We start from the raw sequence: 57,671 nt of genomic DNA on the forward strand, positions 1-57,671 counted from the left end.
AGAGGGGGAGAGTGGGAGAATGGGAGAGGGGGCGGTCAGAAACCGGGTTTTTCTCCAAAAGACGCATTACGACCCTAGATCCACTAAAAAACCCGGTTTCTTGGGTCATAGCGCATAAGTAAGTCTTGGACTAATGACCAATGACCAATGACCAATGACCAATGACCAATGACTAATGAATTCGGTTTTCTCTATCTAAAAGCAGTGGTGAGAAGGCGACAAATTGTTACAATTAGTTTACAATGCTTCACACTAGGTCTGAGTTTATGGATGTCAAGACAGTATCGCCAGCCACCCCACTAACTTACTCAAATTCAGGGACTCACACTACACTGCAAAATCTCCAAGAGATAGAAACAGTTCCCCTGCAAGCAGTAGAAGTAGAACTAGAGACAGTGGCGGTTACTCCCGAACCGCTCAAATCAGCCAAAGATATCGCTTACGAGTTGGCCGGAGAAGCTGTGCGCTACGATCCAGCGGCGATCGCAGCCCAATACCGAAATCGCCCCCTGCAAGTCTGGGGACGGCTGTCGAGTGTTGTTTGGACATTTTTTAGCTTTGCCTTCAGTTTGTGGTGGGACAAAAAAAGAGGGCGCACCGCAGCCAACCAAAAGCGCCGCGCCGTGCGCCTCCGGGAAATTCTCAGCCAACTCGGCCCAGCCTTCATCAAAATCGGACAAGCACTCTCAACTCGTCCCGACTTAGTACCGCCGGCATATTTAGAAGAACTAACAACCCTGCAAGACCAATTGCCACCGTTTCCCAACGAAGTAGCATATCAATTTATACAAGAAGAATTAGGGGCACACCCCAACGAAATTTACGCCGAAATCACTGCAGATCCGATCGCAGCAGCCTCCCTCGGACAAGTCTACAAAGGCAAACTCAAAACCGGAGAAATCGTCGCCATCAAAGTGCAGCGGCCTGGTTTAGCCGAGAACATTGGCCTAGATATTTACATCCTGCGGCGCGTTGCAGTTTGGGCGCAAAACAACTTCAAAATAATTCGCAGCGATTTAGCGGGAATTATGGACGAGTTGGGTGAACGCATTTACGAAGAAATGGACTACACCCACGAAGGACAAAATGCCGAACGCTTCGCCCAATTATACGGAAATCTCAAAGATATTTACGTTCCCAAAATCTACTGGGAATATACCCGCCGCCGCGTCTTGACAATGGAGTGGATCACCGGCATCAAACTCACGGATTTAGAAGCCGTCAAAGCTCAAGGAATCGACGCTCCTTACTTAATTGAAGTGGGGGTGCAGTGTTCTCTCAGACAGTTGCTAGAACACGGTTTCTTTCACGCAGACCCGCATCCCGGCAATCTTTTGGCAACTCCTGACGGTCAACTAGCTTATCTCGATTTCGGAATGATGAGCGAAGTTAAACCTTATCAGCGATACGGCTTGTTGGAAGCTGTAGTGCATTTGGTCAACCGCGATTTTGAAGGTTTAGCTAGAGATTATGTCAAGTTAGAATTTTTGACACCGGATACCGATTTAACGCCAATTATTCCAGCTTTGGCGGGCGTATTTAACAATGCTTTGGGTGCTAGTGTTGCCGAACTCAATTTCAAAAGCATTACTGACGAACTTTCCGCTGTAATGTACGAATATCCGTTCCGAGTTCCAGCTTACTATGCTTTGATTATTCGATCGCTCGTCACCCTAGAAGGCATCGCCATCAACGTTGACCCCGAATTCAAAGTGCTCAGCAAAGCCTATCCCTACGTAGCAAAACGGCTGTTGAGCGACCCTGCACCGGAATTAAGAGCATCTCTGAAAGATTTGCTGTTCAAACAAGGCGAATTCCGCTGGAACCGCTTAGAAAACTTGCTCAACAATGCCCGCGAGAGTGACGATTACGATGTCAGCAAAATCTTGAATCAAGCCTTAGAATATTTATTTTCTGAAAGGGGAGATTTTATTCGCGATCGCATCGTCACCGAATTAGTGAAAAATTTGGACATAATTTCCAGCAATGCCTTTACCAACGCCAAAGCCGTAGTAGGCGAATGGTTTGGAGTCAAGGCAAATCAACCAGTAGTTTCACAAACCGAACAAAAAAACCTAGAACACATCAAGCGAATTTGGGGAATATTGCAATCCACCCCCGGTTTTGACACCACGAAAGTATTGCAGTTACTGCCGCAATTGTTGCTGAAACGCGAAGTGCAGAACATGGGCCAGCAAGTCGTAGGCGGTTTAGCGCAAAGGGCAGTTGCTAGATTAATTCGCGAGTTTTTGTTGTCGCAGGAACCGCCTCTGGTGATTGCGGAAAATGGTAGTTATTCTCATCCTTCGCCTCAGTTGTCTTTGCCGGCTGCGAAGTAGTTGGATTGGGCGTTTTTTGGGCCGCCGATATTAGCAGATAAACACAGATGAACGCAGATGAAATTTTGTCTGCGTTCTTTTAATTAAGCTAATGCTGTAGCTGCTGGTAAAGGTTCAATTTCTTCTGGCTTGGCGTGACGGCGGGGGTCATCAAAACCCCAAGCAAATAGCCAATCGGGGTCAGCGTTACCGCAGCCGATCGAATATATTTGGCTGTGTTTGAAATACCGAAAAAATTCCTGACATTTTTCATCGGTTATTAGCGATTTTTCCAGTGGCAAATCGTGAATTAGGGCGTATAGATAGAATTCGTTGCGTTCTGGATTCCATTGATAGCGCTGTTCTGGAGTGTAACCGAGTTCGAGCAGTTTTGCAATTGCGCGATCGGGATTTTTATATTTGTCTAAATGAACGCGATTCAGGGAAACAACTACTTGTACGCGGTGGTATTTGGCAGGAGTTAATTGATATTTGGTTATCGGTTTTTCCTTTTTTTATCGTCACAGGTATAGTAGGTTTTTCCGGTTGCATCTTAGACCAATTTTATAAAGTAGCGCTAGATATTACCCCCCCCCAACCCCCCCGCGAGTTCGGGGGGGGCTAAGAGTTCATCTATATCACATATGAAAGAAAAATGGTATTAGAGTTGCTTTTGGGAAAATAATACCATTTCTCTAAAATCATGCAATACTCTCCGACCCCCCCTAGCCCCCCCTTAGCAAGGGGGGGGACAAGAATACTGTTATTTCGTTTGAAATTGGTATAAAACAAATTTATTGAATTAACTGCAACGATCGCCCTACTTGTCCGTGCGCTATCATGTAGTGATTCACAGAAAAGCCTAGCATCGGGAGTCAATATATGCAGGCAATCCTTTTAAGCCGCGAAGAAGTTGCACAACGTGCCAAGTGTTGGCAATGGGGTGTCGCCCGCTGATGGGAACCGCGTTAATTGAGGACTATCATCTCAACGTGGATTTTTGTGAAGGTGGTTCTGTGATTATTGACAAGATTGTGTGAGGATTGGGCGATGAGTGAGGTTAATTCCAAAATCTCAAAGCTCAAGGCTCAAATCGATCGAGATAATTTACGTAATTTTACCATATCGTCTCACTTTTTGTCAAGTTTTGAGTTAGTATTATTAACTTTTGATTGATGGAGTATTATGATGATAGCAGCACGAGATAACGATCGGCACTTTACACCAGAAGAGTATTTTAGTTGGGAAGAAAAGCAGCTAGAAAGACACGAACTGATCGATGGTCGGGTGTATGCAATGAGTGGTGGCACTCAAAATCATAGTGCGATCGCTATAAATTTCTTGTTAGCTATTAGATCTCATCTGCGGGGAAGTAATTGTAATGTTTTTAATTCAGATTTAAAGGTTAACATTCTCAATACACCCAACTATACGTATCCCGATCTAAGCGTGACTTGTGACGATCGAGATAGGGAGCATCCTCTCTATATTACCTATCCCTGCTTAATTGTGGAGGTTTTATCGGATAGCACCGAAGCTTACGATCGAGGGAAGAAGTTTGAAAAGTATCGCCGCAACCCGAATCTGGTTGATTATGTTTTAGTGAGTTCGGATGAAATAGCGATCGATATTTATCATAAAAATGATGCTGGTGAATGGGTGATTTTGAGCTATCGGGAGGGCGAACGGGTTGAGTTTAAAAGTATCAATCTAAGTTTGCCGATCGAGCAATTATATGAGGAAATTATTTTCGAGCGACAGCCCTAAATATAGCCTTTCTGTGCTCTGGTATGAGGTACTGTCGGGCAAACAGGGCATAGGGCATCGGGCATACCTCATCTTTCTGATAAGTGCTATAGGAGGTAAGTTTACCATATCCTGTTACTTTTGCTCACCAACAGGGCGATCGGGCTAGTTTATTCTTTGGTAGTCCTGCACAGTAATCATAATTGGGGGATAAAACGGTCGGTCAACCGTTATCAAAACCCTGATATTGCAGGACTACCATTTTTTGAATTAAAGCAGACAACAAGCTGTTCTCAAGGTTGCAATGTTATACCATTTTCATAAAGTAGCGCTAGATATTACCCCCCCCAACCCCCCCTTACTAAGGGGGGGCTAAGACTTCATCTATAGCACATAGGTCAGAAAAATGGTGTTACATCTCAGCCTCCATCATTGAGAAATTAGGGTAAAATCCAAAATTGCGTCAAGAGGCGATAATTGAACCTCTGAGCTACTACTATTGATGGTCGGAATATGAATGCAGTCGAAATTGAAGAAGCCGTTTCCCAGCTTGCCGAAGCACCTTTTGATCCAGAAGCGTTCCCTTTTGCATTCCTTGAAGCTTTCGGTAACAAATCCACCACCATCAAGCGACTCAAAAGCAGTAGCTCAAACCAATCTGACCTACCTGGCGGCGTACTCCAGCGCAACAATATCCATTTAAAGGTGTGCTCCGAAGGCGAGGTGACAAACACCCTCACGGCTTTGCGCGAAAGCCCCGCTACCACTAAATACAAAACCAAGTTCATCCTCGCGACAGACGGTAAAAGCTTTGAGGCAGAAAACCTGGCTGATGGCGAAACCATCGCCTGCAACTACCCCGACTTTCACGACCATTTCGGGTTTTTCCTGCCGCTGGCGGGCATCACGACGGTTCGGCAAATTCGGGAGAATGCCTTTGACATCAAGGCTACCGGGCGGCTCAACCGTCTCTATGTAGAGCTGCTAAAGAATAACTCGGACTGGGATACAGCCGATCGCCGGGAAGCGTTAAATCACTTCATGGCGCGACTAATCTTCTGTTTCTTTGCCGAGGATACGAATATTTTCCACAGCAATGCCCTCTTCACTGCCACCGTTGAGCAAATGAGTGCCAGTGATTCCTCGAATACCCACGAGGTGCTGTCGGAGATGTTTCGGGCGATGTGTACGCCGCTTAAGGATCGGGAGGCGGCGAAGATTCGCAATTGGGCGAATGTATTTCCCTATGTGAATGGGGGGCTGTTTTCGGGTGGGGTGGCGGTGCCGCGTTTTAGCAAGATTTCGCGATCGTACTTGCTTCATGTTGGCAATCTCGACTGGACGAAGATTAATCCCGATATTTTCGGCTCAATGATTCAGGCGGTGGCGGATGATGAGGAGCGCGGTGCCCTGGGGATGCACTATACCAGCGTGCCGAATATCCTCAAGGTGCTTAATCCGCTTTTCCTCGATGATCTGCGCGCTCAATTAGAGGCAGCAGGAGATAATGCCCGCAAGCTGCTGAATTTGCGTAAACGCATCGCCCGGATTCGGGTGTTCGATCCGGCTTGCGGATCGGGTAATTTTTTGGTGATTGCTTACAAGCAGATGCGGGCTATTGAAGCGGAAATTAACCAGCGCCGGGGAGAACCGGATCTCAAGTCAGAGATTCCGCTGACCAATTTTCGGGGGATTGAAATTCGTCATTTTTCCTGTGAGATTGCGCGGTTGGCGCTGATTATTGCCGAGTATCAGTGTGATGTGCTGTATCGGGGACCGAAGCTGGCACTGGCGGAGTTTTTGCCGCTGAAGGCTGATAACTGGATTACCTGCGGCAATGCCTTGCGGTTGGATTGGTTGAGTCTTTGTCCACCGACGGGGACGGGGGTGAAGGTGCAGCGTGAGGATTTGGATTTGTGGGGGGAGACGCGGGAGGAGGCGGAGATTGATTTTGAGAATGAAGGCGGGGAGACTTATATCTGTGGCAATCCGCCATACAAGGGTAATGCTAGAAAGACTATAGAACAGAAGGAAGATCTCAAGAGTCTGTTAGATGGAGAAGTCGATAAGTGGGGCTTGTTAGACTACGTATGCGGCTGGTTCTTTAAATCTTTTGAATATTCTAAGCATACTAAAACTCGTTTTGCATTCGTTGCAACTAATAGTATTGCCCAAGGACAGCATGTTTCAAATTTTTGGAAACCTCTTTTTGAAAAAGGCTTGAAATTTGTTTTTGCAGTCAGATCATTTAAGTGGAGTAATTTGGCAGCAAATGATGCTGGAGTTACTGTTGTGGTTGTTGGTGCAGGTCATTCCACAGGAAGTCCAGCGATATTTGACAGAGAGATACAGATCAGTGCGCCAAATATAAATGCGTATTTATTGCCCCAAGCCGACTTTTGGGTAGCTTCTGCCAATAAACCAATTTCATCGATCTCGAATATGGTCAAAGGTAACTACTATGGACTTTCGGAACATCTTATTTTCAATCGAGTAGCTAGAGATGCTTACTTGCAATCAGGGCTAAGTCGAGAATTCATTCGCAAGTTTTATGGATCTACTGAAGTTATAAATGCACGGCCAAGATACTGTTTCTGGCTTGAGAATGAACCTAGTGATGATGTTCTATCTATCTCAGATTTGCGAAGCCGAATTTCAGACGGAGCAAAAAAGAGATCTAAGTCGAAAGATGCGATCTCAAATGGTATGGTGAGACGACCTCATCAGTTCCGGGAGATGAACAGCGCAATCGATAGGTTTTTCGCGATTCCGGTGGTTTCCTCCGAAAATCGAGAATACCTGCCAATTGAGTTTTTGGATCGAGAAAGTGTTATATCAAATAAGTGCTTCGCCCTCTACGATGCCCCCCTCTGGAACATGGCACTAATCGCCTCACGCCTCCACTGGGTCTGGATCGGTACAGTATGCGTGCGGATGCGAACCGATTTCTCCTACTCCAACACCCTCGGCTGGAACACCTTCCCCGTCCCCACCCTCACCGAGCAAAACAAAACCGACCTCACCCGCTGCGCCGAAGACATCCTCCTCGCCCGCGAAGCCCATTTTCCCGCCACCATTGCCGATCTCTACGCCCCCGATAAAATGCCCGAAAACCTGCGCCAAGCGCACGATCGCAACGACGAAATCTTAGAGCGCATCTACATCGGTCGCCGCTTCAAAAACGACACCGAACGCCTGGAAAAACTGTTTGAATTGTATACCCAAATGACCGCGCGGCAAGCCTCACCGAAAAAGTCTGCCAAACGTAAAATCTAGCCATCAAAACCGACAAAAAACAATATGGTTACTCTGGAAAATCTAGAGCAATGGTTGCTCGCTCCCGCTGAAACAGAGAAGCTTGAATTCAAAGAAGCTAAACAGCAATACGATACCACCAAACTTTTGCGTTACTGCGTAGCTTTAGCCAATGAGGGAGGCGGTCATTTAGTCCTCGGTGTCACCAACAAACCTCCTCGAAATGTAGTAGGAACGCAAGCATTTCCATCTGCAACTTCTCTCAATGACATCAAAGCTCTAATTGTCGAGAGATTGAGATTTCGAGTAGATGTTAGAGAGTTAAACCACTCCAACGGGCGGGTGTTAGTTTTTGAAATACCCACCCGTCCTGTAGGGCAAGCATTCACATTTGAGGGTGCATATTTAATGCGGGCGGGTGAAGATTTGGTGCCAATGACACCCGATATGCTCAAGCGCATTTTTGCCGAAGATCGACAGGACTGGTTTTCCCAAGCCGCTCGATCGGATGCCAGCCCTGATAATGTCATTGCCCTTCTCGATACCCAAACATACTTTGAGCTGCTAGACATTCCCTATCCAACCAGTCGCGATGCTGTCTTGGAACGATTGCAGAGTCAGGATTTAATCAAACAGACATCTCAAGGTTGGACAATCACCAATCTCGCGGCTATCCTTCTGGCGAAAAAGCTGGATGCTTTCTCCTCTGCCCTGGCTCGTAAAGCGCCCCGTTTTGTTATTTATGAGGGTATAAACAAGCTCCAAACACGCGACGATAAGACAGAAAATCGCGGCTATGCAGTTGGCTTTGAAGGATTAGTCGATTTCGTCCATTCAGCCGCACCACAAAATCGCTTCATTGAAGAAGTCATGCGGGAAGAAATTAAGATGTTTCCCAAACAGGCACTCAGAGAGTTAATTGCTAATGCCCTAGTGCATCAGGATTTTCTAGCCACAGGCGCTTCAGTGATGATCGAGATGTATGGCGATCGAATCGAAATTTCTAATCCAGGCATCCCACCCATTCAAGTAGAGCGCTTTATTGACGAATATCGATCGCGCAACGAGCAACTTGCCGACCTCATGCGCCGCTTTGGCATTTGTGAAGAAAAGGGTAGTGGCATTGACAAAGTAGTGAGTGCGGCAGAGCTATTCCAACTACCTGCGCCAGATTTTCGAGTCGGCGAGATCCGCACCACTACAGTGCTATTTGCCCATCAAAGTTTTGCTGGCATGAGTAAACCCGATCGAATTCGGGCTTGCTATCAGCATTGCTGCCTGCTATACGTCAGCAACAAACGAATGTCCAATCAGACCCTACGCGATCGCTTTCGGTTGAGCGAATCGGGTGCAGCAACCGTTTCGTTGGTAATCAAAGCGACTAAAGAAGCTGGATTAATTAAGATGGACGAGTCAGAATCGACATCTACTCGCTATGCTTCCTATCTCCCTTTTTGGGCGTAAAAGTGCTTTAACGCAAACCGCTCCTAGCGAGCCTCAAAGTCTGAAACGCATATATATCAACAAAAAAGTGCTTTAATACAAACCGATTTTAGCAAATCTCAAAAAAAAAACTCCCACCCATGAGCAACCCGATCGCTATTCCCGCCGTATCCGTCACCTACGCCCACAATGGCACCTCCACCCGCCCCAACGCTTTCGGGATGCGCCCCATGCAAGAACGTGCCTACCAAAAGCGCGGACAACAATATCTCCTGATCAAATCGCCCCCCGCCTCCGGCAAAAGTCGGGCACTGATGTTCATCGCCCTAGACAAACTGGAGAACCAGAAGCTCAAGCAAGCCATCATCGTCGTGCCAGAAAAAGCGATCGGCTCCAGCTTCCATGATGAATCCTTGAGTCAGTATGGCTTTTGGGCTGATTGGCAAGTTGAGCCAAAGTGGAACCTCTGCAACGCCCCCGGCGGTGACAACGGCGGCAAAGTAGATGCAGTGCAGAAGTTTCTAGCCAGCAGTGCCAAGATTCTGGTCTGTACCCACGCCACCTTTCGCTTCGTCATAGATAAATTTGGTATAGAGGTGTTTGACGATCGCCTGATTGCTGTAGATGAATTTCACCACGTTTCTGCCAACCCAGACAACAAGCTAGGCGACCACATCCGCCAGCTCATCACCCGCGACAAAACCCACATTGTGGCGATGACCGGCTCCTACTTTCGCGGCGATGCCGAAGCCGTGCTGCACCCCGAAGACGAATCCCGCTTCGACACCGTTACCTACACCTATTACGAACAGCTCAACGGCTACCAACACCTCAAACAGCTCGACATTGGCTACTACTTCTATGCGGGCAATTACACCGACCAAATCATGCAGGTGCTCAACCCCAAAGAGAAAACCATCCTGCATATTCCCAACGTCAACTCCCGCGAGAGTACCAAAGACAAGATCCGCGAAGTGGAACACATCATCGAAGAACTGGGGGAATGGGAAGGCATCGATCCCAATACCGGATTTCAACTCGTCAAAACCGCCGATGGCACTATCCTCAAAATTGCCGACCTGGTAGACGACGACCCCACCAAACGCGATCGAGTCTCCGCCGCCCTGAAAGACCCCACCCAGAAGAACATTCGCGATCATGTGGACATTATTATTGCCCTGGGCATGGCGAAGGAAGGCTTCGACTGGATCTGGTGCGAACACGCCCTAACCATCGGCTACCGCTCCAGTTTGACAGAGATTGTGCAGATTATCGGTCGCGCCACCCGCGATGCGCCAGGAAAAACCCGCGCTCGGTTCACTAACTTGATTGCCGAACCGGATGCCACCGAAGCCGCCGTCACCGAAGCCATCAACGATACCCTCAAAGCGATCGCCGCCAGCCTCTTGATGGAGCAGGTACTTGCGCCGCGCTTCGAGTTCAAACCCAAGCACCCCAACAATCGACCAACACCAGGCTTCGACTACGGAGAAGACGGCTACAATCCTAGGGCGTGCAACGTGGGCATCAATCCAGACGGCCTCATTCAAATGGAAATTAAGGGACTAGCCGAACCCAAGAGCCCAGAAGCCGATCGCATCTGTCGCGAGGACTTGACTGAACTGGTGACGGCGTTTGTGCAAGATAAGCCAACGATCGAGCGCGGCTTATTTGATGAGGAACTGGTGCCGGAGGAACTGACGCAGGTTCGCATGGGCAAAATTGTCAAAGAGAAGTTTCCAAATCTGGATGAGGAAGATCGAGAAGCCGTCCGCCAACACGCGATCGCCGCCCTCAACCTCGTCCAACAAGCCAAGAAAACCATGAACGAAGCCGACGGGCACTACGCCACAAATCCTGGTGCTACCGAAGCAGCAAAAAACACCTCACTCATTGATGGGGTGAGGAAGTTTGCCCTATCGGTAACAGACTTGGATATGGATTTGATCGATCGCATCAATCCCTTTGGCGAAGCCTACGCTATTCTTGCTAAGACCATGAGCGAAGAACGGCTGCGACAGGTAGCGGAAGTCATTGCCGCTAAACGAGTAACCCTTAGCGTGGAAGAAGCGCGGGAATTAGCAAAACGGGCGCTTCGTTTCAAAAAGGAGAAAGGCAGGCTCCCCTCCCTAACAGCAGTAGATCCTTGGGAAAAACGGATGGCGGAAGGAATTGCCTTCCTGCAACGTAAAGTGAAAGAGGAAAACAATGCCTAAGTACACGACAGACGACGATTTGGAATTGCTCGGCGAATTGGGAGTGGAGTTAGCGCCCGATCCGTCCGGCCAGCGCTCCGCCAAAGAAGAGCGGATCGTTGCAGGCTTTGAAGAAATCGAGCGGTTTGTAGAGGAACATGGCAGATTGCCCCAGCATGGGGAGGATGGCGATATCTTCGAGCGGCTCTATGCAGTAAGGCTCGATCGCCTGCGAGAATCGGAGGAATGTCGCGCAGTCTTGGAACCGCTAGACTCACGCGGACTGTTGGATGCTGAGATTGATACCAGCCCGATCGCCAAAGACGATCTGACAGATGAGGCGCTGCTGGCATCCCTTGGAGTCGATTCAGCCGCAGAGAACGATGTAACCCAGCTTACTCATGTGCGATCGCGCCAGGAAATCAAAGCAGCAGAGGAAATCGCCCAACGGACTCCCTGCCAGGACTTTGATGAATTCAAACCGATCTTTGACAAAGTGCAACGCCAATTGCAGTCGGGGGAACGGCAAACTATCAAATACCAGGACTATGCGGCCGTAAAGGAAGGCGATTTGTTCATCCTCGACGGGCAGAAGGTGATTGTAGCCGAGATGGGCGAGTCGTTTGTCAGCGACTATGGCCGTCAAGACTGCAGGCTGCGGGTAGTTTATGACAACGCCACTGAGAGCGATTTGCTGTTGCGATCGCTCCAGCGTGCTCTAAATAAAGACAAGGCCAGCCGCCGCATCACCACCCCAGATTTCGGCCCCCTATTTTCCAACATTGAAGCAGCAGACGACTTGCCGACTGGCTATATTTACGTGCTCAGGAGCCAATCGGATCATCCCTTCATTGCCGAGAATCGGTCTATTATTCACAAAATCGGCGTTACTGGAGGAGATGTAAAAAGCCGAATTGCCAACGCCAAGAAAGACTCCACCTATCTGCTAGCAGATGTGGATATTGTTGCCACCTTCAAACTGGCAAATATCAACCGGAAGGGACTTGAGGCACTGCTTCAGAAGTTTTTCGCCAGCGCTCAATTAGATTTGGAATTGCAGGATCGCTTCGGCACACCCGTAAAGCCGAGAGAGTGGTTCCTGGTTCCGCTAGAGGTAATTGAGGAGGCGATCGAAAAAATCAAGGAAGGAACCCTCGATCGATTTCGATACGATCCGAAAACAGCCAGTCTCGCGCGATCGTAAGGTGTTTTTGGGGTTTTGGGGGCGATCGATGGTAAATCTCGCTGAGTCCCAGAAACCGGGTTTCTCTGATATTTTTCACATCACACGTCAGATTTTACGTAGAAACCCGGTTTCTAAATCTTCACTTGTTTTACGGAGGAAATGGAGCTGATTTAGGATGAGTCCCGGCGTAGTAAACAAGCACTTTGCGTTTGTCTTCATCCGGTACATAAAATACTCGCTCTGAGCCTGTTACTTCATACTCCCACGCACCTTGGTAGAGTTTACCTTTGGCGAGAAAAACTCTCTTTGGTTTTCTCGTCATCGGCGCAGTACATAAATCCTGATAGCAGCGGCGAGTATTCTCAGGTGCGCGTAAAATTAAGGCTTCCCAATCCCGGTTAACACGTCGGTTTTTCGCTACTACTAACCAGGGCGATGCAGGTATTTGTGCGATCTATTCTGTTTCGCTTCCTTTAGCAGATGGCTTTGCTCGCGGTGCTGTCAGCGGTTCTTCAGGAGGTTCTACCAGCTCTGACAGCACAGGCGCTAGGGCTGGATTTTCCGCTTCCGCTTCTAGAGTTGCCCGTGATGGTGTCGGCTGTTCTTCAGGAGACACCGGGCTTTTTGAATCATCTGGAATAGGTGTATAATGCGTCATAGCTGAACCGATTCGGTCGTATTTTCTACTAAAGGTTGAGTCAATAAGACCTCATTAATTTCGTCGCTAAAAGCTGCTGCAAGTTCAGGACTAGAAATTGCGATCGCGCTTTCATGCCATTCATAAATCGTTGCCTCAATCCGATCCCAAGCCGCAGGTTCCGACTCCACCAGACGGTAATCTTTCTCTATTTCTGCGATCAATTCGCACAGTTCCAACTCGTCAAATACTTTCAGCCACCCATAGAGATTTTCTGAACCAATTTCTTCTCCCAGACGCAACCTATAAGCAGCGGCTGTCACCTCAAAGACTCTCAGGGAAAGGGCGGCGGCTTTTACCAACAGCGCCATCTCTTCGCGGCGCAGCAACGCAAAATGCTGATCGTTGCGAGTGATGGTGATAGGGCGATCGATCGCCAAATCCAGAACTCGACCCGGTTGTCGGTTCAATTCCGTGGCGCTAATTAATCGATCGCCGTACACCAGACGCGAAGATTCACTCAGCAACGCCGCTTTTTCACCTCTATCAACATCGGAATGCTTTTCCATTCATATACGTATAATTATACGTATTTACGAAGCTTTTCCGTTTTTTAGCCACCTCGCCAAGCAACGCTGCGTCAGATCAATTCCGGTTGTACCGTCAGGTGACTGTTGACTGTTGACTGTTGACTGTTGACGGGCGGGTCAAAAAACTGAATGGTTGAGTGTTAACTGTTGACTCGATTTTATGATTCCGATGCAACCGGAAACGATATCAGAAGTATGCTTTTTGTGGCGATCGAGAATTTCGCATCTGACGCACCGTACCACAGGACTTACTCGCGGGTGCCCAGAAACCGGGTTTTTTCGGAGAATACTCCTCACACACCGCAAAAACCCCAAAAACCCGGTTTCTTGAGCTTGGCACGCCAGTCTTAACAAAATTTTACATCCCGATCCTACAGCCACATCGACCGCACAGCAAGACTTTCAACCATATGCCGAAAAAAAGTTTCATAATTTCGCAAAAAAAGTCCCAACTCATCCTGATAAGTAAATGTAGGAAAAAAGTTGCGGCCGCACTTAACTATGAACGATAAATCCAACCCATCCAAGGGGGAAGACAACTTATCCGACAACTCCGATGCTGTTGGGGCTGGGGGAAAATCGAAATTATCCGATCGAGATTCCGCCCAGCAGCAAATCCTCGAACTCGTCACCCAAGCTTGCAAGCATCCCCTGGGCAGTCCCCGGCGAGGTTACTTTGTGGGTAAACTCATTCGAGAAATTCTCAAATCCGGCAAACTCTGGAAAGAAAATACACCTCACTACGAAGAGGCATTGCACAAGACATGGATCTATTTATCTGCGAATTTATGTGAAGCTACCACAGCAAAACAAGCTTACAATCCCGAAATAAGCCAGATCACGAGTTGGTTAAATCCCTATCTCAAAATGCGGCTGTTAGATTGTCATCTGAAGCAACAACAGGAAAGGGAAAGACAAAGCAGCGATCGCATAGTTTGGCTAGACGGAATCAAAGAAGACACTATCAATTCAAGCAACAATCTCGTCGCAGATCCAGATGTAACTTTCTATTTAGACGAACTTCTAGAATGGATAGAAAACGATCCCAATAACGAGTTAAAAAGCAGACACGTCAGAGGTAAACCACAGCTCAATTGCCAAGTTTTATTGCAGCGGCAGTGTTTGTACGGTCAAAGCATTCAAGAAATAGCAAAAGAGTTTGGCTGCGCCCCCTCCACTGTATATCAATTGTTCAAGAACGACTGCCGCCACCTGCTGCAGAAATTTTCCGAAAACCAAGGATATCAAACTTTTAACATAACAGGATTGCAAAAACCATGAACTCGAACAACATTTCAGAAATAGATTCTTTGCCCATGCCAATCACTCAAAACTCACTGCATATTGCTAGACATTTTTCATCCCAACAACGCCACCCGCAAAGACAAGAGCAAGTTTATTTAAATACTTTGGCAGTGCTGGCAGTTCGCGATTACCTCACAATTTTGAGTATTGAAACTGACTTAACTCAATGTGATAGCTGGAATCCCGCAATGCGCTTGTTTGCAAATGCGGCAGATTTGTATATTAAAGGATTAGGTAAAATTGAATGCCGCCCGATTATAAATCGGTTTCAAAATTCATCTTTTCAGACACCTGATATTTACCCGGTACCGTTGGAAGCCAGGGAGGAACGCATCGGTTATATAGTTGTAGAAATTGATGAAGAGGAAAAGGAGGCGAGATTGTTGGGGTTTTCTCCGACGGCGAGTTCAGGCGAATTAGTATTGAGCAAATTACATTCTGTTGATGATTTTTTAGTACATCTAGAACATTTGTTTGAAGCTAAAATCGACCTAAATCAGTGGTTTTTAAATGTATTTAATGCTGAGTGGCAACCTTTTGAGGCAGTGTTTCACCAGCAGCTGCAGACTTCGCACCGCGAAATTGAAAATCCAATTTCGTCAAAATTGGGCAATTGGTTTAAAAATATTTTTGAAACAGGCTGGCAGAATATTGAGCAAGGTAAAAAAAGTTTAGAAGATGCAATTTTTCCTGATAAAAATCCAGATTTGGCATTCCGAAGTGGTGGAAATTCTAGATCGCAATCTCCGTTGTCAGGGAATCAAACTACTATCCGTCAGACTTTCCCGGAAGCGGATGTCACGCGGGCAAAGTTGATTGATTTGGGAATGCGTTTGGGGAGGACAACTGTTGCTTTGTTGGTGGCGATCGCCCAACAAAGCGATCGCACTGTCAGAGTTCACGCCCAGTTGCATCCGGCGATTGGCGATCGTTATTTGCCTCGCAACCTGAAACTGTCGTTAATATCCGATGCTGGCAAAGTTTTAGATGAGCTTGAATCGACTGTTCAACAGCAGTGCATTTCACTGGAATTTGAGGTAGAACCCGGAGAGAGTTTTAGTATTCGACTTGCGATCGATGATTTGAGCGTAACAGAAAACTTTATGGTATGATTTTGTGATTACTGTTACCACAGCAAATTTATGACTTGGACTGTCATATTGGCTTTAGGGTCGGGAAATCTTCTTGAAGGATTTCCTCACATCACTGCACAGTTGCAAAACCAAGCCCGATCTATCAGTATTCAACAATTCAAAGGAAGCTTGCCGCCAGCACCAGATATTGAGGTGCTGCACAGAAGATGGAAAGCTGCTTGTACAGGACTCCAATTTACCAGAAGCGATGCTCGAATAAAAGTCAATTATGCCAGCACGACTCACATTTCTGAAACCAATCCGGGCGCTATATATGAAGGTTTAAAAAAAGAGATACAATCGTGGCTGAAAACAGACGAGTTTTACAGCAAAATTGAGGTCAAGCTGAGGACACGAATCGGCAATCCCTCGGAAGCTGCCGTTCAAATATTTCTAGAGTGCGATGATTCTCAGATTTCTGAGTTGCCTTGGGATGCGTGGAATTTTCGGGAAGAATACCGCCAGAGTGAAATCATCCGCAGTTCGTCCGAGTATACAATACTGCACCGGCAAGAAACACAAGTAGGAATATATCTACCTTCTAGAGGAAGAATTTTATGTGTTTTAGGTAACAGTAAGGGAATAAATGTTACAAAAGATCGCAGAATTATCGAAAAAAGTTTGGGCGATAGCTGCCAATTAGAATTTTTAGACAACCCGACACCGGAAGAGTTTAACGATCGCCTTTTTGATGAAAAAGGCTGGCAAATTTTCTTTTTTGCCGGACACAGCAACAGCGATGACAATGCTACAAACGGAAGGCTGCACATCAATCAAAATCCTACCAACAATACTGTCACAGTAAATGATTTAAAATTAGGCGTACAGCAAGCGAGTTTTAAAGGCTTGCAATTGCTAATTTTTAATTCCTGTTCGAGTTTTGGATTAGCAGCAGATTTGGTGGCTCAGAATCATCATTTGCCGTCAATAATTGTGATGCGCGCGCCAATTCCAGACCAAATTGCTCACGATTTTGTGAAGTCTTTGCTTAGATATTTGGCGGAGGGAGATCTCTTATTTTTGGCAATGCGAAAAGCTAAGGATGATTTGCAGCGCTGGGAATCTCGATTTCCGGGCGCTAGCGGGATTCCGGTGCTGTGTCAGCATCCAAACTTTGAGGAATTAACGTTACCGGGATGCGGCGCAACTAAACCTGTGATTTCATCAGCAGATGGTGCGGCACCTCGCCCAAACCGCCCCCAATTTACAATTTCAACTAAATTTATGCAGCGTACCAGCATCAGTTTAGCTGTTTTGGCGATCGGCTATCCACTCACGGGCCCCAATCTGGCAGATGCAATCAACGCATTTGGGCGGGAAAACCACCGGAAAAATCAATTTTTAGCCGCTAAAATTTCCTACAATCTAGCTGCATTAATCAATCCTATTAACGGTGAGCCTTACTATAACTTATCCGAACTTTGTAAACAATTAAGCGATCGCAAATGCCAGCGAGAAGCAATGCAAAGTGCAGTCTGGCGGGGACTTCCAGAAGCTCACGCTCAAATATCCAAATCCTTCTTGCTGGAAAATAAACCTGAAGATGTTTTAAATGCGATCGGACTTTGCTTAAAAACTACTAAATACGATGGAGTCAAATCAGCTTGTTTCAAAAATCGTGGCTGGTTGCGATTCACTCAAAAACGATACAATTCAGCGGAAGCAGATTTAAGAACAGCCATATCTCTTAACAGTAATAGTCCCGAAGCTCAATGTTTTTTAGCGCAAGTCCTCGAAACTAAAGGTAAAGTACAAGACTCACTAAAATATTGGCAAGAAACCCTTAATCATGCGAATTCTAGCATCCCAGAACAAGATGAATGTCTCGAAATGGCAAAGGAGCGTTTACAAATCATAGGAAAGAGCAAATGAAAAAACAGACGGCATTTTGTATAAGCGCAAGCGCGATCGCATTTACATTGATTGCGATCGAAATTCTGCCTGATTCCTGGGAAAATGGCCCCGGTTTCCGCGAAATATTGGCCAACAATCCGATAATTTCCCCAGCAATCGCAGCAACGCAAAGAATACCCAACGGACAAATCCTGAATATTAGCGGCGAAGTGCAGCTACAGCGTCAAGATGGCAGAAATATTCGCCCGACAATCGGTACGCCAATTTATCCGGGCGACAAACTGCAAACTTTACAAAACGGACAAATTACTATCCAATGTGCGGATTTAGGAATTCAGTCAATTAAAGCAGGCGAAAATCAATTAAATAGCTGTTTATTGGCTAGCAACAAGTCGGAGTCTGACTGCAATAAAAATTTAATTAAATGTCCCGATCGCGGTGATGATAGAATTGCTTGGAATAATGCGCCAATTCCTTATACAATCAGTCCGAGGCGGACGCAATTGCTCGACAGCAAACCGACTTTGCGTTGGAATCCGGTTGCGGGTGCGACTAGCTATAAGTTGAGCCTCCTCGAAAATAATGCGAAGTTAAATTGGGAAATGACGGTTAGCGGTACTGAGGCTGTGTATCCGGGGGAACCGGCGCTGAAACCGGGTGTTAAGTACAGGTTGATTGTGGAAACGAATACGGGGGTTTCTTCGGAAAGTCCGCTGTTAGAGGAAGATACAGAGTTTGATTTGTTGGATGAGAAAGCAGTTGAGGGGGTGAAGGAGGCTGTGGGGGCGATCGACAAACAACTATCGAATCCAGTGGCTAAAAAATTAGCAACAGCACAGATATATCTTAGCACAAACTTGAATGCCGAAGCAATAGAAACCTTAGAAACTTTACCAAAAGCCGGAGTAGAAACAGCGCCAATTTACCGCAAGTTGGGGGAACTGTATCGGGAGCGATCGCAATTGATGCCGCAGGCTGAAATATATTATAAAAAGGCGATCGAGACAGCTAAACCCGATGAGACTGAGGAGCTAACCGAGGCTCGTTACGGTTTAGCACAAGTTTATTTATCTATGCGGAACTATCCCGAAGCGATACAGTATTTGAAGTTGTCACAAGAGGGATATCAAAGTTTGGGAGATTTATCAATGGTGGAAAAAATAGGCAAGCAATTACAAGATGCCCAAAGGAGGAAAGATCGGCAATAGTAATGTGTTGTGAAGTTAATTGTGGGTAAATTAATGTCGCAATCACCAGACTTTTTAGGGGCGGGTTCGTAAGGGATTTTGTCACCCACCAACAATCTTAATACACCCGCCCCACCCACCAATCACTTAATATCCCGGTTCTTGATAAGCCGGTTCTTGATAAGCCGGTTCTTGCCACTCGCGGCGGGGGGGTTCGGGATTGGGATTGTAAGGTACGATCGCCCCATCATCATTGACAATCATCCCATGAATAATCCTATTAGGCTGCACCGGTTTTGCCTTAATACTGCCTTTGCGGCCCTCCAACTTCGGCAACTTCGGAAACTCTTCCACCGGCATTCCCTTGACAGCTTGACTCATAAAATCGCGCCAATTGTAGGCGGCAGTACCGCTAGTTCCCCACGTCGGATAGTTGTCATCATTCCCCAGCCAAACGCCAGTCACCACCTGCGGAATATAACCGATAAACCACAAATCCCGCACGTTTTCTGAAGTACCAGTTTTGCCTGCAACAGCGCGATCGTTTAAAGCAGCAGGCCCGCCCGTACCTCCAGTTACCACACCCTCCAACATCCAAGTAGTAATCGCAGCACTATCCTTATCCAAAACTCGCTTTGGTTTAAAATTAGCCTTATAAATCACATCTCCCCGCTGATTTATCACCTTAGTAATTCCGTGCGCTTCAATAAAATTACCTTGGGATGCTAAAGTACCGTAAGCATTAGTTAACTCCAGCAAATTCACCTCAGACGAGCCCAAAGCCAGGGAATAAATCGGACTTAATTTAGACTTGATTCCCATATCGTGGGCTAATTTGATCGCAGGCTCAAAGCCGACATCAACCAACACCTTCACCGCCACCACATTCACCGAAGCCCTCAAAGCATCAGACATCGATCGCCAGCCACTAAACTTTTTGCCGTAATTGTTCGGTTGATAGCCGTCGAAAATAATTGGCTCATCTTGATAGCTGTCGTAAGGCGAAAAACCGGCTGCTATTCCCGCGGCATAAACCAACCCCTTAAAAGTCGATCCGGGTTGTCGCAAAGCCTGGGTAGCACGATTAAATTGGCTTTCCTTAAAATTTCCCCCGCCGACGAGCGCCTTAACTTCCCCAGTTTTAGTGTCCATAGAAACTAAAGCAGCCTGTTCAAAACCTTGACGGCGGCCATCAACCTCGATCGCATCTTTAACCACCTGTTCCGCTATTTTCTGCCACTTCAAATCCACCGTCGTCTCGACAGTCAAACCGCCAGCTTCCAAAGCATCCTTAGAAATATAGCGCGGCAATTCCTTGCGAATGTAACTAGCAAAATAAGGCGCGACTACTTTAAATCGCTTCGGCGGACTTTGTTTGACAGTCATAGGTTCTGCCATCGCCTCCTTCGCCTGCGCTTCTGTAATTACCTTTGCGTCTTGCATTTGTTTGAGCACAATATTGCGGCGTTCCTTAGCAATATTCGGATTAACCAAAGGTGAATATTCGCTCGGTGCAGGCGGCAAACCCGCCAAAGTTGCCATCTCTGCCAATGTTAATTGATCGACAGTTTTGCTAAAAAAAACCCAAGCCGCATCTGCGACTCCGTAGGAATCCGAACCCAAATAAACCAAATTTAAATATCTTTCTAAAATTTGGTCTTTAGTCAACTCCCGCTCTATTTTCTGAGCTAAAAGAGCCTCCCGAACTTTTCGCTTAAGACTTCTTTCTTGATTGAGAAAAACCACGCGAGCCAATTGTTGGGTAATTGTACTGCCGCCCTGTACCAAATCTCTCGCTACCAAATTAGAAGCTATCGATCGCACAATACCTTGATAATCCACCCCGCCATGTTCGTAAAAACGGCGGTCTTCGATAGAAATAAAAGCTTTCTTCAACAAATCGGGAATTTCATTAAGTTTTAGCTTATCTCTAGTTGCTGGCCCCGACTGCAATAAAATCGTATTATCTGCAGCCTTAATTGTCAGCGTTCCATCGCGGCTAAACGCTGACAAATCGTTAACATCCGGCAAACCTTTATTTAAGGTGTGCAAAATCCATAAACCGTATATTAAAGCGCCACCGCCCACACTAACAACACCTATGACTATCCAAAATCGCGGGCGTCGGGACCGTAGCTTTTTTAACTTTTCCTGTAGTTTGCTATTTCTCGGCAGCGCGATATTTTCCGGTAGCTCAGTATTTACTACTTGCAGTTGGGTGTTTTGCAAGCCGCTATTTTCCGGTAGTTTGCTGCTATCGAACCTCTTGATTTTTTTTGACGATCTCGTTCTGCGCCTACCGAATACCGGCTGCAACAATTCTCTTCCCTTTGCTTGCAGCATAGTAACTTGAGGTTCAATTTCCAACCAAACGATTAAGCGCTTCAACCCTTGCCAATGGCGCTGGACTCTTGGATATTCACCGTCTTTTGGGTAGGAATATTCTGATGCTAATTCTGACTCTTCTGGAGGTTCAGCATCTTCTGATACCACATACTCCGATCGCTCATCCATTGCCTGTGGATACAATTCAGGCAGGGACGGTGACGAGTTTAGCCCCGTGCTATTGGCAGCATTTGGCGATTCTCGATCGGAATTACCCCTTGCTGCCTTAGTGACTTTGCTCAATTTATCCTTGATATTTGAGAAAAATTCTGCCACGTTCAGACCTTCAAACCTCATCAACTTCAATTAAAAATTAAAAATCAAAAAGGCTAGCCTCCTTCAATTTTTAATTTTTAACTTGACATTTTTTATTCAACAACACTGCGAACAGTCTTGAGTTAATTATTTTGAATTAAAAACTATTTAACTCAAAATTCCCCACTCTTAATTCTTCTTAACTGGTATGACCAAGTGCCAAGGCTGCTACCAGCATACCCAAAACCAGGAAAGGCTGAGCGCTAGCCTGATATTTAACATCATTTTCCAGGGGATTGCGTAAAAAGTACATATCCTGAAAAGTAATTTGGGGAATTATCAGCAGTAGCAGAATGACAGCGTAAAGGTTTTGGTGGATGCTGATCAGGTAGCCTGCAATCCCAGCTTGAAAGATGTCGATCATCAACACGCAAATCCAAGCTGCAGTGCTGATACCAAACATCACTGGCAAAGATTGTAACCCTAATTGCCGATCGCCCTCGACACTTTTAAAATCGTTAACGATCGCAATTCCCAGCCCAGCCAAACTGTAAAACAGGGTCAAAATCATAATGGTAGCATCAAGTTTGCCGAACAAAGCGTGACCGGCCCACCAAGGCAGAGCAATGTAGCTAGCACCCAGGGCATAATTTCCCAACCAGCCATTCTGCTTGAGTTTCAGCGGTGGCGCAGAGTAGATGTAAGCTAGAAACGCGCCGCCGAGAGTCAAGACAGTCATGATTGGGAATTCGTGACCCGCCCACAAGTCTAGAGCATAAGCCACCCCAATGCCTGCGGCTAATAATACCAAAATTTGCGTTACTACTTGGGGAATCGAGATGATACCGGAGGGAATCGGGCGGTAGGGTTCGTTAATAGCGTCGATGTCGCGATCGTAAAAATCGTTCAAAGTTTGAGTGTAGCCAGTAAGCAAAGGCCCTGACATCAACATACAAGCTGCCGCGATCGCAAAATTCTCTAAATTCCAAACATAGTTTCCAGAAGACGCAGCCCCGCACACCACGCCCCAAATTAAGGGAATCCAGGTAATCGGTTTCATCAGTTGCAAGCGAATCTTCCAGATCGAAGTTTCCCCGCTAGAAGCGCCTTTCATGCCCAACAGTTGCCGAGTTTTGGCACTGCGATCTGCGGTAGCAGCACTTTCCGGTGCAGCTTCTGGAGAGATTTGAGATGGAGGAGAGTCAGACATAATTTGATGTTAGCGGTACTGCTACTGTTGTGTCGTTGTGCGTTTGAATAATAATTCTGACAGTATACAACTGATATTTAAGGCAATGTCTGGAAAACTTACCCTGGATTGGAGTTGATGCTAGGGAAAATTACCATTTTTACCAATATTGTTTGATATCATTATTTTGTGCAAATGTCAAGATTTTTAAAAGTTTTTTTGAATTTTTCGTTGGGTTCGCCTGCTGGGGAGATTTTTGCCAGCAGGTAGATTCTATGTCAGTTACCAGGATGCGATCGAGCTTTTTGTCCTGCTAACCTTGAATCATCCGATCGAGCCAAAACCGGTGGCAGAAACTCAATATGTCTTCTACATGACTTACCCAACTAAGCTGTTTGCACTAAGCTGTTGCGGTCTATAAATTATAGAACCCATTTGACATCTTTGAGTTTTTAGGTTGGGTGACGAGAAATATAGACAGAAACTGGTTTCTGAGATTTACGCGGGCGAGAAACCGGGTTTCTTGGAGTTTTTGGTTGGGTGACGAGAAATATAGACAGAAACCCGGTTTCTGAGATTTACGCAGAATAGATGTCAAATGGGTTCTATATGTCACAAAACAATTCCCCCAATGAGTGGGCTGGGCTGGGAGTCCGCCCGCCCCGAACATAAAATTTAAATGCCGCGACAGTTTAACAACTGCAACTTAACAAATATGGCGGTAGGAATCAAAAGGCAGTCCCGTGCGCCGCTTGACATCAATAACTGATTTGTATGCACCTTTGATCTGCCTTTCTCTAACTATTGTTTCAGCCACAACCCGATCTAAACCGCTCTGAATTAACTCTTCCGGCGACAGAATATTTAACCGTTTCCAACTAAATTGTGATTCTTTTTGATAATTGTAGCTGAAGCAAATCATCGGAGCGATGCGTCTGACGTGACTTTCGGGAACTCCGGCGATTTCTGATAACTCTTCGGCGTGGGTAAAAATGTAACCTTCGTTTTGCAAAGATTCAATATCGTTAGCGTAGACGATCGGCAAACCCAATATTCTGACCAAATCGTCTTTGGTGCACTCATTAATATCTATTTTGCCGCGCTCTTTTGCCAGTTCTTGGGCATTTGTCGCAGTTGCCGGAACGAGTAAGCCTTTGGGTGCGGTTTTGATGAGATAGCGCTTTTTCAAGGCAAAAGCAGTGACAATTTGAGCTATCCAAACCAGAGTTCCCAAATTAGTTGATGAAGATAGCGCTAGTGCTGCTAAAGTAATGCCAACACCCCACCCCATCCAACTGCGAATATTTGTTTTTTGGCCTGCATAGGCGATCGCCAATCCGCCGAAGTAGGGAATAAAAGAATACCACACCCAGTTGGGAGTTTGACGCAGCCAGTATAAATCTTGAGACACTTTAGTTTTATCCTTAAATAGCTGTGATCTCACACTTATTTCAATCCCACTTTAAAAAAAGTGGGCTTCCCTCTTCCCTCTTCCTTCTTCCCTCTTCCTTCTTCCGACTTCCATCGGACTGACATCCGTTACATCCGTTACATCCGTGGAGCGAATCCGTTGCCGAACTTCCTTCTTCCTTCTTCCTTCTTAATTACAATTCTCGGAGCAGTTTTTGGCGTTTTTCTTCATATTCTTCGGCGGTAATTGCGCCCATATCGTAAAGTCCTTTCAATTCGGCGATCGCCCCTGTCACATCTTTTGCCCCTCTGAGCATATATCCAGAAGGCAATGATCCGTGATTGTACTGTACCTGAAAAGCTTGTTCCGACATCAGCAGCAAGCCGAGAAAATCAAAAAATGCGATCAGTGAGGGAATTAACGTCCAGGAAAAAAGCAAATATAATAGCCCTGCTACGTTATTTCCCAAATAAAATTTGTGTCCTCCGAAACCTCCAATAAAAAAAGCTAACACAACTGCTACGGTTTTATCTTTTACCATTTTCCCTTTCCCCAGTTTTTGTACTTTAACTTGTGCGATCGAGCTAAGCAGTATTACTAATTTTTACTCATTTATTAGGGTTTTTGCGAAATTTAGACATGGCAAAATACAGCAGAACTATACCGGCTTGAGCTTGTAGAATGACCAAGTAGCCTCTCATGAAATAATTTAGTTCGCTGCCTGAATTGAGAGAAAATATTAAAATGCCTAGAGCTGCGTAGGGTGCGAAACGCATCCAATTCGGTGCTCCCTCTAACTTGCGGCTGTTGAAATTGCTCATTCGTGCGACCCATCTACAAAAACCGGACAAGATGTTACTTCTATGTTAAAACAAGTTTTTCCGTTTAGCTTCCCAATTTGGGACTAGATTGAAGATCGCGGGCGGGTGGCGCACCTGCTTTTTTGGCAGTTTATCAAACCTGCGAAAAAAGCAAGGTGAATTCACAATTATTAACAACCGCGCGACTTAACTCGCGCCGCCGCCCAAAAGAAACAGGCTCAGGAGAGTTCCGCTGTTCCAAAGACTGTGGAGAAGCATGGGAGCGAGGAGATTGCGCGATCGCGTGTACACAAAGCCCAACACCGCACCCAAAGTCGCCAAAGGCAGAATCTCGGAGACACTCAAGTGAGCCACAGCAAACAAGAAAGCCGAGGCTGCGATCGCCCCCCAAACAGGCAAATAGCGAGTCAGAGAAGGCAGCAGAAAGCCCCGAAACACGATTTCCTCAAAAACCGGAGCGGCGATCGCAGCAGTGCCGAAAAACACCGCCAGAGCCACGTTGTCCCTACCTTCAAGGACGATCGGCAAAATCGGATTGCTGCCACCTTGTCCCTGCCATAATTGCTGATTGATCAGGGACACCACAACTACCAAAGGCAAGGCCACAAAATAGCCGCCGAAGCCCCACAAAAACCAATTTTCCCGCCAATTAAGCCGAAACCAACCATCAGGCAAAGGCAAAAAAGACTTAATTGAAAAATACAGTACCGAAAGCCCGCCAGCCGACAGCAACAAATAAGTAGCAAAGATATAAAAAGCCTTTTCGCGCGGGTCAAAACTAGCAGGATTTAGCTTGAGAACAGCCAGAGAAACTGGCAGCAACAAATAGGGAATCAAGATTTGCCCGACAAAGAAAAAGCCGACCACAAGCACCTGCCAAACAATCTCGCCATCCCAAGGCACATCCCAAGCCAAACTCCCATTTCGCGCCAACAGCGGCCCGGAATCTGCCTTATCTAACTGCCGCCGCTGCAACAGCCACTGTACAGTCAAACCAACCAGCAAAACCGTACCGATGCAAAGCGCGATCGCCGGAATGCCTACAATAAGTGCTAATTTTTCTATAGCTTTTTCAGCCGTTGCTTGCTCTGTAGCTTGCAGGGCTGCTAGTTCCTTAGAACGTTCTTGCAGCTTGTAAAGTTGAGCGAGAGCGCGATAGCGAAACCAACCATCCAAAGACTTTTGAATGCGCTGCTCCGCATCCGGCAGCAGTTGAGGCGGATCGCTCCAAATTCCAGTTAAAACTCTAGCAGTTGCCACCGAAGAATCGCCATCACTTTCAGTTTTGTACCGCTCCAATAAATTTTTCCAAGTTTGGATTGCTGCCTCAGTTTTGTCATTGCTTGCCTGCAAAATCCCGACGCGCAAGTCAATTTCGTTTTGCAGCGCTAACTGTTGCTTTATCGACTCTGACAAAACCTGTTTTTGAGCCAAATTCTGAGTATTATTATCAGGTTTAGCTGCGATAGCAGACTGAATATCTTTAATTTGCGATCGAGTTGTTGTGATAGCTTTTCGTGTGGTATCTCGTGCTTCTTGATACTGCGTCAAAGCAGTATTTAAAGGCTCTGTACCGACAATATTGTTGCGTGCCGAAGTTAAATTAGCATCGCCATCGTTTTGTGGTTGCCACTCCGAGGCGTGAAGCAGCAAATTTGTCTGGTAGAGTTCCAGCCGGCTTTGAATTTGCGGCTGGTTCCAACTACCAACTAAAGATAAACCGACTAGGGCGATCGCGATCGCCGTTAAAATACTTAAAATTATCCGCTTCAGTGTCATTCCTGCTTTTCCGTCCCGCGCAAATCCGTGGCTAAGTCTTGTCCGTCTTTAATCATAGGCGGTTGCAGCCGATCGTGTCCCCGGAACTGGTAAAATTTCTAGTGGCTTATTTTTTTCATTCCCTCAAGCCCCGAAATTCAACCGCCGGCTCCCCTCTAAAATCTAAAATCTAAAATCTAAAATCTAAAATCGAATGACTCGCATTATCTTAGTCCGTCACGGCAAAAGCACCTACAATCTAGAGCGCCGCATCCAAGGCCGCCTCGACAAATCAGTTTTGACAGAAGCAGGGCGCAGCGGCGCGATTCAAGTAGGCGACATACTCAGCACCATCGCCTTCGATGCTGCGTATACAAGTCCCCTGAAGCGAGCCCAAGAAACAGCCGAAATCATCCTGTCGCGCTTGACAAATCCGCCACAACTGCAACCAACCGATAAATTGATGGAAATCGATTTACCTCTGTGGGAAGGAATGCTGCGCCAAGATGCGATCGACCAATTCCCCGACGCATATCAGCAATGGCAAAAACAGCCTGACAAATTTTCCATGAAACTACCTTCAGCCGAAGGAGAAGTCGAACACTTTCCAGTATTGGCAATATTTGCTAACGCCCGCAATTTTTGGAAAGAGCTTTTTTCTCGCCACCGGGAAGGCACAATTCTAGTAGTAGGTCACAACGGAATCAACCGCGCGCTCATCGCTACAGCCTCCGAAATTTCTCCGAATTACTATCAATCTATTCAGCAGTCAAATTGCGGAATTAGCGTCATCAATTTTGGGCCTTCTCCTGTAGGTGGCGATAAAAAAACAGAGCAAAATAAGAAAATTGCCGTTCAATTAGAATCGCTGAATTTAACCGCCCATACCGGAGAAAAATTTCCGAAACCGAGGGACGGACACAGCGGCCCGCGCTTGTTGCTGGTGCGTCACGGCGAAACAGATTGGAATAAAGCAGGTAAATTTCAAGGACAAATAGACGTACCTCTCAACGATAACGGTCGCGAACAAGCTCGGCAAGCCGCAGAATTTCTCAAAGATGTAAAATTAGATTTTGCGATTAGCAGTTCCATGCTGCGCCCGAAAGAAACTGCGGAAATTATTCTCAAACATCACGAGGGTTTGCAACTACAACTTCGCGACGAATTGAGAGAAATTAGTCACGGACTTTGGGAAGGAAAGTTTGAATCAGAAATAGAACAATCCTATCCGGGTTTGCTGGATGAATGGAAAACATCTCCAGAAAACGTACAAATGCCCGAAGGCGAAAATTTGGAGGAAGTTTGGACAAGGGCGATCGCAGCTTGGCAAGAAATTGTACGATCGGTTTCTGGTACAGGAATTGTAGTTGCTCACGATGCCGTCAACAAAGCCCTTCTGTGCCACCTGTTCAATTTGCAACCCGAACATTTTTGGCAATTCAAACAAGGAAATGGGGCCGTTAGCGTCATCGATTATCCCCACGGCCCCGACGGTTTGCCGGTATTGCAGGCGATGAACATTACAACTCATTTAAGCGGCGGCATTTTTGACAAAACAGCCGCCGGAGCACTTTAATTTGTAAGGCGATCGGCAAAGTGTAGCAGAGAAAATCCCCTCTGCTACAATTCCCCCGCCTAACAAATGTCCGAACCTTAATAACAACCACCAAGCATTCTGAATTATTGAAACCCTTGCTTTTATTACTTATTCCTTCTTACCTCTTCCTTCGTGTACTTCGCGTCTTCGCGGTTCGTACTTCCCTCTTCCCGACCTCCGTTACATCCGTTAAATCCCGTACATTGCTCGATCCCGAACTTCCTTCTGCTATATGAGTCGCGAACTGCTACAAAATGTACGAATCCTAGATCCAGTTTTAGGGAGCGATCGCACTGCTGATATTCTAATTACAGAAGGTCAAATCGCAGCAATCGAAGAAAACATGACCGAGATTCCCGCCGACACGGAAGTACGAGATTCTCGGGGACTGATTTTAGGGCCGGGATTAACAGATATCTACAGTCACAGCGGTGAACCGGGTTTTGAGGAACGGGAAACCCTGGAATCCTTGATGCAGGCGGCGGCTGCTGGCGGTTTTACGCGGGTGGCGATTTTGCCGGATACATCGCCGCCTGCCGACAACTTGGCCGGTTTAGCTTTGTTGCAGCAACATATCCGCAATTTGTCGCCGGGGCTGCCCCGCTTGTATTTTTGGGGCGCGCTGACAGCGGGCGTTAAAGGGCAGCAGATGGCTGAGTTGGGCGAGCTGGCCTCCTCTGCGGTGGTGGGGTTTGCTGACGGTTTGCCGCTTAGCAATCCGGCTCTGGTGAGGCGTTTGCTTGAATATATTCAGCCTTTGGACAAGTCGGTGGCTTTGTGGCCGTGCGATCGAACTTTGGCCGGAAATGGCGCTGTGCGGGAGGGTGCGGTGTCGGTGCGTTTGGGTTTGCCGGGAATTCCTGCGACTGCGGAAACATCGGCTTTGGCGGCCATCCTAGAGTTGGTGGCATCGGCGGACACGAAGGTACACATCATGCGCGTTTCTACGGCGCGCAGCGTGGAATTGATTCGGGATGCTAAGGCGCGGGGTTTGCCGGTGACTGCGAGTGTGACTTGGATGCACTTGCTGTTGAATGTTGGGGCAATTTCAGGCAGCGCTAAAGGTTCTGGAGGCGGTAAAAATGCTCTGACTGCTTCGTTTGCTTACGATCCGAATTTACATCTGGAACCGCCGCTGGGCAATCTGGACGACCAATTGGCGCTGATTCAAGCTGTGAAAGATGGGGTGATTGATGCGATCGCGATCGACCACAGCGCGCATACTTACGAGGAGAAAACTGTGGCTTTTGCTGATAGTCCGCCTGGGGCGATCGGCTTAGAATTAGCCTTGCCTTTGCTCTGGCACGGACTGGTAGAAACTGGCAAAATTTCGGCTTTAGAACTGTGGCGAGTGTTGAGCTCCGGCCCCGCCGTTTGTCTCGGACAAACGCCCCCCAAGGCTGCACCGGGAGTCTCTGCTGAGCTAATTTTGTTTGACCCGTTAATGACTTGGACGGTTGAGGCGCACAGTCTGAAGTCGCGATCGGCAAATACGCCTTGGTTGGGACAACAATTAGCGGGAAAAGTTGTGAAAACTTGGATTGATTGACCGTTGGAATTAGGATTTAACGAACCGCGAAGGCGCAAAGGGCGCTAAGGAAGAGAAAGAAGATGGAGAATAGCAGCGGTAATATCAATTCCTCTCTTCATCGTCCTGTATTCATTTCTCTGGGATCTCTCTGTGTTCTCTGTGTTCTAGTCAGGTTAAATCATTCCGATACAACCGGAAACGATATAATTTGGTAACTGGAAGCTTTGGATAAGGCATGGTAAATATATGGTTGCTGTCGTTCCTTTGTGGAATTCCCCACCACTAGACTTGACATTACACATCAACGAAATTCATGTTTGGCGCGTCTCTCTAGCTCAAACAGAAACTTGTTTGCAGAATTTACAACAAACTCTTTCAACCGACGAACAGACAAAAGCAGAGCGTTTTCACTTTCCCAAAGATCGAGATCAATTTATTGTAAGTCGCGGTGCGCTGAGAGCGATTTTGAGTCGCTACCTGCACATAAATCCCTCCCTTCTACGCTTTGAATACAATCCCTACGGCAAACCATCTCTCACCGTCGCCCAAGGTGGAAACACCCTGCGTTTTAATTTGTCTCACACTAGGGGAATAGCTCTAATTGCTATAACCAATAATCGAGAAATTGGTGTCGATATTGAAGCGATAAAGCCCAAAACTTCTTGTTTAGAAATTGCTGAAAGATTTTTTTCACCCTTAGAACAATTAGCACTTTGTTCGCTGCCAGAACATCTCCAGACGAAAGCTTTTTTCACCTGTTGGACTCGCAAAGAAGCTTATATCAAGGCAGTAGGCAAAGGACTTTCTCTTCCTTTAAATGAGTTTGATGTCACCCTCGCACCAGGAGAACCACCAGCGCTGTTAAATGTTAAAGAAAGTCCCGATGAAGCATCCAAATGGTCTTTAATTGAATTAATTTCTAGTTCAGATATGGTTGCGGCTGTTGCAGTTGCAGGGGATTGCCACAAACTTGATTGTTGGCAGTGGACGGCAGAGTGTTGAGTTATGGTTCGTATCATTGTCCGAGACAATTTGGGCTTCGACTCAACAGATAGAACTTCAATAAAAAATGCAATTCTAGCCTATATTGTGACCCATACAAAATATAAAATACAGCGTATTTCAGGTTGATGAAGTACGCACTCCTAACCGGGTTTATTTAGAGTTTTCGCATCTCAACAGATTCTGTTCTGTGACACCCGGTTTCTCGCTCCCTACATCTACATGGAATATGCTCTCTAATAGCCAATCAGGGTTTTGGAGATTCTTTATGAACCAGTCGGTGCAGGCCGACTTTGTTTGACTTTATGGCGGTTTCCACCGCCGAATCGTAAAGATTGTCCTGTATTCACATCTCTCTTGTCTTCCTCTGTGTTCTCTGCGCCCTACCGCCGGTTAAATCATTCTGATACAACCGGAAACGATATGACAAATTTTTGTTCGCAATAATTGATTGCAAAACTACCTGCTGTTGCACTTGAGAAAAGTAGGAATTCTCGACGCTTGACAGTCACAGCTTAAGGAAAGGTTGACGACTTAGCATCCGCAGGCTAGAAACTAAATTGATGGTAATTGTTCTTGAATCTTGGGGCGAAAAATGTTTGTTTTTTTCCTTCCGGGTTCGGCCCGATCGCGGGAAAGTCGATCGCACGCCAAACTTGCGTACTGTACAGGTAAAATAAGGACACAATAATGTTGTGTCCCTAGGTCATATTTAACGGCAACTTTGCACCCTACAAATGATGTAAAAATTCAACCGAATCGATAGCCAAATCCCCGTACCGTAATGATATATTCCGGTTGACTGGGATCGATTTCCAACTTTTCGCGCAGCCAGCGGATGTGAACGTCAACTGTTTTGCTGTCTCCGATAAAATCTTGACCCCAAATTTTTTCCAACAACCGATCGCGAGACCAAACTCGCCGGGGATTACTCATAAATAGTTCCAGTAAGCGAAACTGTTTAGGAGAAAATTTTACTTCAATGCCGCGAACCAATACGCGGCATTCTTCGGGATACAAAGTTATGCTCTTATATTGCAGCATCACCGGTTGCGACAACTGACCTAGGCGCTGGCGACGCATCAGCGCCCGACAGCGAGCGATAAATTCCCGCATTCCAAAAGGCTTGGTTAGATAATCATCAGATCCGGCTTCTAGATAAAAAGCGCAATTGTTCGCACTTCCTCTAGCGCCGATAATTAAAATAGGAACTGGATTGCCTTGGTGCCGTAACATTCGACACAGATCCAAACCGTTAATTGAATCCATAATTAACAGGTTAAAGGCAAATTCACCGTGGTATGACGAGGAAGCCTGCACAGAAGGCAGAGCGCCCGGCCCGTCGCTAGTAACCACCACCTCATAGCCCTGTTCTTTAAGGGCTAAAGCTAGCATTTCCCGCAACAGGTCTTCACCTTCCAATAACAAGATGCGGCCGGCTTGTCCAACAGCCAACCTTGAAGGACTTTCGCTTAATTCAGCAGAAGACATAAATATCAGTGGGAGTTATGTTTGTATGTGGCTAGCGTGAGGTGCCTTCTTCAGTAGCTGAGGCCTCTCGCGCTGCGATCGCTTGTACGCGATCGCCATTTGTTCCTTAGCGAAGCCCTTGAAGAGGATCGCTTGTAATCCCTAGCCAGCCCATCCCACAGACACGCGCTCGACTATTTCTACTTGCTCGTGCAAAAAGTACAGCCGTAGAGCAGTTGCGATAGCTGCGCTGTTTGCCTGCGTCCAGGCATCAGAAGCCCGGTCATTTTTAGGGGTTGGTGTTAATTTCATAAAACATTGCCCGCCGTTAATTGACCGGGTAACACCCAATCTATAGGGAGATGCTTGTTATACTACTCTTAAAAGGTTATTAAAAGGTAAAGTTTTGGTAATTAATTGGTTAAATTATTCCAGTTAAGTAATATCGCTGTAAAGTTGCGATCGGACTGTAGAGCTTTGTTTAAGAATACAATGATAAATTTGCCCAAAGTTCTTTTTCTGCGCTTGCCGGCTAGGATCGAGTTTGTAAGTAAAAATCTGTAAACTGCCTATAATGTTGCTGCATTTGAGTACCTGGCCGGAGGTAGAAGCTTATCTAGAAAGTTCCCGCGGCATAATTATCCCGATCGGCTCGACGGAACAGCACGGGCCCACCGGCTTAATCGGAACTGACGCCATTGCTGCTGGTGCGATCGCCCTTGGTGTCGGCGAAGCTGCCAATGCCTTAATCGGCCCGACAATTAATGTGGGGATGGCCTTGCACCACACCAGCTTTCCCGGCAGCATCAGCCTCCGACCCCAGACCCTGATTCTCGTAATCAGAGATCATATCACATCTTTAGCAAAAGCTGGATTTGAGAAATATTTCTTCATTAACGGTCACGGCGGCAACATAGCCACGATGAAAGCAGCATTTTCCGAGACTTACGCGCATTTGTCGGACTTAAATCTACCAAATGCCGAGCGCATCCAGTGTCAAATCGGCAACTGGTTCATGTGCGGTTCAGTCTACAAACTCGCCAAAGAATTGTACGGAAACCAAGAAGGTTCCCACGCCACCCCCAGCGAAATCGCCTTAACCCAGTACCTTTATCCAGAAGCAATCAAGCAAGCACCGCTTTCGGAACAAGCTGCATCCGGGTACAAAATTTACAGTGCTGCTAACTTCCGACGGCGATATCCCGACGGCAGAATGGGTTCAAATCCGGCCCTAGCAACCCCAGAACACGGCCAGCAGTTTTACGAGTTAGCAGTCAAAGAACTGACTAATAACTATTTAGAGTTTTTGAACTCAGATTAACAATTGCCTGAAAATCTCGATCAATTGCGTTTTAATCCGAGGCCAGATCCTCCTCGCACCCCTCTTAGGTCGGGGGAATTTGAGATGAATCCTGTCTTCTCGTTACCAGGAAGAGCCTGGTAATGAAGATCCAGAGATTCCGCCTCCTAATCTGTTCTTGCTGTCTCCTGTTGTTATATAGAAGCGGTTCTTGGGAACGAGCATACACCCGCCCCCGCCGATTTCTACGCCGCAGCTTCCTCTTGGGCTTCAGCTTCCGGTGCATCAGGGACATCTTGCTTGATCGTCAAATAGCGAATCACTTCCTCGCTTAGACGCATGGCGCGTTCCATAGGAAAAATTGCAGCGCCAGGAGCAGTATAGTTCATTTGAACGTATACTCCGTCGCGGTGCTTGCCGATTTCGTAAGCCAAGCGGCGCTTGCCCCGGTGCTGAGTTTCGATATTTTCAGCACCTTGATCGCGCAAAATAGTTTGATATTTCGCGATCGCCGCGTCAGTCATTTCCTCACCCAAATCAGGGCGCAGAATGTACATTGTTTCGTAAATAAACGGTTTCATGGCAATAATCCCCTTATGGACAACAAGGCTTCTCACGAAGCAAGGACTTATCATCATATCCCAATAATGAACAATCTCAAAACTAAAAAATCAAATTTCCGAAACAACGGTCGATCGCGGTGGAGCACACTGTGGACGTACAGTATCATGGGGGCGATCGCACTTTTAATGCTCTTCCCCCTGCTGTGGCTGCTGAGTACCTCCCTCAAATCCCCAACCGAAAACATCTTTCAATATCCCCCGCAACTGTGGCCACAACAGCCAACCCTCGAAAACTTCATCAAAGTGTGGCAAACCAACCCCTTCGGCCGCTACCTGTTCAACAGCACCCTAATTGCCGGCCTCACAGTCAGCATCAACGTTTTGTTTTGCGCCCTCGCCGCATACCCCTTAGCCCGACTAAACTTTCGCGGCCGCGAAGCCATCTTAATTACGATCGTTTCCACCATCATGATACCCTTCCAAATAGTCATGATTCCGCTGTACATATTGACAGTGCAACTCGGATTAAAAAACAGCTATTTAGGCGTAATATTTCCCGGACTAGCCTCAGCCTTCGGGATATTTTTATTGCGGCAAGCATTCCTAGCAGTTCCCAAAGAATTAGAAGAAGCCGCCCGCATCGACGGCTGCACTGAATTAGGTATTTGGTGGCACGTCATGATTCCGGCAATTAAGCCAGCTTTAGTCACTTTAGGAATTTTTGTATTTATCGGTTCGTGGAGCGATTTTCTGTGGCCACTGCTAGTTTTAGACAGACCAGAATATTACACGTTACCTTTAGGAGTTGCTAATTTAGCCGGGACATTTTCCTTAGATTGGCGTTTGGTAGCGGCGGGTTCAATTATTTCCATTGTTCCAGTTTTAGGACTGTTTTTAGTATTGCAAAAATACATTGTACCGACAGAAGCCGCCGCCGGAGTCAAAGGATAGATTGAGGGGGCATTGGGCGAGCGCGAAGCGGAGGGATGGGGCATGGGCATTGGGCATTGGGCGAGCGCGAAGCGGAGGGATTGAGCTCTAGCGTTGCGGAGGGATGGGGTATTGGGCATGGGGCTCTAGCGTTGCGGAGGGATGAGGCATTGGGCATCGTCAGTCTAAAATTCTTCCTTCTTCCTGATGACTAATGACTAATGACTAGCCTTCGGCTTCGCTCTTCGACTAAAATAACTAATAACTAATGACTAATAACTAATAACTAATGACTAATGACTAATGACTTCTTCCTTCTGCAACACAACGGACAAAATTTATTTGCTATGTACGAACTGCCCGAAATCCGCTGGATTGTTGACCGCGCTGCGATCGCAGATACGATCGTAGCATTTGCCAATGCGTTCGATGCCTTCATACTGGCAAAAAGTGCGGTCGCATTTAGCAGACGAAATAGATATCGACTACTCGGAATTCAGGGGTGAACCTCCCAGACGAGTAACTGCAGAAGAATACATAAAACAGCGGGTAGAAGGTCTTGCGGGTTTGCCAACGCTACAAGTCAGCACAAATCACGAGGTAACTCTTAACAAGAATACTGCCGAATGCAAGTCTGTCTATCAAATTTATCGACTTGACCCGACTCGCGAATCGGGAAAGAATCGGTTGGATACAGCAGGAAACTATTTTCACTCCTTGATTCAAAAAACAGACAGACATTGGCTAATCGCAGGAATCAAACAAACTGTGGTGATTGTCAGCGGCAATCCACAAGTTCACGGTACCCTGCGCGGTACATCGCCATCATAAAATCTAATTTTTAACAGAAATTAGATCCACTTTTTTATGACTCAAAATTTCCCCTTACCTCGGAGTGAAAACCGCACTAGGATAAGCAATCCGCTTGTGATTGAACTGTTCCCAAACCCGCACAAAAATCTCTGCAATTAAAGACATATCTTCCCGCGTCAAACCAGAATCCAACAACTGATTATCCTGCCAACGAGCGCGCAAAATCTTATTAACCATATTCAAAGCTTCCTCGTGAGTGGCATCCTTGAGCGATCGCAAAGCAGCCTCGCAAGAATCCGCCAGCATCAAAATCCCAGTTTCCCGCGACTGAGGAATCGGGCCTACGTAACGAAAATCCTTCTCCGTCACTTCCCGAATTGCGATGGCTAACTTAGAATTATCCGCATCTGCCAAAGCCATCTTTAAATCTTCTGGTTTTTGGGCAGCATCTTGCTTCGCTTGGTGATAGAAATAAGCAATCAACATCGTACCTTGGTGTTCGGGAATAAACGCCTGAATCGCCTTCGGCAATCGGTGCTTGCGCGCCATCAGCAACCCTTCGCTAACGTGCTTTTTAATAATTTCAGCGCTTTTCCAAGGGTCATTAATTTCATCGTGTTTGTTTCCCCCGCCCATTTGATTTTCGCAAAATCCGAGCGGATCGTGCATTTTTCCAATATCGTGGTATAATGTTCCAGTCCTGACCAGCTCAACATTGCAGCCGAGTTCCCGAGCCGCAGCCTCCGCCAAACTAGCCACAAACAGCGTGTGCTGAAAAGTCCCCGGAGCCTCGGCAGCCAACTTCTTTAACAGCGGGCGGTTGGGATTGGCAAGTTCCGCCAGCCGGATCGGGGTAATCAAGTCGAAAACGTGTTCTAAATAAGGGCTGATGCCGATCGCCACAACGCTCCAAGCCAAACCGGCCAAACTTTGGGCGCCCACCGTACCGAGAACGAGGTACCAAATCGCACCGGCAGCCGCACTGGCAATCAAAGTCCCCACCAGATAAACCGAGCCCTGAGTCAAGCCCACAGCCACGCCCAAGAGAGCCAACTCCTCGCGCGATCGCAGCCGCCCGGCCATAAAAGCGCCCAGCAATCCCCCCGCCGCGCTAGCCACCAAATGAATCAACTCCACATTTAAGCCAACGGGCAGCAGCGCCGACAGCAGCCCCACCACAGTCACTCCCACCGCAGAACCGTAGAAGCCACCGGCTAAAATGCCGATCGCGGGCAAACTCGTCCAAGGCAGCCCCAAACTCACCAGCACGGGCGCGCTCAAAGTCAGCAACAGCAACAGCAAATGATCTCTCCGGCGCAAGCGGTAGTGCCTTTCTACCAGCAGCACGATCGCAATTGCTCCCGACACTAAACACACAAACCCCGCCAGCCCCAGCCAATTCACCCCCCGCCGGCTCAAACCAAAATAGTCCAGCAACACGAAATCTTGCTGCGATATTTCTTTTCCTTCTGTAACAATAATATCGCCCTGCTTGACGGCGATCGTCACCGGTTTCACCTTTTGCGCCGCCAATTCAGCTAGCTGTTTGGTTGCTTCGGGATCTTTTACCAGATTTGGCTGCAAAATCGCACTTAAACCTTCAACTGCCAAAGCTTGCGACTCTAAAGGCACTTCATCTGCTATTTGCAGCTTCACAGCTTCTTTCAACATCTCTTTTGGCAACCCCGGCGGGATACCTTGAGCCAGCATTATTTTTGCCACTCGACTCATACCCGTTTGGGTTTTCTGCCAAGCTGCATCCGACAAATCGAACAACGAAGTATCGTAAATCTGTCGGAGTCCAGAAACCGAAGGTTTTTCCAGCGCCTCCACAGCACTGGCATAGTGGATGCGAGCGGAGGAAATACTGTCTGTCAGGCTTTTGAACTCTGCTGCTGAGACCGATCGACTGTAAGCTTGCAGTTGAGTCAGAGCCTCCTGCTTAGACTGGCTATCTGTCGGCGCATCACTGGCGGGGGAATCCAAATTCAACTTCTCGGAAGTTGCGCCGCTAGAGTCTCCAGCCCCCGCCAAAATCGATCGCCACTCCCACTCAGGACAGCGCCTCAAGTAAAGCTGAGTCGAATTTGAGAGCGCCGAAGTGGCGGCAAACGGAAACGAGCCTACCTCCCGCCGCAGTTCGCTTCCCTGTTGCCAAAATAGCTGCATTTCTCGATCGATTTGTTGCTCGACGGCTGGATCGAGCATTAATATCGCTACAGCCCCGATCCGCGCCGATGAACGCTCTTCTTCAGTAGTTTTGCGATCGGGGATACTAGCACTAGCAGGAGCCTGAATCGTCTGAGGAGCTTTCGTCCCCACATCAAGTTTCGGCTGGTTGTAGAAGCGGTGGCCCAAAGTGCTGGTGAGGGAAACTACCGCTACGATCACCAACATCGGGGAACGAGCTTGATTTTTGATAGTTGATTTTGAGGTTTTACTTCTAAATTTAATAAAAGTTTCGGGCAGATCCAGTTTGTCGAGCGAAAAACGGCTTAACAGATGTTTGCCAGGGCGATCGGGCTCTGCTTTGCTGCCATTTTGCACTTTAGCAATCTGTTGGCGCAGTGAGCGCGCAGCCCCTAGCTGCTCAATCTGCCGCATCAATGAGGAGATCGTATTCATTATATGTCGAAGATATGTTCACTGTTATCCAGCAGCTCTGTCAGAAATTCTGACTGTGCATCTTGATTGAGTGTATCCGAATTGCCGTACCTGAATATTTAACCGCGCCAGCTAATTTGCCTGAATGTCGCCAGCAGTTCGGTTTGCTAAGAAGCAGCCAACCAGCCAGCAGTGTCCTCAAGCTTCCGCTGCTTCTTTCGGGCCCTTATCTATCTCGAACAGTTCGCGGGCGCGAGGGCTAAAAACCCGATTTATCCGTAGATTCCTGGTTTTACAACCCAACATTTTCCTAGAAACCGGGTTTTGCGAGTCAAGATAGTCAGATTTTATTTTTAAATTTTTAATTGCCGCTTTCCTTCCGCTTTCGCTTTTGACTGGTTAATTGCTAATTTCTCATTATTAATTTCTAGTTTACCCTCCCTTTTTCAAGTTCCAAACTTTATATTTTGCGAGGTCTAATCACATAAGGTGCAGCCACAGCGCGGGCTAGCGCTTCCGAATTCATGCCTGCTGAAGGGTTGTAAACTCCCGCCCACACAGCAAACAAATTATTTGCTAACTCCACAATTTTGGCATCGCTGCCGATTCCCCACAGCGAGGGTTCTCCGCCCGCGGCGAGCCGCCGCGATTCCACCGCAGCCGAAGATAATTGTCGCCATTCTACAGGAATCGCAGCAGCGCCGTTGTAAGCTCCAGACAAAGCTCCCGTCAAAGCGCAGGTGAGTTGTCCGGCTATCCCGCAGCGGGCGGCCCGCATCACTGACAAGCGCAAGTCTTCTGCAGTGTTCAAGAAGCAGTAGAAAGCTAGGGCGATGGGTAGCAAATTTCCCTGGTTGACAGTTGAGTTAGTTTGCGCTCTTTTGTCGCCATCGCCTTGTTTTTCTGGCAAAGCTGTGACGCTTTTGCACAGGTGGGTGGTGGCTGTTTCTAAATCGGCTTTCTGTTCTAGTAGTATTTGCACTTGTAGCAGTAGCTCTGTTAAGGCATTATCTGTGTTCAGGTAGGCAATTGTTTGATCGATAGCTGTCGAGGGATCGAGTCTTTGTTTGAGCGATCGGGCGATCGCATATCCGATAGCTAAAACGGCTGTTTGCAATTCTGACTTATTTTCGTTGGGAAAAACATCTGTCGCCAGCATGATTTTTTCTCGCAGCTTAGCTTTATTTTCGTGAAAAAACATCGCGCACGGCAGCGCAGCAACAGCAGCTTCGCAAGGGTTAAGCACGCTTTGAAACTCGGTGCTTTCTGGAGGATAGATTTCCGATTTGACAAATACTTCCCAAGTGTCGCCCCAATCTTTTAAATCTAAACCCATACACCGAATTAAACTTTGAGTCCACGCTACTGCAAGTCTCCCGCATTCGGATGAGTGCGTACCAGTGAGGATTTTAGTGTTGGGAGAATTCAACAATGTTTGCCCGTTCAGGGTCAATTGCTGGTGTTTCGTCAGTTGTAAAATCGGCTGCCAGCCTTCTGTTTGGGGGGAAATACCCACCAGTTGCCTCTGATATTGCAGGCCTGTAGAGTCTCCTAAAACTGCCCCCAGTATGGTTCCTTGAAACTTGCTCAACAGGGAATGGCGCATTTGAATTTAACTCAAGTTGTTAGTAATTGGGAATTGGGAATTGGGAATTGGGGCATTGGGGCATTGGGAATTAGGAATCGAGAATGGTTAATTTTTTTTCCTTATTAGCCCTCTATCTGTACTGCAATTAATTTCAAAAATTTTGTTTTTTTAACTCTTGTGGGGAGGGCTTTTTGCAGCGCCCAAAATTTTAAAATCAAATGCAGCAGGACAGTTTATCCGTTAGCAATTATATTGTTTCCGGTAGCATCGTCAGGTGATTTAACCGGCGCTAGAACACAGAGTCCGAGAATATATATCTGAATCATTCCTATGCTACCGGATTTGATATTACCCACAATTCTGGACGCACCATCAGAAACCGGGTTTTTTTACGAATCGATTATCATCACAAAAATGGTTTTTAGTGTGTCAGTCAGCGTCTGCATTGTAAGATAGGAATCGCATTCCGCGCTACGAACCGGGGTGCGATGCGGTTAATCGATCGCACAGGATGTTACCCATTAGCCATTAGCCATGACCCAATTTTTGTGGCTAATTTCAATTATACATAAACATATAAGGGCTGGCCTTCCATCTAAAACCTGCCCTCATCCGATCGCGAAAATCGGTGAATTTTTAATTTTTAACCAAGTAATTAACCAGAGCCTGCAGCCCCAGCCGATAACTGTCTGAGCCAAAACCGCTGATTTGTCCGATCGCCACTGGTGCGATATACGAGTGGTGTCGAAAAGCTTCCCGCCGATAGATATTACTCAGATGAACTTCCACCACAGGAATATTCACAGCAGCGATCGCGTCTCTAATTGCCACACTCGTATGAGTATAAGCTCCAGGATTCATTAACAAGCCTTGGTGCTGCCCTAACATCGAGTGAATTGCATCCACCAAGACTCCTTCATGATTCGACTGCTGAATTGAGACTTTCACCTGGAGGGCTTGCGCTTCTCGTTCTAGCAAATCGTTGATATCATTTAAAGTCGCAGAGCCATAAACTCCAGGTTCTCGTTGACCCAATAAATTCAAATTGGGGCCGTGAAGTACCAGGATCTTTAACAATTTTTTAAATTCCAGCGCCACAAAACTTTGAGTTTTGACTTGAATTCGATCGCCAACATCAAATCTCAAACCCCGTCTCAACTATCGACGATGCCTAGGTTGGTTAACTGGAATAGGAATCGGTTCCAATTCCGGTTGAGCTTCGGGACTCAGCAGTCCTTCTATCAACTTGCGAACCCATTTTTCAATTTGTTCCAGCACCTTTTCAATGTTTTCCATTGAACGGATAGCTCCTTTTTTTATAGTCTAGACTGCTAAACCGACGGCTAAATCTCTGAAACATAAGCAAGCACGGCTTTGAAACCAAAGGTCAAACTTGCTTTCTCGCTTGCTGGTTGTTTTTGAGCAAAGGAGAGAGTTCAGTATCTTTGCCAATCAGTCCTATCTTATTATCATAACGAATCTTTACAGATAAGCAAGAGGCAAAAGGAAGATTGCCAAATTATGTCGGAGTATAGAGTGTTAAATAAAGCTTAAGCTTAGAGTTGACTGTTGACAATTGACCAATCGTAGGATTTTTTCTATGTTTTTACCAATAATAATTGACGCCGGAGCCGATCGAGCGCCGTACAGCTACTGAGATGCCGAATCCAATCGCGGCCTCGCGCATCGCCAAAGCGGTATTCAAAACTTTCTGTCACGCCGTCGGGGCCGGATAAACCGATATAAACCAGTCCCACAGGTTTAGCCTCTGTACCGCCTCCTGGCCCGGCGATGCCTGTAATGCTCAATCCCCAACTCGTATTGAGCCTCGCGCGCACTCCCGCCGCCATTTGTTTCGCTACTTGCTGGCTGACTGCGCCGAATTCGGCTAAATCTTGGGGATTAACACCTAATAATGATTCCTTAACCCGATTGTCATAAGAAATAATCCCGCCCCAAAAATAGCTCGAACTGCCGGGAACAGCAGTCAGCATCGCCCCTAACCCTCCTCCCGTGCAGGATTCAGCCACACTAAGAGTTTCCCCGGCCAACAGCAGCAATTTGCCTACTGTCGAAGGGAGGGTATCGCTATCGGCACCGTAACAGTCTAGGCCTGTAATCTGCTGCAATTGTTGTTCGATCGGCTCAATTAACTTTTTCGCAGCCATTTCCGAGTCAGCGCGGGCAGAAATCCGCAATTTGACTTGACCGTGATTGGCGTAAGGAGCGACAGTAGGATTAGTTAAATTCAGAAAAGATTCTACTTTTTCCGCCAGCGCCGACTCAGCAATTCCCCAAAATTTCAACGTGCGGCTGAAAATAGTTGCGCTGCACCAACCGCCATTTTTCAGGTAAGGAACGGCGGTTTCTCGCCACATCAAGTGCATTTCCGCCGGTACGCCGGGAAATGTCATCACTGTAACCTTGGGAATCGGCTGCCAAAGAATGCCCGGTGCAGAACCGCTGCGGTTCGGCAGAATGTCCGCCGTTTTTGGAATTAAAGCTTGTTTCCGGTTGCTGGGACTCATGGTGCGTCCGCGCAGGGCAAATTTTTGTTCGATATCGGCGATAATTTCCGGTTTTTCGATTAAGGGAACGCCAAAGAAATCGGCGATTGTTTCGACGGTGAGGTCGTCTGGTGTCGGGCCGAGGCCTCCTGTAAAGAGTAAAAGTTGCGATCGGTTAACGGCGATTTCTAACACTTGTTTGATGCGTTCTGGATTGTCCCCCACAACTGTTTGATAGTAGTGAGGGATTCCCAGACTCGCTAATTCTTTGGCTAAAAACTGAGCGTTGCCATTAAGAATATCTCCTAAAAGCAATTCAGTGCCAACACAAATAATTTCAGCAACCATTCGATTTTAGATTTTAGATTTTAGATTTTAGATTGGAAAATTGGGAATTGGGAATTGGGCATTGGGCATTAGAAATTATTTTTCTTCCTTCTTCCTTCTTCCTTCTTCCTTCTTCCTTCTTCCTTCTTCCTTCTTCCTTCTTCCTTCTTCCTTCTTCCTTCTTCCTTCTTCCTTCTTCCTTCACCGAGCGTGTCTCCAAACTTTCCAGCTAGCGTATCCCAGCAAACTTGTTGCACCCAGTGCGTAAATTACGCCGCTGGGTATCGAAAAAGCGAGGGCTAAACTTCCCACCCACAGTGTTAGGGCGTAAATAAATAAAACCGCAAATCGATGGGATACTCCGGCTTCTAGAAGTCGGTGGTGGAGGTGGCGCTTGTCAGCAATAAACGGTGATTTGCCGTTGCGGAGCCGATCGAGAATAACCGCAGACATATCTAAAATCGGTACAGCTAAAATTAAATATGGCAGTAACACAGAGGTAATAGCCGTAGTTTTAACTAACCCAATTACTCCCACTCCCGCGAGAGTGAAACCGATAAAATAAGCGCCGCCATCTCCCATAAAGATTTGAGCCGGATTGAAGTTGTAGCGCAGAAATCCCAAAGTGCCGCCAGCTAACGCCGCTGCAATTAGGGCTGCTGCGGGTTGGTGCATTGACAGACTGACTATCAGCATCACAACTGCTGCAATACCTGAAACTCCGGCTGCTAAACCGTCCAAACCGTCAATCCAGTTGATGGCGTTGGCCATACCGACAAGCCAAATTACGGTAATTGGCAAACTCAGCCAGCCAAGATCGGTCAGTCCCAAGGATGGAACTGTGAGAAACTCAATTTGTACGCCCGCGTACCAAGCGATGCTGGATACGCCAATTTGCATGAGCAAGCGTTTGATGGCTGAGAGCGAAAATAAATCGTCTGCTAAACCGATGAGGAAGAATCCGAGGCCGCCGAGGGTGACTCCCCAGATTTCGTATTCGTCTTTGCGATCGAGAATTTGTCCGCTAGCATCGAGGAAGCCTCCTGAGAGCCAGACAAATAACAGAGCAGTCAGAGTGCCGATAAAGATGGACACTCCTCCCAAGCGCACCATCGGGCGCTTGTGGACTTTTCGCTCGCCTGGCCGATCGACTCGCCCGCTTTTGAGACCAATTTTTTTAACTATTGGCGTACTGTAGAGGACGACGATCGCAGAAACCAGAAAAGCGACTACGTGGTACAGATACTGATACGGCATCTGAAATCAATTTTAAATAGTGCGGGGCAATTAGGCTGTCAGGCAGAGTCTACTACATTTCAGATGGCTTATCACAAGGAAACATCTTTAAAGTGCGACTGGGGGGTTTGGGAGCCGGAAATTTGTTGGAATGGAAGTTGCCCGATCGCCAATTATGAGATTTTTAACTTAGTAACTCTCAAATTAAGATCCTTGGGGATCTATGCTGCGATCGCGAGACTGTCGTTCGACACATCGATCCGAGTGGATTTATCCCTCGAAGGGGGCGGGTAGATCGATATCTTTGGCTACCGACAAATATATCGGGTAAAACCCGCCCCGCGCGATCAATAATATGCACGTTAAAACAGGGGGCGATCGCAAATGGCAACTCGCAATCTTTTCCGGCTCTTTTACCCTTTTACCCGTACACTTCCAACTACAAATTTCCCATTGCCGATCAGGAAAATTAAGCTAATGCCGGGACTTTTAAGAACAAGTGCGGATATAACGGGAAGCGATCGCAAAGTGCAGCTACTCGCCGCAGGCAATCGGCTGTGACGCTTTCATCTTCAGGATTCAGCAGTCGATCGGCAATAATATTACCAATTTCGGTAAATTCAGCAGTTCCCATGCCCCTGGTTGTCATCGCCGGCGAACCGAGTCTCAAACCGCTGGTGACAAAAGGCGATGCCGGATCGAAAGGCACGGTATTTTTATTAGCAGTAATATTCACACCGCTAACTAATTGGTCGGCTCGCTTGCCTGTCATGTTTACCGATCGCAAATCTACTAGCATTAAGTGATTGTCTGTGCCGCCGGAAACGAGTTTTAAACCCCGCTGCTGCAACTGTGCAGCTAAAGCCCGCGCATTTTCTATTACTTGACCGGAATAATTTTTAAATTCGGGTTTTAATGCTTCGCCAAAAGCTACTGCTTTGCCGGCAATTACGTGCTCTAATGGGCCGCCTTGAGTGCCGGGAAACACTGCTTTGTCGAACTTTTTGCCGAGTTCGGGGTCATTGGTCAAAATCAAGCCGCCGCGGGGGCCGCGCAGGGTTTTGTGAGTAGTGGTGGTGACTGCGTGACAGTGGTTGAGGGGGCTTGGGTGGTGGCCTGTGGCGACTAATCCGGCGATGTGGGCGATGTCTGCGAGCAGGTAAGCTCCGATTTCGTCGGCGATCGCTCTAAACTTTTCAAAGTCGATAATTCGCGAATATGCTGAATAGCCGCAAATCAGCAATTTCGGTCGGTTTTGTTTCGCCAGTGCCAAAATTTCGTCGTAGTCGAGCTGTTCTGTTTCTGGGCTGACTCCGTAGTGAAAAGCTTTGAACCATTTGCCGGATACGTTGACGGGGGAACCGTGGGTCAGGTGTCCGCCGTGGGACAAGTCCATGCCCATAATTCCGTCCCCTGGCTCTAGCAAGCTCAAAAACACTGCAAAGTTGGCTTGAGCGCCGGAGTGGGGCTGGACGTTGGCGTGGGCTGCTCCAAATAGCTGTTTGGCGCGATCGATCGCGATTTGCTCGATGCCGTCAATAAATTCGCAGCCGCCGTAGTAGCGTTTGGCTGGCAGTCCTTCGGCGTATTTATTGGTCAGCACCGAGCCTTGAGCTGCCATTACTGCGGCGGAGGTGAAGTTTTCGCTGGCGATCAGTTCTAGGTGGTCTCGCTGGCGCTGGAGTTCTTGCCCGATTAAATCGGCAATCTGCGGGTCGGTTTTGGAAAGCAAGTCTAAGTTAGTGTCGGTCACAATAATCAACCTCTTGACAATTTAGGATTGCGAATTGGGGATCTTTTACCCTACTACGGATTTCACATGATTTATCCAAATATTACATTGTGTTCAGCTTAAGCGGTTTGTCCCAAGTTCCTGACATACAATGAAATTACTGGTATGAAACCTGCCGGAGGTATCAAATGTTAGTTATTCTAATGGAAAATCAGATGCTTGCCCCTCAGTGTGTTTGCCAAGGTTGTGTGCTCGCCGATCGCACGGGCCAACCGCGCTGGAGCGGTGGAGAGCTTCGCTGCGGGCATCCAGTTGCTAAACCTACGGAAAATTTGCCCGATCGATACGAGTGTCTAATGGGCTTCGTCATTGCCAATATTAAATAATCATCGGGCAAACAGGGCATCGGGCAAACAGGGCATGGTGACTATTGAACCCGACTCGCTCTCAATACCCCTGAATCTACTCGGCTCTGAGTGTGGGAAAATTCTGGTCGAGTCGTAACTGAGCCTGCTGCGTTATCCTGAGTTAACGGGAATTGATAGTTTATCGATCGACTCAGGAGAGTTCATTATGACTTGGCGCGGATCTACGACTGTTCCAGACCGGATTTTTGCTTCTTTGCCTTATTTGCTGCCACTGATTGACGGGCTGGGGTTTGGCAGGTATCTGTTTGCACAGTTTCCTGTCCTGCAACTGTTTTTGATCCCGCTAACTCCGTTGCTTCAAATTTATAGGTTGCCCTTTGCTAGCTTGATTATTTTCTTTGCGCTGTATTTAGCAGTGGTGAGAAACGAAAACATCAGTCACTTCATTCGTTTTAATGCGATGCAGGCGATTCTTTTAGACATTGTTTTGATGCTCTGCGGTTTGATTTTGCCGATTTTTTCTAGAGGCTTGCAAGTCGCATTTATTGCGGAAACTCTGTTTAATATGGTGTTTTTGGGAGCTTTGGCTGCATTTGTTTATGCAGTCGTACAGTCGGCGTTGGGACGCTATGCAGAGATTCCTCCGCTTTCGGATGCTGTTTATATGCAGGTTCGTTAGGCAGTTGGCAGGAAAGCAGTTGGCAGTTGACAGGAAAGCAGTTGGCCGTTGGCAAAATTGCCGGTTGTCTTAGTTGTGAGTTGACAGGAAAGCAGTAGTTATTAGTTATTAGTTAACGGTTATTAGTTATTAGTTAACGGTTAACAGTCAACAGCTAACAGTCAACAATGACTACTGACTACTGACTACTGACTACTGACTACTGACTACTAACTACTGTATTTTCAAGACTCCCAATACCTTCTATCTCAATACGGACTCGATCGCCTATTTGTAGCGGCCCTACCCCTTGCGGCGTTCCTGTCAGTATCACATCGCCGGGAATTAGGGTCATTATTTGACTGATGTAGGAGACTAGAAAGTCTGGGGAAAATACCATGCGATCGATCTCGGATGACTGTACCGGTCGATCGCTATCATTGACAAAAGTCTGCAACTGTGCAGCGGGACTCAATTCGCGGACAATCCAAGGCCCCAAGGGACAAAATGTATCGAACCCTTTCGCCCTCGCCCACTGGTTGTCTCGCTTTTGCAAATCTCGGGCTGTCACGTCGTTGGCGATGGTATAGCCCCAAATCTTGCCATGTGCTTGTTCGGGAGTGCAGTTGCTACAATGTTCGCCAATTACCAAGGTCAATTCTCCTTCGTAGTCTACCCTTTCCGATTGCTGCGGATAGCGAATCGCTCCACCTGCGGGGATGATAGCGCTGGGCGGCTTAAAAAATAGCAGCGGCTCTTCGGGTACTGGAGTACCCATTTCGGCGGCGTGATCGACATAATTTTTGCCGACAGCTACAATTTTTGAGGGAGAGCAAGGAGCGAGAATTTGGTAACTATCTGGTTGGAGTTCCAAATCTGTTGGTTGTCCTTTTAACCAGGGAGGTGCATCAAATACTTGAACGCTGTGGCTCAGTTGCAGCAAACCGTAATGGATGTGTCCTTGTGTTGTTTTAACTCGAACGTAGCGCTGGGCCATAGTATTTTAGATTTTAGATTTTGGATTTTAGATTAAACTATACTGAGAACTAAAGATGGCTCTAGGGATAATATCATGTCTTGTAAAATAACTGTTATAAGTTTGTATAAGTTTGTAGTGGGGACTTCAGTCCTCAGATTTTTATGAGGATGGAAGTCCGATGCTGCAAACCAATTTTGCTGCGATTGTTTGAGCCGACATCTTGCTAATGATTAAAAATTTATTACTCGATCGACCTTTAAGATTTTTGCTGTATCATTTTTAACCCGCTTTCGGTGCAAACTCCGTGCAGCGGTTTGTCCCAGGAGTCAACGGGTAGCTGAGTTAGCAAGGCAAATTCAAAGATTGTGGCGATCGTCATTTTCGCTCGCCACTCTGGTAAAGTTAGCATTCGATCGTAATAGCCGCCGCCGTAGCCTAAGCGATAGCCGCGAACATCGCAACCAACGGCGGGTACGAGGATTAAATCTACTTCTGAACAATCTATTTTTGGAGCATCAGGCAGCGGTTCTAGTATGCCATAAGCTCCACTATGTAAAGCATCTCCGGGTTGCCAGATGTGCCAGGATAGCTCTTTCCCGACACAGCGGGGAAATCCCCATTTTTTAGGGGTGGGAATGGCATTTGTGGGACTGGCAAAATGCCTGTCTCCAGAATTGAGCAGGCAAGATGCCTGCTCCACAGAAGATGTAAATAGGGGACTTAAATCTGGTTCTTGGCGAAAGCTAAAGTAGGCGAGGATTGTTTTTGCTTGGGTGAATGGGGGCGAGTTTTGCAGGTGATTGCAGAGGATTTCGCTCTTTTGTCTCCATTCTTGTGCTGATAGGGATTTGCGGGTGTTGAGGAGCGATTTTCTTAATTCGGTTTTAGTTAATGAAGGTTGAGGAGTGTTCATATTTGCGATCGAATCTCTCGTTGGATTTCCAGTCCGACAGGGGTTGAAAACCCCTGTCTCATAGCGAAAGTCTTCTCAAAGAGGACTCAAATTAATTGCATTTTGCATCAAACTCTGTAGTCGGTTTTAACTCACATCTTGCACCATTGTCAATAAGCTTTTTATGGACGGGCAGGATGCCCATCCCACAAGAAATTCACTCTTTGTGGAACGGGCTTCTAGCCCGTTGCTGACAATGGTGCAACATCTCAGTTTTAACCGACTTTCGCTTTGAGGCAGGGGTTTAAACCCCTGCCGGACTGTGGGAAAGCGTCAACAAACCGGATTTGATATCACATATTGTCTCACAACAGGACAAACACTGAATAGCATTTCATTGTCCTGTTCTTCAATTTCAACGAGCGATCGCCTCCCCAAAGATTGCAGCCCGTTGAACAACTCCGAGGGCGATAATTCAGCATTTTTTAACAATTGCTCTACTGAAACTGGATTAACTTCGCGGCTGAGCTGGGAGATTAGCTTTTTCTCTAATTCTGACAACCGATTTATCTGCGGGTGCAAAGTTTCGGTCAATTCTTCCCCCAAAAATACCATATCATATTTCAAAAATTCTGCAACCCTACCTCGGAATATTTCTTGAATGGTGGTGGCGACTATTTTTAACCACAATGGATTGCCTCGGTAGGCGTTAATTAGGTTTTCCCATTTTTCGGGGTTGAGTAATTTTTTATTGCGGAAAATTTCGGCTGCATCTGTACATATTCCTTTGAGTTGTAAAGTACGAACTGGTAAATTTTCACCTTTTAAGGCGGTAATTTCTCTGGGAGGTTCCCAACTGTTGAGGATTAAACAACTGTTGTGGGTTGTTTCTCCAATTTTTCTGAATAGGATGCTGTAATTTTCGCATTCTGGGCGGTAATTTCCTGCTAGTTTTCCGCTGCCAAGAATGGCTTGCACGTCGTCGAGGATAATGAGACAGCGGTTTTTTCGCAGATATTCCATTAACAGGGAAAGTCGCTCTGGAATCCTTGTCGGGAGTTCGATTTCGGGTTTATTTAAAAGAAATTCTAGAAGATTTTCTAGGGTGGTTTCTAAGGGTGGGGAGTGGCCCAGACTTCGCCAGATGACGCATTCAAAGTTATGCTGAATTTGTCGTATGAGGTGGAGGGAAAGTGCGGTTTTGCCAATGCCACTGAGTCCTGATATTGCTGCAAGGTTACACTTTTCTTGAACGATCCATTTTTCCAGGGTGGCGAGTTCGGATGTGCGATCGGACAATGATGAAATATGAGGTGCGTCTGCTAAGTCTAGTCTGGTTTGGGGTTCGGAGGTTTCTGGGGTGGGGGTTGAGGGCGATCGATCTTTTGGAACTTCGGGAGATTGGGTATCTGTACAAACATTAACGTTACCAATATGTAGAAAATCGTTGCCAAAATTTGATGAAATGATGAATAATTGTCGTCTCTCAAGTGCCGATCGTAAATTCGATTGAGTTACTTCTTCACCTAATACATTTGATAAACGCTTCCATAATTTTGAGGCGATATTTCTGATGTGACCTTCGCTACAATATGATATTTCTGCAATTTTAGAGTATTTTTGACCTTCCCATACACCCAGCAGGATAGCTTTTTGCAGATCGTCCAAGTGCTCTCCTGTTTTGGCGAAAACCATTTCGTCGGCAAATCTCAAGACTTCTTGAACGTCCATTGGTCGGGTAGTTGTGACGGTTTTGCTTATTTTATCAGACTTTTTATGACATTTTGTGATGTAGAGGGCAAAATATGACTTTTTTATGACAAAGAGATTTTAAAAACTGCTGACATTTTCAGATCTTTTATGACTTGAATTTATTATGGGTATGATGGTAATTTAAAAATACAAGCTATCAATCACCAGTTGCCAACTGTACCAAAACATTAAAATATAAGCTCATGGCTAACGAACCCAAAAAAGAACCAAAGCTGAAATGCCCGCTGTCGCAAGAACAGAAGGAGACGGTCAAAGAGTTTGCTGATGTCATTGATAAGCATAGAAAAATTGCGAGAAAAATCACTGGTAAAAGCTAATAAATCAACTGAGTTTGCATGGTGTCGGTGTAATATTCACAAAAATATTTTATTGCTTTATCGCAATAAAATATAAAAAAATTTTTGGTCGGTAATTAACCATGAACGAAAAAGAAAATCCAAATGAAGTGGCTAGTGAAGTCGCAAGCAAAGTTAAATCCACTCTTAATGACGCTATCCAAGGATTAAAAATTTTTCTAGTTAATCCTGTTGGCGGTCTTCCAGTTTTTTTTCAAGGGTTAGGCAAGGAACGTGCTTTAGGAGTTGGAATTGCTTTTGGAATAGCATATGTAATTTGCTTTGTATTAGCGTGCCAAAAAATTTTAACACAATTTTCGAGCAATAGCTCATTATTTAATTTGATACTTGCCAGCACGGCTAATTTTTTGAGTATAGCAGGGGCTAGTTTTTTGACGCGCAAACTATTTCGGGGATATGGCAGCTTTCAAGGGGATATATTTATTGCTGGTGTCGCTTTAGTGCCTGCGTCATTATTGCTCTTAATAAGTAGTATTTTAGGAATAACGAATGTTGAAATTATTGTGATAGTTATGGTTGTGGCTATAACCTATACAATTTTAATGATTTACACTGGCTGCCACAAGATTTCTGGAATTCCCGAAACTGCTGCTGCTTTTGCAGTTTCAGTCATGTTAGTTTTGAGTGGCTGGTTATTTAAAATCTTGATTTTATCTAACATATTGCCAAGTTAAATAATGTAGCAGGCAAGATGAGAAATGATTTGAGCTGGTTTGAAATAATCCGACTATTTTTTGAAATGCTTTTTCAGCTAATTGACTAACAGTATCGATCGCTCGTAGGTATTGGACACTAAAAGGAAAGAAACATGGATGCACTGGTAGCAGCAATCGCACAAATTTTAGATTATATTCATACCCAAGGCCCAGACGCGATCGGGCAGCTAACGGTACTACTCGAAGCTCTCAAAATAGGAGCTGTTTCTGTTGCGGCTTTATTTAGCTTGGTTGCTAACGTACCCGTTGTTGTTGAAATTCTTAGCCAGTTGATAGCTTTAATCAGTTCAGGTGCCGGTGTTACGGAAATAGCGACGGCGATCGGCTCGTTAGCCGGCTCACTGGGATTGTCTATTGAGTCTGTCATCCATATCTTACAAATGATTGGGGCTTTCTTGCTGGCATTTTAAATTGAGTCCCCCAGCTTTTTAGGGAATTAACCATACCTTCTCACTGACGCGATCGCCCTGACTTGAATTGAGGAGCGATCGCTATTATAATAACAGCTATATACTGTAAAAAAAACGATGGCCGCTAAAGACCTATTCAATTATGCCGTCAAACAAGCACTCCTGAAGGAAGAGTGGGTAGTTACGGCAGATCCGCCGATCCTCAAGATAGATAAGGTATGGAAAGAATAGAGCAGTATCGCCAATTTATCCGCCAACTCTTAACCTCTCATGCCAGTCTCGATAATAATTCCGAGTTGGATGTTGAGTGTCAGCTCGTGTTCGACACAGAACACGATCATTACCAAATTTTAGATGTTGGCTGGGAGGGATACAAACAAATTTATAACTGTTTCATTCACATAGACATCAAGGATGGTAAAATTTGGATTCAACGCAATATGACAGAAGCCGATCTCGGACAGGAATTAGTCGATCTGGGAGTACCAAAAGAAGATATAGTTTTAGGTTTACATCCACCTTACAAGCGTCCGTATACCGGCTATGGAGTAGCTTAGCAAAGAGTGCGATCGCCCTTCTTTAACCGAGGAGCGATCGCACTTTCAATTTATCCCTTAAATCGCAGTCGATCAAATTCGGCTGCTGAATCTTCCTTAGTAAAAACCACATCCTCATAAATAGCATCAATAATCGATTTAAGCACTTTCCTCAATTAAAGCCGCTTCCGCATCCCGCCGCCTGTTGATACCTGTTGCAATACTCGTACCAACCCAAATCCGTTTCATTTCCCGGATTTGTTCAGCAATGCCCTTCACATCTTTTTTCCGCACTAAATCCCGGATTGCACGCATTTCCCGGCGGCGGTTTCCTTCCATACTCGTGCCGCGATTGAACACCAAACTTACCAATCCGCCTTGAACATCCGCAGGCAATTCTTCAAAACCGGGAAATGCTTCTTTAGTAAAATTGTAAAATTTCGGGATAGTTACAATGTTAAAAACTTCCCACGCTAATTCCCAAGAAATAAGAATGTCTCGCACGCTAGCTAAACGACTTTTTGCAGATTCCCCTTTCAAGCCGCAGCAGTTACTCAAACGTTTTCGATCTGCATCTCCTAATTTATGCCAATCTTGGTTAAAAACTTCTAGACTGTTGTAACCTAGATCGTAGCCGATGCCGATCGTAATTCCCGATGCTCCTTCGGGCCAAGTTGGACGCTGCAACAGCTTTTCGTAATATTTCCGCCCGCCGCCCACCTCGAATTCTAAGATTAGCCCGATCGCCCTGTCTGATAAAAGTGACAACCGCAAAGGTTCTCCGGGGAACAAAGCAGCTAGCGTTTTGGGGCCCGCAATTCCGTCAGCCAAAAACCCTTGATTGCTTTGAAACTGTTTAAGGGATGCTTCAGTTTTTGGTCCCAATTTACCATCTGCACTTCCTGGATTAAAACCTAACTCCTGCAAGCGTTTTTGCAGTTTAACAACATCGGAACCCGATGCACCTAATTTTAGAGTTTGCACAACCTGTTTTCCTGTAATGCGATCGGCACAATAATTTTTGCTTGATATTGTACCACAACCAGGATTTCCCAAACTATGAGATTAATTCTGCCTCAGTCAGCAGGGCAAAATCGCGCGGATTGTTTAACACGAAACAGTCATTTTCTTTAATTAGATCGCCAAAACAAGTTACGGGCGATCGCGCTTCATAAGCCTTGAGGGCCAACTGATAATCATATCCGCTCAATTCCAGATAAATTTTTCTCAACTTCCCCACTACAAATCCCATTAATGTAATTTTTGCCGGAGATTCTGCCCCGTGTACTTTATTAATCCATCCCGATATTGCAACATTAGGTAAAGCAGTGATTAAATCGCTAAGAATATCTAGCTGAGAACGATTTTCAACCACTTCTAGCGTCTTAAAAGCTTCAGCAATAAGCTGAGGGGCATCAAATTCTTGTCTCACAGGCTGCTTGATTTCAAAAATCTGACCGACATCATTCTTTTTGTGCCAAATCCAAGTATTCTCATAAACTAAAGCAACTTTTTGCCAGCCATTTGTCTCTAAGTGTTCTGCTAACACATTTGGATCTATAGTTTGGAAAACTTCTTTGTCTTTGACAGTTACTTTCACGGTAAACCTCCTTGACTAAGACGCTGCACAATAGACTTTAAAGCCTCTACTGTGAACTGATTAGAGCGGGGTAACTCAACTGTTACATTGGCTGTATTGAGTCTTTCTGGCAGTCCCCGCAGCGACACCCAGTAGGCGCAATACCTTATGCACATTTCGTCTTCAGACTGCTGCAACCAGTTTTCTAAATTTTCCGGCACTAAAACTACCACTAACAGGCGCGGAACCTGGGAATTGACGATCAAATCCCTGTAATTTTTTATTCTCACCGGATATCGGATGAACTGTCCGTCGAGTACATCTCTTGAGGTACATTTTAATTGTAGGTTAAGCTCAGGGGAAAAAACTACTCCCTCACCGCCTCTTGCCACAATCTTCAAATCAATGCTGTCATCATCTACCTCTGGCTGACTGAGAGAGAAACCTGCCACGGCTGCCACGGCACGCACATAAGCTTTGCTGAAAAGTTCTTTCTGCTGGTTCAGTTCCATTCTAAAATAAAAATGTTGCAAAAATAATATATTTTACAATAAAGGTGTTCCACAAGTAATTTATTGTAGGAGAGTTCTACCCAAGAGGAAATCGATTGGTATAGTTTCTTATTCTTAGTCCGCGGAGGCGGACATTGTTTTTGTAGTAGCGGTTTCAACCGCGGAATCTTATAAAAAAAGCCAAAGTTCTACCCAAGAGGAAATCGATTGGTATAGTTTCTTATTCTTAGTCCGCGGAGGCGGACATTGTTTTTGTAGTAGCGGTTTCAACCGCGGAATCTTATAAAAACAAGCCCCGGTTTATTCAAGAAACCGGGGCTTTCTAAACTCAAACTGCGTGTTTTCGATACCAATCAATCGTATTTTTCAACCCTTCCTTAAAGCCCATCTCAGCCACAAAACCAAACCTTTCTTTTGCCCTTTGGGTATCCAAACAGCGGCGCGGCTGACCGTTCGGTTTGTCTGTTTCCCAAACAATTTCTCCCTCAAATCCCATCAATTCGCAAATGGTTTCCACTAAATCGCGAATTTTAACTTCGCTATTTGTTCCTAAATTAACCGGGTCGGATTCATTGTAAGATTGAGTTGCCATCACAATTCCCCGCGCTGCATCTGTGGAATACAAAAACTCGCGGCTGGGGCTGCCATCTCCCCAAACAGGCAGTGTTTTGTCTCTCCTTTCTTGGGCTTCGTGGACTTTGCGAATTAATGCGGGGATGACGTGGGAACTCTTGGGGTCAAAGTTATCTTCCGGGCCGTACAAATTGACTGGTAGCAAGTAGATACCGTTGAATCCGTACTGCTGGCGGTAGGATTGCAGTTGCACTAATAAGGCTTTCTTTGCTATTCCGTAAGGTGCGTTGGTTACTTCGGGATATCCGTTCCACAGGTCGTCTTCTTTGAAGGGAACTGGGGTTAAGTTGGGATAGGCGCAAATGGTACCGACGCAGACGAATTTTTCGACTCCTGTTTCGTAGGCTGCGTGGATTAGTTGCGCGCCCATCATCAAATTGTCATAAAATAGTTCTGCCGGTTTGATGAGGTTTAAACCGATGCCGCCGACGTGGGCTGCTAGGTGTATGATGATGTCTTGTTGGTCGGCGGCGCGCTTGCAGTTTTCCATGACGCGGAGGTCGCAGTCGCGCGATCGCGTTACCGAAATTTTATCAGCATCCGCCCCTGTTTTGACTAACTGGTCGATTACCTGACGGCCTAGGAAACCCGCGCCACCGGTGACTAGAATGCGCTTGTTGCTTAAATCCAAGCTTGTCATAATTTGATCCTCGGGATTTTCAATAAAGGTCGATCGACAATTTTCTGTCTAAAAATGCCACCGCTACACAACTTGGAGCGATCGCGCTTGTTTTTCCTGCTCAGTAAAAATATAACCAAACTCGCCCTAGTGGATCTACATTAACTCAACTAGGACGAGCGATCGTCCAACTACCAATTTTGTTGAACGAAAATAGCTGTCAAGCAGTCGCGGTGACTGCTTAGTTTCGCCGCATCAATCAAATCCGTTACCAGAACCTCGTTCCTGCTTTTCTAAAGCTGTGATGTCAGCATCTACCATCAAATGCACTAACTCTTCAAAAGTTACAGACGGTTCCCAATTTAACTGCTGGCGCGCCTTAGTTGAATCGCCAATCAACAGTTCTACTTCTGCCGGACGCAAGTAGCGTTCGTCAAACTCGACATATTTTTGCCAATCTAAATTGACGTAATTAAAGGCTAAATCGAGAAATTCTTTAATCGAATGGGTCTCGTTAGTAGCAATGACATAATCGTCCGGTTTGTCTTGTTGCAGCATCAGCCACATTGCCCGCACGTAGTCTTTAGCATAGCCCCAGTCCCGCTTGGAATCGAGATTGCCCAAGTAAATCTTTTTCTGCTTGCCGGCGACAATTCTGGCAACGGCGCGAGTAATTTTGCGAGTTACAAAAGTTTCGCCGCGACGGGGAGATTCGTGGTTGAACAAGATGCCGTTGCAGGCAAAAAGTCCGTAAGATTCGCGATAATTTACTGTTTGCCAGTGAGCGTAAACTTTAGCGCAGGCGTAGGGACTTCTGGGATAAAAAGGAGTTGTTTCCTTCTGCGGAACTTCCTGCACCAAACCAAACATTTCCGAAGAACCTGCTTGATAAAACCGCACTTCTATGCCCGTGCGGCGCTGGTAGTCCCGAATTGCTTCTAGCAGGCGCAATACTCCCATTCCTACTGTGTCAACCGTATATTCCGGCGAGTCAAAACTGACTCTGACGTGGGATTGAGCGCCTAAGTTATAAATTTCTACCGGCTGAACTTCTTCTAAAATCCGGCGCAGAGTAGTGCCGTCGGTTAAGTCGCCGTAGTGCAGAAATAACTGTGCGTCAGCGCTGTGAGGATCGACATAAATGTGATCTATGCGATCGGTATTGAAACTAGAACTCCGCCGGATAATGCCGTGAACTTCATATCCTCGATCTAAAAGTAATTCGGTCAAGTAGGAGCCGTCTTGACCTGTAATACCTGTTATTAGCGCTCGCTTGCGTTGCGTCATCTGATTTTCCTTTTACAGGCTGTGTTAATTAATTTGGGACGTTCGGGCCAGAGGATGTTGTTCCCTGGCGATCGCCTTTTCAAGCTCTAGATTAACTCACACTTGTGCGATCGCAATCAACAAAATGTGAATGTTTTGACAAAGAGTTTGCCACTTGCTGTCAGTAGTCAGCATCAGCGGCCAGTAACAAACAAAACTAACTACCGATTGCTGACTGCGGACAATAATTAATATGCGCCGTTATTTTTGGGGAAAATCACAACTCCAATTGTTTTGAAAAGAATCCACATATCCATCCAAAGGTTTTTGTCCTTGGCGTAATAGAGGTCGATTTGGACTCGCTGGGGATAGGGAATGTCGTTGCGACCGGACACTTGCCACAAGCCTGTAATTCCAGGTCTGATGGTGAGAATTTTGTTGATGTGACGGCCGTATTTCGGCAGTTCTTCTTCAACTAGAGGTCTCGGTCCGACGACGCTCATATC

The 57,671-nt window shown here is 46.4% G+C and carries 54 protein-coding genes (1 of these 54 running past the window's edge); 24 read left to right on the top strand and 30 right to left on the bottom strand.

The genetic code is table 11. The features are described 5' to 3' along the window. The first annotated feature begins 266 nt into the window (after nucleotides 1-266). The gene (locus AACV78_RS26720; RefSeq protein ID WP_194013106.1) at nucleotides 267-2,339 is read left to right on the top strand and encodes an ABC1 kinase family protein; all 2,073 of its coding nucleotides are present in this window, start codon (nucleotides 267-269) and stop codon (nucleotides 2,337-2,339) included. Between the two features lie 83 nt (nucleotides 2,340-2,422). Here AACV78_RS26720 and AACV78_RS26725 read toward each other — a convergent pair whose 3' ends face one another. Continuing rightward, a complete protein-coding gene (locus tag AACV78_RS26725) occupies nucleotides 2,423-2,620 on the bottom strand; it encodes a hypothetical protein (protein WP_194013105.1) in 198 nt (65 codons plus the stop codon). A gap of 886 nt (nucleotides 2,621-3,506) precedes the next feature. Between AACV78_RS26725 and AACV78_RS26730 the strand changes: the two genes are divergently transcribed. The 5 genes from AACV78_RS26730 (at nucleotide 3,507) to AACV78_RS26750 (ending at nucleotide 12,161) form a co-directional block, all read left to right on the top strand. Beyond that, on the top strand, nucleotides 3,507-4,085 hold the full coding sequence (locus tag AACV78_RS26730; RefSeq protein ID WP_194013154.1) for a Uma2 family endonuclease: 579 nt from the start codon (nucleotides 3,507-3,509) through the stop codon (nucleotides 4,083-4,085). 492 nt (nucleotides 4,086-4,577) lie between these two features. After that, nucleotides 4,578-7,340, top strand: a complete 2,763-nt coding sequence (locus AACV78_RS26735; protein WP_194009074.1) for a class I SAM-dependent DNA methyltransferase — start codon at nucleotides 4,578-4,580, stop codon at nucleotides 7,338-7,340. A gap of 24 nt (nucleotides 7,341-7,364) precedes the next feature. After that, nucleotides 7,365-8,783 carry an ATP-binding protein gene (locus AACV78_RS26740; protein WP_194009075.1) on the top strand — a complete coding sequence of 473 codons (1,419 nt, stop codon included), beginning with the start codon at nucleotides 7,365-7,367 and terminating at the stop codon, nucleotides 8,781-8,783. Nucleotides 8,784-8,902: 119 nt separating this feature from the next. Next, complete coding sequence (locus AACV78_RS26745; RefSeq protein ID WP_194009076.1) at nucleotides 8,903-10,978, top strand: DEAD/DEAH box helicase; 2,076 nt, start codon at nucleotides 8,903-8,905, stop codon at nucleotides 10,976-10,978. Next, nucleotides 10,971-12,161 (top strand): GIY-YIG nuclease family protein, encoded by a 1,191-nt coding sequence (locus AACV78_RS26750; RefSeq protein ID WP_194009077.1) that lies wholly within the window; start codon nucleotides 10,971-10,973, stop codon nucleotides 12,159-12,161. The genes AACV78_RS26745 and AACV78_RS26750 overlap by 8 nt, the downstream gene beginning before the upstream one ends. A gap of 130 nt (nucleotides 12,162-12,291) precedes the next feature. Here AACV78_RS26750 and AACV78_RS26755 read toward each other — a convergent pair whose 3' ends face one another. The 3 genes from AACV78_RS26755 to AACV78_RS26765 form a co-directional block, all read right to left on the bottom strand. Then, nucleotides 12,292-12,465: a hypothetical protein gene (locus AACV78_RS26755; protein ID WP_228042012.1), complete on the bottom strand. Its 174-nt coding sequence runs from the start codon at nucleotides 12,463-12,465 to the stop codon at nucleotides 12,292-12,294. A gap of 132 nt (nucleotides 12,466-12,597) precedes the next feature. Next, entirely contained in the window at nucleotides 12,598-12,801 is a 204-nt protein-coding gene (locus tag AACV78_RS26760; protein ID WP_228042013.1) for a hypothetical protein, read from the bottom strand. After that, nucleotides 12,798-13,349 (bottom strand): hypothetical protein, encoded by a 552-nt coding sequence (locus AACV78_RS26765; protein ID WP_228042014.1) that lies wholly within the window; start codon nucleotides 13,347-13,349, stop codon nucleotides 12,798-12,800. Before AACV78_RS26765 ends, AACV78_RS26760 begins: the two co-directional genes overlap by 4 nt. Before the next feature lie 522 nt (nucleotides 13,350-13,871). Here AACV78_RS26765 and AACV78_RS26770 point away from each other — a divergent pair. The 4 genes from AACV78_RS26770 to AACV78_RS26785 are packed head-to-tail and all read left to right on the top strand — an operon-like array spanning nucleotide 13,872 to nucleotide 18,870. Beyond that, on the top strand, nucleotides 13,872-14,651 hold the full coding sequence (locus AACV78_RS26770; protein WP_194009078.1) for a helix-turn-helix domain-containing protein: 780 nt from the start codon (nucleotides 13,872-13,874) through the stop codon (nucleotides 14,649-14,651). Then, nucleotides 14,648-15,787, top strand: a complete 1,140-nt coding sequence (locus AACV78_RS26775; RefSeq protein ID WP_194009079.1) for a DUF1822 family protein — start codon at nucleotides 14,648-14,650, stop codon at nucleotides 15,785-15,787. Before AACV78_RS26770 ends, AACV78_RS26775 begins: the two co-directional genes overlap by 4 nt. A 30-nt stretch (nucleotides 15,788-15,817) precedes the next feature. Further along, the gene (locus AACV78_RS26780; protein WP_194009080.1) at nucleotides 15,818-17,680 is read left to right on the top strand and encodes a CHAT domain-containing tetratricopeptide repeat protein; all 1,863 of its coding nucleotides are present in this window, start codon (nucleotides 15,818-15,820) and stop codon (nucleotides 17,678-17,680) included. Continuing rightward, nucleotides 17,677-18,870 (top strand): tetratricopeptide repeat protein, encoded by a 1,194-nt coding sequence (locus tag AACV78_RS26785; protein WP_194009081.1) that lies wholly within the window; start codon nucleotides 17,677-17,679, stop codon nucleotides 18,868-18,870. Before AACV78_RS26780 ends, AACV78_RS26785 begins: the two co-directional genes overlap by 4 nt. 126 nt (nucleotides 18,871-18,996) lie before the next feature. Here the strand turns inward: AACV78_RS26785 and AACV78_RS26790 are convergent, their stop codons facing one another. From AACV78_RS26790 to AACV78_RS26815, 6 genes are all read right to left on the bottom strand, one after another. Then, nucleotides 18,997-21,531, bottom strand: coding sequence for a transglycosylase domain-containing protein (locus AACV78_RS26790; RefSeq protein ID WP_194009082.1), 2,535 nt, complete (start codon nucleotides 21,529-21,531; stop codon nucleotides 18,997-18,999). A 157-nt stretch (nucleotides 21,532-21,688) separates the two neighbouring features. Continuing rightward, complete coding sequence (chlG, locus tag AACV78_RS26795; protein WP_194009083.1) at nucleotides 21,689-22,699, bottom strand: chlorophyll synthase ChlG; 1,011 nt, start codon at nucleotides 22,697-22,699, stop codon at nucleotides 21,689-21,691. A gap of 685 nt (nucleotides 22,700-23,384) precedes the next feature. After that, on the bottom strand, nucleotides 23,385-24,089 hold the full coding sequence (locus tag AACV78_RS26800) for a helix-hairpin-helix domain-containing protein (RefSeq protein ID WP_194009085.1): 705 nt from the start codon (nucleotides 24,087-24,089) through the stop codon (nucleotides 23,385-23,387). Nucleotides 24,090-24,282: 193 nt separating this feature from the next. After that, nucleotides 24,283-24,630 (bottom strand): NINE protein, encoded by a 348-nt coding sequence (locus AACV78_RS26805; RefSeq protein WP_194009086.1) that lies wholly within the window; start codon nucleotides 24,628-24,630, stop codon nucleotides 24,283-24,285. Nucleotides 24,631-24,697: 67 nt separating this feature from the next. Then, nucleotides 24,698-24,910: a hypothetical protein gene (locus AACV78_RS26810; protein ID WP_194009087.1), complete on the bottom strand. Its 213-nt coding sequence runs from the start codon at nucleotides 24,908-24,910 to the stop codon at nucleotides 24,698-24,700. 186 nt (nucleotides 24,911-25,096) lie between these two features. Continuing rightward, complete coding sequence (locus AACV78_RS26815) at nucleotides 25,097-26,689, bottom strand: CPBP family intramembrane glutamic endopeptidase (RefSeq protein ID WP_194009088.1); 1,593 nt, start codon at nucleotides 26,687-26,689, stop codon at nucleotides 25,097-25,099. A gap of 193 nt (nucleotides 26,690-26,882) precedes the next feature. Here AACV78_RS26815 and AACV78_RS26820 point away from each other — a divergent pair, with 193 nt between their 5' ends. The 3 genes from AACV78_RS26820 (at nucleotide 26,883) to AACV78_RS26830 (ending at nucleotide 30,798) form a co-directional block, all read left to right on the top strand. Beyond that, nucleotides 26,883-28,244, top strand: coding sequence for a histidine phosphatase family protein (locus tag AACV78_RS26820; protein ID WP_194009089.1), 1,362 nt, complete (start codon nucleotides 26,883-26,885; stop codon nucleotides 28,242-28,244). 253 nt (nucleotides 28,245-28,497) lie between these two features. Beyond that, the gene (locus tag AACV78_RS26825; protein WP_194009090.1) at nucleotides 28,498-29,814 is read left to right on the top strand and encodes a dihydroorotase; all 1,317 of its coding nucleotides are present in this window, start codon (nucleotides 28,498-28,500) and stop codon (nucleotides 29,812-29,814) included. Nucleotides 29,815-30,042: 228 nt separating this feature from the next. Next, nucleotides 30,043-30,798, top strand: a complete 756-nt coding sequence (locus AACV78_RS26830; RefSeq protein ID WP_194009091.1) for a 4'-phosphopantetheinyl transferase family protein — start codon at nucleotides 30,043-30,045, stop codon at nucleotides 30,796-30,798. A gap of 750 nt (nucleotides 30,799-31,548) precedes the next feature. Here AACV78_RS26830 and AACV78_RS26835 read toward each other — a convergent pair. Together AACV78_RS26835 and AACV78_RS26840 are read right to left on the bottom strand one after the other, a co-directional pair. Next, on the bottom strand, nucleotides 31,549-32,289 hold the full coding sequence (locus AACV78_RS26835) for a winged helix-turn-helix domain-containing protein (protein ID WP_194009092.1): 741 nt from the start codon (nucleotides 32,287-32,289) through the stop codon (nucleotides 31,549-31,551). A gap of 141 nt (nucleotides 32,290-32,430) precedes the next feature. Next, nucleotides 32,431-32,580 (bottom strand): hypothetical protein, encoded by a 150-nt coding sequence (locus AACV78_RS26840; RefSeq protein ID WP_194009093.1) that lies wholly within the window; start codon nucleotides 32,578-32,580, stop codon nucleotides 32,431-32,433. A 262-nt stretch (nucleotides 32,581-32,842) separates the two neighbouring features. Between AACV78_RS26840 and AACV78_RS26845 the strand changes: the two genes are divergently transcribed. Then, nucleotides 32,843-33,589, top strand: coding sequence for a creatininase family protein (locus AACV78_RS26845; RefSeq protein WP_194009094.1), 747 nt, complete (start codon nucleotides 32,843-32,845; stop codon nucleotides 33,587-33,589). A gap of 224 nt (nucleotides 33,590-33,813) precedes the next feature. Here the strand turns inward: AACV78_RS26845 and rpsF are convergent, their stop codons facing one another. Continuing rightward, nucleotides 33,814-34,149: a 30S ribosomal protein S6 gene (rpsF, locus tag AACV78_RS26850; protein ID WP_194009095.1), complete on the bottom strand. Its 336-nt coding sequence runs from the start codon at nucleotides 34,147-34,149 to the stop codon at nucleotides 33,814-33,816. A 66-nt stretch (nucleotides 34,150-34,215) separates the two neighbouring features. Here rpsF and AACV78_RS26855 point away from each other — a divergent pair, with 66 nt between their 5' ends. After that, complete coding sequence (locus AACV78_RS26855; RefSeq protein WP_228042015.1) at nucleotides 34,216-35,082, top strand: carbohydrate ABC transporter permease; 867 nt, start codon at nucleotides 34,216-34,218, stop codon at nucleotides 35,080-35,082. Nucleotides 35,083-35,490: 408 nt separating this feature from the next. Beyond that, complete coding sequence (locus AACV78_RS26860) at nucleotides 35,491-35,892, top strand: hypothetical protein (protein ID WP_194009097.1); 402 nt, start codon at nucleotides 35,491-35,493, stop codon at nucleotides 35,890-35,892. Nucleotides 35,893-35,946: 54 nt separating this feature from the next. Here the strand turns inward: AACV78_RS26860 and AACV78_RS26865 are convergent, their stop codons facing one another. Then, on the bottom strand, nucleotides 35,947-38,499 hold the full coding sequence (locus AACV78_RS26865) for an HD family phosphohydrolase (protein WP_228042016.1): 2,553 nt from the start codon (nucleotides 38,497-38,499) through the stop codon (nucleotides 35,947-35,949). Nucleotides 38,500-38,561: 62 nt separating this feature from the next. Between AACV78_RS26865 and AACV78_RS26870 the strand changes: the two genes are divergently transcribed. Next, a complete protein-coding gene (locus tag AACV78_RS26870; RefSeq protein ID WP_194009098.1) occupies nucleotides 38,562-38,741 on the top strand; it encodes a hypothetical protein in 180 nt (59 codons plus the stop codon). A 197-nt stretch (nucleotides 38,742-38,938) separates the two neighbouring features. Here AACV78_RS26870 and AACV78_RS26875 read toward each other — a convergent pair whose 3' ends face one another. From AACV78_RS26875 to glyA, 7 genes are all read right to left on the bottom strand, one after another. Next, nucleotides 38,939-40,084, bottom strand: coding sequence for an ADP-ribosylglycohydrolase family protein (locus AACV78_RS26875; protein ID WP_194009099.1), 1,146 nt, complete (start codon nucleotides 40,082-40,084; stop codon nucleotides 38,939-38,941). Nucleotides 40,085-40,702: 618 nt separating this feature from the next. After that, on the bottom strand, nucleotides 40,703-41,143 hold the full coding sequence (gene aroQ, locus AACV78_RS26880; protein WP_228042028.1) for a type II 3-dehydroquinate dehydratase: 441 nt from the start codon (nucleotides 41,141-41,143) through the stop codon (nucleotides 40,703-40,705). Between the two features lie 81 nt (nucleotides 41,144-41,224). After that, the gene (locus AACV78_RS26885; protein ID WP_194009100.1) at nucleotides 41,225-41,362 is read right to left on the bottom strand and encodes a hypothetical protein; all 138 of its coding nucleotides are present in this window, start codon (nucleotides 41,360-41,362) and stop codon (nucleotides 41,225-41,227) included. 302 nt (nucleotides 41,363-41,664) lie between these two features. Then, nucleotides 41,665-42,921, bottom strand: a complete 1,257-nt coding sequence (locus AACV78_RS26890; protein WP_194009101.1) for a competence/damage-inducible protein A — start codon at nucleotides 42,919-42,921, stop codon at nucleotides 41,665-41,667. A 13-nt stretch (nucleotides 42,922-42,934) separates the two neighbouring features. Next, the gene (locus tag AACV78_RS26895; RefSeq protein WP_228042017.1) at nucleotides 42,935-43,105 is read right to left on the bottom strand and encodes a hypothetical protein; all 171 of its coding nucleotides are present in this window, start codon (nucleotides 43,103-43,105) and stop codon (nucleotides 42,935-42,937) included. Beyond that, nucleotides 43,102-44,157: a glycosyltransferase family 4 protein gene (locus AACV78_RS26900; protein ID WP_194009102.1), complete on the bottom strand. Its 1,056-nt coding sequence runs from the start codon at nucleotides 44,155-44,157 to the stop codon at nucleotides 43,102-43,104. The genes AACV78_RS26895 and AACV78_RS26900 overlap by 4 nt, the downstream gene beginning before the upstream one ends. A gap of 448 nt (nucleotides 44,158-44,605) precedes the next feature. Then, entirely contained in the window at nucleotides 44,606-45,889 is a 1,284-nt protein-coding gene (gene glyA, locus AACV78_RS26905; protein WP_339383803.1) for a serine hydroxymethyltransferase, read from the bottom strand. A gap of 167 nt (nucleotides 45,890-46,056) precedes the next feature. Between glyA and AACV78_RS26910 the strand changes: the two genes are divergently transcribed. Beyond that, nucleotides 46,057-46,254 (top strand): hypothetical protein, encoded by a 198-nt coding sequence (locus AACV78_RS26910; protein ID WP_106149203.1) that lies wholly within the window; start codon nucleotides 46,057-46,059, stop codon nucleotides 46,252-46,254. A gap of 187 nt (nucleotides 46,255-46,441) precedes the next feature. After that, nucleotides 46,442-46,915 (top strand): Tic20 family protein, encoded by a 474-nt coding sequence (locus tag AACV78_RS26915; protein WP_194009103.1) that lies wholly within the window; start codon nucleotides 46,442-46,444, stop codon nucleotides 46,913-46,915. Nucleotides 46,916-47,114: 199 nt separating this feature from the next. Here the strand turns inward: AACV78_RS26915 and AACV78_RS26920 are convergent, their stop codons facing one another. The 3 genes from AACV78_RS26920 to AACV78_RS26930 form a co-directional block, all read right to left on the bottom strand. Next, entirely contained in the window at nucleotides 47,115-47,891 is a 777-nt protein-coding gene (locus tag AACV78_RS26920) for a fumarylacetoacetate hydrolase family protein (protein ID WP_194009104.1), read from the bottom strand. A 238-nt stretch (nucleotides 47,892-48,129) separates the two neighbouring features. Beyond that, nucleotides 48,130-48,786 carry a 5-formyltetrahydrofolate cyclo-ligase gene (locus tag AACV78_RS26925; RefSeq protein WP_194009105.1) on the bottom strand — a complete coding sequence of 219 codons (657 nt, stop codon included), beginning with the start codon at nucleotides 48,784-48,786 and terminating at the stop codon, nucleotides 48,130-48,132. Between the two features lie 312 nt (nucleotides 48,787-49,098). Continuing rightward, nucleotides 49,099-50,496, bottom strand: coding sequence for a helix-turn-helix domain-containing protein (locus AACV78_RS26930; RefSeq protein WP_194009106.1), 1,398 nt, complete (start codon nucleotides 50,494-50,496; stop codon nucleotides 49,099-49,101). A 224-nt stretch (nucleotides 50,497-50,720) separates the two neighbouring features. Here AACV78_RS26930 and AACV78_RS26935 point away from each other — a divergent pair, with 224 nt between their 5' ends. The 5 genes from AACV78_RS26935 (at nucleotide 50,721) to AACV78_RS26955 (ending at nucleotide 52,577) form a co-directional block, all read left to right on the top strand. After that, entirely contained in the window at nucleotides 50,721-50,855 is a 135-nt protein-coding gene (locus AACV78_RS26935) for a hypothetical protein (protein ID WP_255512931.1), read from the top strand. A gap of 101 nt (nucleotides 50,856-50,956) precedes the next feature. Beyond that, on the top strand, nucleotides 50,957-51,568 hold the full coding sequence (locus AACV78_RS26940; RefSeq protein ID WP_194009107.1) for a hypothetical protein: 612 nt from the start codon (nucleotides 50,957-50,959) through the stop codon (nucleotides 51,566-51,568). A gap of 134 nt (nucleotides 51,569-51,702) precedes the next feature. After that, nucleotides 51,703-52,020 (top strand): hypothetical protein, encoded by a 318-nt coding sequence (locus AACV78_RS26945; RefSeq protein ID WP_194009108.1) that lies wholly within the window; start codon nucleotides 51,703-51,705, stop codon nucleotides 52,018-52,020. Between the two features lie 117 nt (nucleotides 52,021-52,137). Further along, on the top strand, nucleotides 52,138-52,251 hold the full coding sequence (locus AACV78_RS26950; protein ID WP_194009109.1) for an element excision factor XisH family protein: 114 nt from the start codon (nucleotides 52,138-52,140) through the stop codon (nucleotides 52,249-52,251). Beyond that, nucleotides 52,239-52,577, top strand: coding sequence for a XisI protein (locus tag AACV78_RS26955; protein WP_194009110.1), 339 nt, complete (start codon nucleotides 52,239-52,241; stop codon nucleotides 52,575-52,577). Before AACV78_RS26950 ends, AACV78_RS26955 begins: the two co-directional genes overlap by 13 nt. 138 nt (nucleotides 52,578-52,715) lie before the next feature. Here the strand turns inward: AACV78_RS26955 and AACV78_RS26960 are convergent, their stop codons facing one another. The 6 genes from AACV78_RS26960 to AACV78_RS26985 all read right to left on the bottom strand — a co-directional run. Then, nucleotides 52,716-53,540: a peptidoglycan-binding protein gene (locus AACV78_RS26960; protein ID WP_339383804.1), complete on the bottom strand. Its 825-nt coding sequence runs from the start codon at nucleotides 53,538-53,540 to the stop codon at nucleotides 52,716-52,718. 73 nt (nucleotides 53,541-53,613) lie between these two features. Next, nucleotides 53,614-54,156 carry a hypothetical protein gene (locus tag AACV78_RS26965; protein ID WP_194009111.1) on the bottom strand — a complete coding sequence of 181 codons (543 nt, stop codon included), beginning with the start codon at nucleotides 54,154-54,156 and terminating at the stop codon, nucleotides 53,614-53,616. Then, nucleotides 54,153-54,647: a DUF4365 domain-containing protein gene (locus AACV78_RS26970; RefSeq protein ID WP_194009112.1), complete on the bottom strand. Its 495-nt coding sequence runs from the start codon at nucleotides 54,645-54,647 to the stop codon at nucleotides 54,153-54,155. Before AACV78_RS26970 ends, AACV78_RS26965 begins: the two co-directional genes overlap by 4 nt. 328 nt (nucleotides 54,648-54,975) lie before the next feature. Next, complete coding sequence (locus tag AACV78_RS26975; protein ID WP_194009113.1) at nucleotides 54,976-55,920, bottom strand: GDP-L-fucose synthase family protein; 945 nt, start codon at nucleotides 55,918-55,920, stop codon at nucleotides 54,976-54,978. Nucleotides 55,921-56,154: 234 nt separating this feature from the next. Then, nucleotides 56,155-57,186, bottom strand: coding sequence for a GDP-mannose 4,6-dehydratase (gmd, locus tag AACV78_RS26980; RefSeq protein WP_194009114.1), 1,032 nt, complete (start codon nucleotides 57,184-57,186; stop codon nucleotides 56,155-56,157). 227 nt (nucleotides 57,187-57,413) lie between these two features. After that, nucleotides 57,414-57,671 carry the 3' portion of an undecaprenyl-phosphate galactose phosphotransferase family protein gene (locus tag AACV78_RS26985; RefSeq protein WP_194009115.1) on the bottom strand. Its footprint extends 474 nt past the window's final position, so the window shows 258 of its 732 coding nt (coding positions 475-732); the start codon falls outside the window, past its right edge — the gene reads right to left on this strand; its stop codon occupies nucleotides 57,414-57,416.

Source organism: Tychonema sp. LEGE 07196, assembly GCF_963890365.1.
Classification (GTDB): domain Bacteria; phylum Cyanobacteriota; class Cyanobacteriia; order Cyanobacteriales; family Microcoleaceae; genus Microcoleus.

Coding starts and splice junctions, on each gene's coding strand:
- AACV78_RS26885 (WP_194009100.1), bottom strand. CDS start 41,362: ATGGAAAACATTGAAAAGGTGCTGGAACAAATTGAAAAATGGGTTCGC.
- AACV78_RS26875 (WP_194009099.1), bottom strand. CDS start 40,084: ATGCGCCATTCCCTGTTGAGCAAGTTTCAAGGAACCATACTGGGGGCA.
- AACV78_RS26920 (WP_194009104.1), bottom strand. CDS start 47,891: ATGGCCCAGCGCTACGTTCGAGTTAAAACAACACAAGGACACATCCAT.
- AACV78_RS26735 (WP_194009074.1), top strand. CDS start 4,578: ATGAATGCAGTCGAAATTGAAGAAGCCGTTTCCCAGCTTGCCGAAGCA.
- rpsF (WP_194009095.1), bottom strand. CDS start 34,149: ATGAAACCGTTTATTTACGAAACAATGTACATTCTGCGCCCTGATTTG.
- AACV78_RS26815 (WP_194009088.1), bottom strand. CDS start 26,689: ATGACACTGAAGCGGATAATTTTAAGTATTTTAACGGCGATCGCGATC.
- AACV78_RS26915 (WP_194009103.1), top strand. CDS start 46,442: ATGACTTGGCGCGGATCTACGACTGTTCCAGACCGGATTTTTGCTTCT.
- AACV78_RS26945 (WP_194009108.1), top strand. CDS start 51,703: ATGGATGCACTGGTAGCAGCAATCGCACAAATTTTAGATTATATTCAT.
- AACV78_RS26745 (WP_194009076.1), top strand. CDS start 8,903: ATGAGCAACCCGATCGCTATTCCCGCCGTATCCGTCACCTACGCCCAC.
- AACV78_RS26825 (WP_194009090.1), top strand. CDS start 28,498: ATGAGTCGCGAACTGCTACAAAATGTACGAATCCTAGATCCAGTTTTA.
- chlG (WP_194009083.1), bottom strand. CDS start 22,699: ATGTCTGACTCTCCTCCATCTCAAATCTCTCCAGAAGCTGCACCGGAA.
- AACV78_RS26975 (WP_194009113.1), bottom strand. CDS start 55,920: ATGACAAGCTTGGATTTAAGCAACAAGCGCATTCTAGTCACCGGTGGC.
- AACV78_RS26890 (WP_194009101.1), bottom strand. CDS start 42,921: ATGGTTGCTGAAATTATTTGTGTTGGCACTGAATTGCTTTTAGGAGAT.
- AACV78_RS26935 (WP_255512931.1), top strand. CDS start 50,721: ATGGCTAACGAACCCAAAAAAGAACCAAAGCTGAAATGCCCGCTGTCG.
- AACV78_RS26970 (WP_194009112.1), bottom strand. CDS start 54,647: ATGGAACTGAACCAGCAGAAAGAACTTTTCAGCAAAGCTTATGTGCGT.
- AACV78_RS26845 (WP_194009094.1), top strand. CDS start 32,843: ATGTTGCTGCATTTGAGTACCTGGCCGGAGGTAGAAGCTTATCTAGAA.
- AACV78_RS26955 (WP_194009110.1), top strand. CDS start 52,239: ATGGAAAGAATAGAGCAGTATCGCCAATTTATCCGCCAACTCTTAACC.
- AACV78_RS26760 (WP_228042013.1), bottom strand. CDS start 12,801: ATGACGCATTATACACCTATTCCAGATGATTCAAAAAGCCCGGTGTCT.
- AACV78_RS26810 (WP_194009087.1), bottom strand. CDS start 24,910: ATGAGCAATTTCAACAGCCGCAAGTTAGAGGGAGCACCGAATTGGATG.
- AACV78_RS26940 (WP_194009107.1), top strand. CDS start 50,957: ATGAACGAAAAAGAAAATCCAAATGAAGTGGCTAGTGAAGTCGCAAGC.
- AACV78_RS26780 (WP_194009080.1), top strand. CDS start 15,818: ATGACTTGGACTGTCATATTGGCTTTAGGGTCGGGAAATCTTCTTGAA.
- AACV78_RS26855 (WP_228042015.1), top strand. CDS start 34,216: ATGAACAATCTCAAAACTAAAAAATCAAATTTCCGAAACAACGGTCGA.
- AACV78_RS26740 (WP_194009075.1), top strand. CDS start 7,365: ATGGTTACTCTGGAAAATCTAGAGCAATGGTTGCTCGCTCCCGCTGAA.
- AACV78_RS26900 (WP_194009102.1), bottom strand. CDS start 44,157: ATGCCGTATCAGTATCTGTACCACGTAGTCGCTTTTCTGGTTTCTGCG.
- AACV78_RS26720 (WP_194013106.1), top strand. CDS start 267: ATGGATGTCAAGACAGTATCGCCAGCCACCCCACTAACTTACTCAAAT.
- AACV78_RS26820 (WP_194009089.1), top strand. CDS start 26,883: ATGACTCGCATTATCTTAGTCCGTCACGGCAAAAGCACCTACAATCTA.
- AACV78_RS26755 (WP_228042012.1), bottom strand. CDS start 12,465: ATGACGAGAAAACCAAAGAGAGTTTTTCTCGCCAAAGGTAAACTCTAC.
- AACV78_RS26910 (WP_106149203.1), top strand. CDS start 46,057: ATGTTAGTTATTCTAATGGAAAATCAGATGCTTGCCCCTCAGTGTGTT.
- AACV78_RS26930 (WP_194009106.1), bottom strand. CDS start 50,496: ATGGACGTTCAAGAAGTCTTGAGATTTGCCGACGAAATGGTTTTCGCC.
- AACV78_RS26770 (WP_194009078.1), top strand. CDS start 13,872: ATGAACGATAAATCCAACCCATCCAAGGGGGAAGACAACTTATCCGAC.
- AACV78_RS26865 (WP_228042016.1), bottom strand. CDS start 38,499: ATGAATACGATCTCCTCATTGATGCGGCAGATTGAGCAGCTAGGGGCT.
- AACV78_RS26775 (WP_194009079.1), top strand. CDS start 14,648: ATGAACTCGAACAACATTTCAGAAATAGATTCTTTGCCCATGCCAATC.
- AACV78_RS26830 (WP_194009091.1), top strand. CDS start 30,043: ATGGTTGCTGTCGTTCCTTTGTGGAATTCCCCACCACTAGACTTGACA.
- AACV78_RS26950 (WP_194009109.1), top strand. CDS start 52,138: ATGGCCGCTAAAGACCTATTCAATTATGCCGTCAAACAAGCACTCCTG.
- AACV78_RS26790 (WP_194009082.1), bottom strand. CDS start 21,531: ATGAGGTTTGAAGGTCTGAACGTGGCAGAATTTTTCTCAAATATCAAG.
- AACV78_RS26925 (WP_194009105.1), bottom strand. CDS start 48,786: ATGAACACTCCTCAACCTTCATTAACTAAAACCGAATTAAGAAAATCG.
- AACV78_RS26765 (WP_228042014.1), bottom strand. CDS start 13,349: ATGGAAAAGCATTCCGATGTTGATAGAGGTGAAAAAGCGGCGTTGCTG.
- AACV78_RS26860 (WP_194009097.1), top strand. CDS start 35,491: ATGCCTTCATACTGGCAAAAAGTGCGGTCGCATTTAGCAGACGAAATA.
- AACV78_RS26835 (WP_194009092.1), bottom strand. CDS start 32,289: ATGTCTTCTGCTGAATTAAGCGAAAGTCCTTCAAGGTTGGCTGTTGGA.
- AACV78_RS26750 (WP_194009077.1), top strand. CDS start 10,971: ATGCCTAAGTACACGACAGACGACGATTTGGAATTGCTCGGCGAATTG.
- AACV78_RS26840 (WP_194009093.1), bottom strand. CDS start 32,580: ATGAAATTAACACCAACCCCTAAAAATGACCGGGCTTCTGATGCCTGG.
- AACV78_RS26805 (WP_194009086.1), bottom strand. CDS start 24,630: ATGGTAAAAGATAAAACCGTAGCAGTTGTGTTAGCTTTTTTTATTGGA.
- gmd (WP_194009114.1), bottom strand. CDS start 57,186: ATGACGCAACGCAAGCGAGCGCTAATAACAGGTATTACAGGTCAAGAC.
- AACV78_RS26730 (WP_194013154.1), top strand. CDS start 3,507: ATGATAGCAGCACGAGATAACGATCGGCACTTTACACCAGAAGAGTAT.
- AACV78_RS26785 (WP_194009081.1), top strand. CDS start 17,677: ATGAAAAAACAGACGGCATTTTGTATAAGCGCAAGCGCGATCGCATTT.